The organism is Variovorax ginsengisoli, from assembly GCF_030486595.1.
In the GTDB taxonomy this organism is placed as follows: domain Bacteria; phylum Pseudomonadota; class Gammaproteobacteria; order Burkholderiales; family Burkholderiaceae_C; genus Variovorax; species Variovorax ginsengisoli_B.
The window spans coordinates 55,478-108,606 of record NZ_JAUJZH010000024.1; the positions used below are offsets into that span (position 1 = coordinate 55,478).

Consider the following 53,129-nt stretch of genomic DNA (forward strand, 5'->3'; position numbering starts at 1 on the left):
TGGGCCGTCGGCCGCTGGCTGATCGGCCTGGCGCAGCGCTTGGTCGCCAAGGCCCTGGAGCGCGGCAAGCGGATGGATCCCACCCTGAGCCACTACCTGGTCTCGATCCTCGGCGTGCTGCTCAACATCGTCCTGATACTTTCGATTCTCGACATGTTCGGCGTGCGCACCACCTCGTTCGCGGTGCTGCTGGCCGGCGCCGGACTGGCGATCGGCACCGCCTGGGGCGGCCTGCTGACGCATTTCGCCGCCGGGGTGTTCCTGCAGGTGCTGCGGCCCTACCGGGTCGGCGACTTCGTCACGGTGGGCGGCAGCATCACCGGCACCGTCAAGGAACTGGGACTGTTCGGCACCACCCTGATCACGCCCGACAACGTGATCACCACGGTGGGCAACAACAAGGTGCTCTCGGACCCGATCCAGAACTTCAGCCAGCTGCCGTTCCGCCGGGTCGACGTCACCGCCAAGATCGCCAACGGCGTCGACCCCGTCCAGGCCATCGCGCTGCTCAAGGAAGCAGTGAGCCGGATCGCCAACGTCTCGACCGAGCAGCCGCCGGATGTCGAGATCCTGCAGTTCACGCCCGAAGGGCCGCTGCTGGCGGTCCGGCCCTACACTCACACCGACCACTACTGGCAGGTGTACTTCGACACCCACAAGGCGATCGTCAGCACCTTCGGCACCGCCGGCTATCCGACGCCCGAGACGCCGCTGGTCCACCGCACCGTCGCGCCGCCGGCCACCGCGTGAAAAAACCCGCCGCGGCGGGTTTTTTATTTGAGGCCGGGCGAGCCGCTCAGGGCTTCTTGGCGGCTTCGTTCTGCTCCGTGCCGGGGATCTTCTCGCCGATCTTGTTGCCCACCTTGCGAGTGCCCGCGGCCGCATCGCTGGCCACGTTGTCGACTGCCTTGCCGGTCGCCTTGGCGCCCTTCTCGGTGGCCTTCACGGCCTTCTTGGTGCCGTGCTTGGTCGCGTCCCAGGCTTTTTCGGAACCCTGCTTGGTCGCGTCCCAGGCCTTCTCGGTGTCCTTCTTGGTGGCGTCCCAGGCCTTCTCGCCTGCGTTCTCGGCCTTCTGGGTGGTGGTCTGCGCGAACGCCGCGCCGCCGATGCAGGCGAGCGCCAGGGCCAGCGCGGCCGGCAGGGTACGAACGATGGATGAATTCATGGGAAAGCTCCTTGTATGAGTTGGAGTGACTGGCTTGCCACAGTCATGCAACGGGTGCACGGGGCCAAAGGATGACACCAAAAACAGCTGTCGCACAGGGCCCGGGCCAAATCGGGACCTTCGCCTACGTGCGGTCCGGCCGGTCGGCCGACAGGCCGATCAGCGGCTGCAGACGCGGCAGGGAGGCGGCGGCGTTGCGCGTCGTCGCTTCCGCCAGGGCGGCCATTTCGATCCCGCGCAGGCCCGCCACCACCTCCGCGATGCGCGGCAGTTCGCCGGGCTCGTTGCGCCCCTGCGGTTCGCCTGCGTCCCGCTGCGCCTGCGTCCGGTAGAGCCAGTGCGGCTGGATGTCGGGCGCGTCGGTCTCCAGCACGATCGCCTCCAATGGCAGCGTGGCGGCGAGCCGACGCAGCTGGAGGGCGCGCTCGAAGGTCACGGCACCGCCGAAGCCCAGCTTCAGCCCCAGGTCGATGCACGCCTGGGCCTGCTGCTCGCTGCCGTTGAATGCATGCGCGATGCCTTGCCAGCGCTGACCGGGCGCCACCTGGCGCAGGTGCTTGAGCACCTTGTCCACCGAACGGCGGACATGCATGATCACCGGCAGCCCGTGCTTGCGCGCCAGTTGCAACTGAGTGTGAAAGAAGCGCTCCTGCTTGCCGGCGTCCAGGCCAGGAACGAAGTCGTCGAGGCCGATTTCGCCTACTGCCACCAGACGCGGGTCGTCGCGACGGCGGCCCAGTTCGTCGTCGAGCAGCGCCAGGTCCTCGTCGCGCGCGCCGTCGGTGCACAGCGGATGGATGCCGAGCGCGTAGGCGTCGCCCTGCAGGTGCGCGAGTTCGCGCACCGCCGCGAAGTTGAACGCGGCCACCGCGGGAATCACGCAGAACCCGACGCCGACCTGACTTGCGCGGGCCCGGATGCGGGGCATTTCCGCTCCGAATTCCGGCGCATCGAGGTGGCAGTGGGTGTCGACGAAGAAGGGCATCGCGAGATGATGCCCGAAGGGATGCAAGGCCGCGGAAAGCGTGCTACCGTGATTGCTACGCCGACTCTCTTTTGCCCGGAGGTGCCCATGCGCAGGCCTGCTTTCTACAGCCGCTCACCCCGAGGGCCGCAGGATGCGGCCGCACCCGGTGCGTCCGCCGAGGTCGAGTCGGCCCAGGCCCCGACGAAGACGCCCCGGCCGCCCTGGCAACCGGGCCGGCGCAGTTTCGGCATGCTCCTCGCCATGATCGTCGCCATGGGCGGCACCGGCGCCTACCTGTGGCCCCGCCATGGCGCGCAGGCGCTGACCCAGAAGGACATCGACGCGGCCGTGCTGCGCACCCTGCAGACCCAGTCCCTGCCCTCGCCCGCGGCCCGGGCGGCAGAGATCATCCGCCCCTCCGTGGTGCGCGTGGTGGGCTACGGCACCGAAAAGACCACGCCCGAGGCCAAGACCGAGAAGCGCGGCCGCAACATGGCCAAGGGCAAGCCGCCCGAAGCCACCGACGAAGTGCCCGGCAAGCAGATCGAGCGCGGCGTCGGCACCGGCGTAGTGATCGTCGACAAGGGCGTGATCCTGACCAACCTCCACGTGGTCGCGGGCGCCGAGAGCATCCGCGTCACCTTCGCCGACGGCCTCGAATCGCCGGCCACCATCACCGCCCTGCAGCCCGAGAACGACCTGGCCGTGCTGCAGGCGCAGAAGCTGCCCGACGACCTGATCCCGGCCACCATGCGCTCGACCGCCGACCTGATGCCCGGCGACCAGGTGGTGGCGGTCGGCTTCCCCTTCGGCATCGGCCCGTCGGTCTCGGCCGGCGTGGTGTCCGGCCTCAACCGCTCCTTCCGCTCGCCCGAAGGCAAGCAGGAACTCGGCAACCTGATCCAGTTCGATGCGGCCGCCAACCCCGGCAACTCGGGCGGCCCGCTGATCAACATGGACGGCGAGGTGCTCGGCATCGTGACCGCCATCCTGAACCCGACCCAGCAGCGCACCTTCATCGGCATCGGTTTCGCGGTGCCGATCGAGAACGCCGCCACCGCCGCCGGCTCGCCACCCTTCTGATCCCATCGACCCTCACCGATGAAAGCGCCCACCATGAGCACAGAGTTCGAATCGCCCTCCCCGGTCACGGCCGAGCTGATGGAGCAGATCCTCTATCAGGTCAAGCGCGTGGTGGTCGGCCAGGACCGCTTTCTCGAACGCGTGATGGTCGCGATGCTGGCCGGTGGCCACCTGCTGGTCGAGGGCGTGCCCGGACTGGCCAAGACACTCACCGTCAAGACCCTGGCCGACACCGTGCGCGGCCAGTTCAAGCGCATCCAGTTCACGCCCGACCTGGTGCCGGCGGACCTGGTCGGCACCCGCATCTACAACCAGAAGACCGGCGAGTTCAGCACTTCGCTGGGCCCGGTGTTCGCCAACCTGCTGCTGGCCGACGAGATCAACCGGGCGCCGGCCAAGGTGCAGAGCGCGCTGCTCGAGGTCATGCAGGAGCGCCAAGTCACGATCGCCGGCGAGACCCACAAGGTTCCTCGCCCCTTTCTCGTCATGGCGACCCAGAACCCGATCGAGACCGAGGGCACCTATCCCCTGCCCGAGGCGCAGGTCGACCGCTTCATGATGAAGGTGCTGGTCGACTACCCGAGCGACGAGGAAGAGTTCGTGATCGTCGAGCGCGTGATCGGCCCGCCGGTCGAGGCCGTGCCGGTGGCGACCACCGACCAGCTCGCGGTCCTGCAAGCCGAGGCCCAGCGGGTCTATGTCGACCCCTCGCTGATCCAGTACGCGGTCCGGCTGGTGTCGGCCACGCGCACCCCCGAGAAGCACGGCCTGAAGGACATGCGGCGCTTCATCACCTTCGGCGCCAGCCCGCGCGCCAGCATCAACCTGACCCAGGGCGCCCGCGCGCTGGCCCTGCTGCGCGGCCGCAGCTACGCCTTGCCCGAGGACATGACCGCGCTGGTGCCCGACGTCTTGCGGCATCGCGTGACGCTCTCGTACGAGGGCCTCTCCGAGGGGCTGACGCCCGACAGCCTGGTCGACCGGATCATGCGGGCCGTGCCCGCGCCAGCCAAGCCGCTAGAGCATGAAAAGCTGGTGGCCTAAGCGCGGCAAAGCCGCGAACGACGAGCGGCTCGCGGCGGTCGAGGCCGCGGCCAGCGGCGTCGAGCGGGCGCTGCGCCGCCTCGAATGGACAGTGATCCGCCGGCTCGATGGCCTGCTGCAGGGCGACTACCGCACCTTGATGCGCGGCACCGGCCTGGACCTGGCGGACCTGCGCGAGTATCAGCACCACGACGACGTGCGCCACATCGACTGGAACGTCACGGCGCGGCTGCAGACGCCGCACGTGCGCGTCTTCACCGAAGACCGCGAGATGGCGGCCTGGTTCGTGCTGGACCTGAGCCGCTCGGTCGACTTCGGTTCCGGCGTCAGGGCCAAGCGGGAGATCTCCGCCGGCTTCGTCGGCGTCATCGCACGCCTGCTCACGCGCCACGGCAACAGGGTCGGGGCGATGGTCTACGGCAACGACGTCGAAGCCGTCATTCCGCCGCGCACCGGCCGGCGCCATGTGCTGCACCTGCTGCATGCGATGGAGCGCCGCTCGGCCGAGCGCGTGCCCGACCAGAAGGGCATGACCCGGCTGGCCGACCTGCTCAAGTCCGCCGCCGTGCTGATCCCGCGCCGCTCGACGGTGTTCGTGGTCTCCGATTTCGTCACCGAGCCCGGGTGGGAGCGGGCGCTGTCGCACCTGGTCCAGCGCCACGACGTGGTCGCCGTGCGCCTGTTCGACCCGCTCGAGCTCGAGCTGCCCGACCTCGGCCTGGTGCCGCTGCGCGATGCCGAGACCGGCGAGCAGCTGTGGGTCGACACGCATGACGCGGGCTTTCGCAAGCGCTTCGCGCGCATCGCCGCCGAGCGCGAAGCCGCCCTGCGCGAAGCGCTGGCCAAGATCGGAGTCGACGCGCTCGAGCTCTCGACCGCGGACGACCTGGTCGAAGCCATCGTGCGCTTCGCGGACATGCGCAAGCGCCGCGTCAGGCGCGGACAATCGAACTCCAAGATGGTGGCCGCATGAACTTCCTCTGGCCTCAATTTCTCTGGCTGCTGCTGGCGCTCCCGCTGCTGGTGCTGCTGTACCTCTGGCTGATCCGGCGCAAGAAGAAGCTGGCGCTGCGATTCGCCAGCCTGTCGATCGTGCGCGAGGCCATGAGCGCCGGCCAGAGCGTGCGGCGCCACATCCCGCCGCTGCTGTTCCTGCTGGCCCTGACCGCGATGCTGATCGCCGCCGCGCGGCCGATGGCGGTGGTGGTGCTGCCGTCGAACCAGCAGACCATCATCCTCGCGATGGACGTGTCGGGCAGCATGCGCGCGGCCGACGTCCAGCCGAACCGGCTGGTGGCCGCCCAGGAGGCGGCCAAGAGCTTCCTGAAGGAACTGCCGCGCACCGTCAAGGTCGGCATCGTCGCCTTCGCGGGCAGCGCGCAGGTGGCGCAGCTGCCGACCACCAACCGCGACGACCTGGTGACCGCGATCGACTCCTTCCAGCTGCAGCGCGCCACCGCCACCGGCAATGCGATCGTGGTGTCGCTCGCCACGCTGTTCCCCGACGCCGGCATCGACATCTCCGACTTCTCGCCCAAGAGCCGCCAGACCGGCGTCGCCATCGACCGCGCCGGCAAGCCGCCGCCGAAGGAGTTCACGCCGGTTGCGCCGGGCTCCTACACCTCGGCGGCGATCATCATGCTGACCGACGGCCAGCGCACCACCGGCGTCGATCCGCTCGATGCGGCCAAGGTGGCGGCCGAGCGCGGCGTGCGCGTCTACACGGTCGGCATCGGCACGGTCGACGGCGAGACCATCGGCTTCGAGGGCTGGTCGATGCGGGTGCGCCTCGACGAGGAAACGCTCAAGGCGATCGCCAACAAGACCTCCGCCGAGTACTTCTATGCCGGCACCGCCAACGACCTCAAGAAGGTCTACAACACGCTGAGCTCGCGGCTCACGGTCGAGAAGAAAGAGACCGAGATCTCCGCCCTGTTCGCGATGGGCGCCGCCGCGCTGGCACTGCTGTCGGCCGGCCTGTCGCTGCTCTGGTTCAACCGCATCCTGTAGGGACGACGGATGTTCGATCTCGCGGGCAAGGTCGCGCTCGTCACGGGCGGCAATGGCGGCATCGGCCTCGGCATGGGGCTGGGCCTGGCCAGGGCGGGTGCGCGCGTCGTGGTGGCGGCGCGCAATGCGCAGAAATCGGCAGCGGCCGTCGAAACCTTGAAGACGGCGGGCAGCGACAGCTTCGCGCTCGAGGCCGACGTGACGAACGAAGCCTCGGTGGCGGCGCTTTTCGAGCAGCTTGCGGCACGCTGCGGCCGGCTCGACATCCTGGTCAACAACGCCGGCACGACGGTGCGCAAGCCCGTGGACCAGCTCGCGCTGGCCGAGTGGCACCAGGTGATGGACACCAACCTGACGAGCGCCTTCCTGTGCTGCCGGGCCGCGCATCCGCACCTCCGGGCGGCCGGCGGCGGCAAGATCATCAACATCGGCTCGATGATGTCGATCTTCGGCGCGCCGTATGCGCCGGCCTACGGCGCGAGCAAGGGCGGCATCGTGCAGCTCACCCGCGCGATGGCCGCGTCGTGGGCGGCCGACGGCATCCAGGTCAACGCGGTGCTGCCGGGCTGGATCCAGACCGACCTGACCGATGGCGCGCGGGCCCAGGTGCCGGGACTCAGCGAACGGGTGGTGGCCCGCACCGCGGCCGGCCGCTGGGGCCGGCCCGAAGACCTGGCGGGCATCGCGGTGTTCCTCGCCAGCGCGGCGTCGGACTTCGTGACCGGCACCGCGATCCCGGTCGACGGCGGCTACTCGATCGCGGCATAGGGCCGGGGGCCCTCGCGGCCGGGCATCGGAAAAGCCGATGCAGCTGCAAGGAAAAGGCGACTTTCTAGCGCGGCGCCGCGCCCACATCATCGACTCCATCGCATAAGCAATGGAGTTGGACGAGATGATTCGAACGGGCGAACAACAAGCGAACCCCTTCGCGCCCCCTGCAACGCCCTCTTTTCGATTCGACGGCTCGGGCACGCTGTGCCGCCTGGGGCTGATCTACATCGCCTCGAGCATCGTCATGGACGCCGAATGGGCCGCCATGGCGGCGCCCGGCGTTTCGGTCCACACCACGCGCATCAAGCTGCCCAAGGTGACGGTAGAGGGCATCGAGCAGATGATGGATTCGCCCGAGCTGGCGCAGGCCGCGCGCCTGGTGGGCTCGGCTCCCATCGACCTGCTGTGCTTCGGCGGCACCAGCGCCTCGTTCCTGCACGGCACCGCCTACGACCATGCGCTGATCGCCAAGATGAAGCAGTGGGTGCCCGGGCCGCTGATCAACACGGCATCGACCGCCACGCTGGCGGCGCTCAGGAAGGTCGCGGCCGGCAAGGTCGCGCTCGCCACGCCCTATGTGGACGCGGTGCACGCCAAGGCGATCCGATTCCTGGAAGAGAACGGACACCCCGTCGTGCGCCATGCCAACCTGCGCATCGACGAGGACCGCGCGCTGGCCGAGGTGCCGCTCTCGCAGGTCTACGACCTGGTTCGCTCGGTGGACCATCCCGAAGCCAGCGCGATCTTCATCAGCTGTACCAATTTCCGCTCGGTCGGCGCCATCGAGGCGCTGGAGCAGTCGCTCGGCAAGCCGGTCATCTCGGCGGTGCAGGCCTCGTTCTGGCACTGCCTCGAATTGCTGCAGATCGCGGGCGCCCGACCCGGCTACGGGCAGCTCTTCGACGGCCGCCTCGCGCCCGGGGCCTGACAACCCGTTTCGTCTCCACCTGCTTTCCAACTCTCCGAGGAACTTCGCCATGCAACCCTTTCGACGTCTTCTTTGCGCCGCGGCCTGCGCCTTGCTGGCCACCGGCGGCGCCCAGGCACAGACCGCGCTCGACAACATCGTCAAGTCCGGCGTGATCCGCATCGCGGTGCCCACCGACTACCCGCCCTACGGCTTCGTCGGCATCGACCTGCAGCCGCAGGGACTGGACATCGACATGGCGCGCTACGTGGCCGGCAAGCTCGGCGTCAAGGCCGAGCTGGTGCCGGTGACCAGCACCAACCGCGTGCCCTACCTGCAGACGCGCAAGGTCGACATCGTGATCTCGACCTTGGCGCGCAACGCCGAGCGCGAGAAGGTGGTCGACTTCACGGCCGCTGCCTACTCGCCCTTCATCAGCGCCGTGTTCGCGCCCAAGACGCTGGCCATCAAGAGCTTCGCCGATCTGGACGGCAAGTCGGTGGGCGTGACGCGCGGCACCATCGAGGACCAGGAGCTGACCAAGGTGCTGCCCAAGGGCGCCAACCTGATGCGCTTCGAGGACCATGCCGCCACCATCACCGCGATGGGTGCCGGCCAGGTGGCGGCGGTGGGCAGCGGCCAGCCGGCGGTCTCCAAGCTGATCCAGAACCAGCCGCAACTGGGCCTGGAGAACAAGCTGATGCTGAGCCAGAGCCCGAACTTCATCGGCGTGCCGAAGGGCGAGGACAAGCTGCGCGAGCGCATCAACGAGATCGTGGTCGAGGCCCGCAAGTCGGGCGAGTCGGACAAGATGTCGACCCGGTGGCTGGGCCGCGCGGTGGGCGACATCCCGATGTAGACGATCGCGGCAGAGGGCTCAGCCCATCTGCAGCAGGATGTCGCGGACACGGTCCAGCGAAGGATCGATGTCGTCGGTGTCGATCGCGCCGAAGCCCAGCATCAGGCCCTGGCGGGGCGCCCCGAAGTGCGAGAAGACCTCGAGCGGGTAGAGCCCGACGTCGACCCGGCGCGCCAGCCTCGGCAGGGTGTCCATGTCGATCGGCTTTCTGCAGATCGCCGCCAGGTGGATGCCCGCGGTCGCCGGCACCCGTTCGAACCACGGCGACAGGTCACCGTCGAAGCGCCGCATGATGCGCTCGCGCCGCTCGGCATAGACCGCGTGGCAGCGCCGGATGTGCTTGTGGAGGCCGCCGTCCGCGATGAACTTGGCCAGCGCCCACTGGGCCGGCGTGGCCGTGTGCCAGTCGCTCAGGTGCTTGGCGATGCAGACTGCCTGCAGGATCGCCGGCGGCGCGATCAGATAGCCCAGCCGCAGTTCGGGCGACAGGGTCTTCGAGAAGGTGCCGACGAAGGCGACGCTGCCTCGCGTGTCCATGCTCTGCAGCGAGTCGGTCGGTCGCCCCTCGTAGCGGAATTCGCTGTCGTAGTCGTCCTCGATGACGATCGCGCCGATCGCGTGGGCGCGGGCCAGCAGCGCCTCGCGGCGGCGCTGGCTCATCGGCATGCCGAGCGGAAACTGGTGCGCCGGCGTCACGTAGATGAGCCGCGTGCCGTCCGGGATCCGGTCCACCTGCAGGCCCTCGGCATCGACCGCAATGCCCACCACCTCGGCCCCCTGGGCGGCGAAGAGCAGGCGTGCCGGCGGATAGCCGGGCTCTTCCACCGCCACCAGGCTGCCCGGCTCGACCAGCACCCGGGCCACCAGGTCGAGCGCCTGCTGGGCGCCGTTGGTGACGATGACGTCATCGACGCCGCAGCGCACGCCGCGCGCAAAGGCGGCGTGCCGGGCGATCGCCTCGCGCAGCACCGGCATGCCCTCGACCGGTCCGTACAGGCCGCGCGAGCGCGCCCCTTCGCGCAGCGCGTGCAGCACGCAGCGGCGCCATTCGGCGTGCGGGAACAGGCTGCGCGCGGGCGCCCCGCCGATGTATTCGTAGCGCGAGTGGCCGGCCGGCGCCTGGTGCCGCAGCGGCGTGTCCATGCGTCGCCAGCGCTCGGCGACGGCCGCGCCGGCGAAGGACGGGCTCGCGGCCGGCGGCGGCGCGGACCGCGCGCTGTCGGCGACAAAGGTGCCGCTGCCGACGCGGCCGACCAGCAGCCGGTCGAAGGTGAGCCGCGCATAGGCTTCCGACACGGTCTTGCGCGACAGGCCGAGCTGCTCGGCCAGCAGGCGCGAGGGCGGCAGCTTCTCGCCCGCGGCCAGCCGGCCGGCCCGGATCGAATCCCTGAGCTGCCGGTAGAGCTGACCGGCGAGGTCCTTGTCACCGTCGATGACGACGTGCAACTCCATGCGATTGGACTCCTGCAAATGGCCCGGATTGGCCGCCCGCGAAGGGGTCGGGGCTTTTTAGCATGACGCCATCCCCCTCACCCAACGGAGCAACACCATGGAACAACGTCTCGATTTCTACAAGGCTTCCCCCGACGCGCTGAAGGCGCTGATCGCGCTCGAGGTGGCGGTCGGCAAGCTGGGCCTCGAACCCGCCCTGCTCGACCTCGTGAAGCTGCGCGCCTCGCAGATCAACGGCTGCGCCTTCTGCGTCGACCTGCACGCCAGCGACCTGCGCAAGAAGGGCGAAACCGAGCGGCGCCTGTATGCCGTCCCGGTGTGGCGCGAGACGCCCTTCTTCACGCCGCGCGAGCGGGCCGCCCTGGCCTGGACCGAAGCCCTCACCCAGGTGGCGACCCACCACGCGCCCGATGCCGACTACGACGCCCTGAGTGCCGAATTCAGCGAGCGCGAACGGGTCGACCTGACACTCGCGATCGGCGTGATCAACAGCTGGAACCGGCTGTCGATCGGCTTCCGCAAGACCCTGACCGTGTAGGCGGCGCGCCATGCTCCTACCACTGCTGGCCTCGCTGCCGCTGGCCGGATCCGGCTGGCGCGCGGGCTGCATCGCGCTGGTGCTGGTGGCGCGGCTGGCGCAAAGGTCAGCTGCGGCCCACAGACGCCGTTGCTTGCGAGTAGCATCGCGCTGAAACGCCCCTCCCAGGCGTTGCTCGACGTGCCATGAACACCTCGCCAAGCTCCCGGGGCCTGCCCCGACGCAGCATCGCCGCCGCAGTGATCGCCTTGCCGGCCTTCTGGATTGGCGCTCGCGCGCAGCCCGCGGCGCCGCGGCGACCCACACCCTCGCAGACCGAGGGCCCGTTCTATCCGGTGACGCTGCCGGCCGACACCGATGGCGACCTGCTGCACAACGGAGCGTTGAACTACGCCACCACCCAGCCGGCCTGGGTCGACGGCACGGTCACCGACCTCGACGGCCGCGCGCTGCGCGGCGCCCAGGTCGAGATCTGGCAGTGCGACGAGGCCGGCCACTACCATCACCCGGGCGACGGCGACCGCGCCGATCGCGCCTTCCAGGGCTTCGGGCGGGTGGCGGTCGATGCCGACGGACGCTATCGCTTCCGCACCCTCCGGCCGGTGCCCTACACCGGGCGCACGCCCCACATCCACTTCAAGGTCAAGCTGGGCACGCGCGAACTGCTGACCACCCAGCTCTATGTGGAAGGCGCGCCGGGCAATGCGCGCGACGGGCTCTGGCGCCGCCTCTCGGAGCCCGAGCGCGCCGCGCTCACCGTGCCCTTCGAGCGCGCGCCGGACGGCTGGAAGGCCAGCTTTCCGATCGTCGTCGCCGCCTGATCCGCCGTCAGTCGGCCAGCCGCCCTGCGGTGAGCCGCAGCACCCGGTCGCAGCGTGCCGCCAGGCTCTCGTCGTGCGTCACCATCACGAAGGCGGTGCCGCGGTCGCGCGCCAGTTGCAGCATCAGCGCGAAGACGCCGTCGGCGGTGGCGCGATCGAGGTTGCCGGTGGGCTCGTCGGCCAGCACGCAGTCGGGCGCGGTGACCAGCGCGCGCGCGATCGCCACCCGCTGGCGCTCGCCGCCCGACAGCTCCGCCGGCCGGTGCTGCACCCGCTCGCCCAGGCCCACGGCCGTCAGCATGGCGACCGCCGAAGCGCTCGCTTCGGTCGGCGCGGTGCGGCGGATCTTCAGCGGCATCGCCACGTTGTCGAGCGCGCTGAACTCCGGCAGCAGGTGATGGAACTGGTAGACGAAACCCAGGTGCCGATTGCGCAGCCGGCCTTGCTTGGCGGCATCGACATGGGCGATGTTCTCGCCGTGCAGCTCGACGCTGCCCGCGGTCGGCGCGTCGAGCCCGCCCATCAGGTGCAGCAGCGTGCTCTTGCCCGAGCCGGAGGCGCCGACGATGGCCAGCGTCTCGCCGGCATGCACATCCAGATCGACCCCATGCAGCACGGTGAGATCGATGCGGCCCTCGTGGAAGCGCTTGGTCAGCCCGCGGACCTTCAACACCACGTCATTCATAGCGCAGGGCCTCCGCCGGGTTGACGCGGCTGGCGCGCCAGCTCGGGTACAGCGTGGCGGCGAAGGCCAGCACCAGCGAGATGATGGTGATCGGCAGGATGTCGCCGCGCTGCGGATCGCTCGGCATCTTGCTGATCAGGTAGATGTCCTTGGGCAGGAAGCTGGCATGGAACAGGCGTTCGAGCGCCGGCACGATGACATCGATGTTGTAGGCGATGCCCAGCCCCAGCAGCAGCCCGCCGAGGGTGCCGATGACGCCCACCATCGCACCCTGCACCACGAAGATGCCCATGATGCTCTTCGGGCTGGAGCCCAGCGTGCGCAGGATCGCGATGTCGGCGCGCTTGTCGGTCACCGTCATCACCAGGGTCGAGACCAGGTTGAAGGCCGCCACCGCGACGATCAGCGTGAGGATGATGAACATCATGCGTTTCTCGACCTGCACCGCCGCGAACCAGGTCTTGTTGGCGCGGGTCCAGTCGCGGATCAGGAACTGGCCCGGCAGCGTGGCCGCCAGCTGGTCGGCCACCTCGCGCGCCTGGTGCAGGTCCTTGAGCTTGAGGCGCACGCCGGTCGGGCCCTCGAGGCGGAACACGCGGGCTGCGTCCTCGGCGTGGATCATCGCCAGCGCCGAGTCGTACTCATAGTGGCCCGAGTCGAAGGTGCCGACCACGGTGAAGGGCTTGAAGCGCGGCATCACGCCGGCCGGCGTGACCTGGCCGCCGGGTGCCACCAGCGTGACCTGGTCGCCGACCCGCACGAACATCGAACGCGCCAGCTCGATGCCCAGCACGATGCCGAACTCGCCCGGCACCAGCTTGTCGAGCGCGCCCTGCTGGGCGGTGGTCGAGATGTCGGTCACCTGCGGCTCGAGCTTCGGGTCGATGCCGCGGATCAGGGCGCCCTTCATGTCCTCGCCGCGTGCCAGCAGCGCCTGCGCCGCGACGAAGGGCGCGACGCCGATGACCTCGGGGTTCTTGCGCGCCTCGGCCATGATGGCGTCGATGTCGCCCAGCGCCTGGCCGTCGCGCGAGAAGATCTCGATGTGCGAGATCACGCCGAGCATGCGGTCGGTGACTTCTTTCTGGAAACCGTTCATCACGCTCAGCACGATGATCAGCGCCGCCACGCCCAGCGCGATGCCGAACATCGAGACGCCGGAGATGAAGGAGATGAAGCCGTTGCGCCGCGTGGCCCGGCCGGCTCGGGTGTAACGCCAGCCGAGTTGCAGTTCGTAGGGGAGTCGCATAAGGAAACAATTGTGGCATCCCGGACAATAGGCCCCATGTCCGCACCCCCCAATGCCCGCCACCTGCTCATTCCCTTCGCCGGCCGGGGCTCTCCCGCCTGCCGCGCGGCACTGGCTGGCCTCCGGCTGCCGAAGCTCGAAGCCTTGCTGGCCCGGCTCGCGCGGGTGCACGAGGACACCCAGGACGACAGCACCCGCTCGCCGCCGCACGAGCGCGCGCTGGCAGATGCCCTCGGCATCGCGGCCGCCGATGGCTGCATACCCTGGGCCGCGCTGGAAGCGAAACGATCCGGCCTGGGCCCGACCGAGGGCGGCCAGGCCTGGGGCGTCGCCACGCTGTGTCACTGGCAGGTGGGCATCGACGACGTGATGCTGGGCGACCCGGCCGCGATCGAGATCGAGGCCGAGGAATCCGATGCGCTGCTGGCGGCGGCCCTGCCCTTCTTCGAGGAAGACGGCATCGCGCTGCATGCCTCGGCGACGCCGGGCCGCTGGCTGGCGCAGGGCCCGATCTTCGACGGCTTGGCGACGGCGTCGATCGATCGCGCGGTCGGCTTCCCGATCTCGCAGTGGTCGCCGCTGTCCGACGCCGGGCGCCCGCTGCGCCGGCTGCAGAACGAGATGCAGATGCTGCTCTACACCGAGCGCGTGAACGACGCCCGCACCGCCCGCGGCGTACCGCCGATCAACTCCTTCTGGCTCAGCGGCACCGGCGGCCTGCCCGCCGGCTTCACCGTGCCGCAGGTCAGCCCCACCGTGGCCGATGCGCTGCGCACCCCTGCCCTGCGCGACGACGGCGCCGGCTGGGCCTCGGCCTGGCTGGCCCTCGACGCCGGGCCGGTGGCCGAACTGCTGGCCGCCTGCAGCGCGGGCGAAGCCGTCACGCTGACGCTGTGCGGCGACCGCAGCGCGCAGCGCTTCGCGGTCCGGCCGCGCGGGTTGGCCGCCTGGGCCAAGGGGCTGTTCAGCCGCCCGACGGCGGCCTCCTTCCTCGAGGCGCTGTGACCATGAAGATCCTGGCCAGGGACATCCCGCCGCGCAGCGCCTGGGCGCTCGAGCAGGCCGGCGTGCATCCGCTGCTGGCGCGGCTCTATGCCGCGCGCGGCGTGCTGTCGAAGGATGAACTCGACGACGGCCTGGCGCGGCTGCTGCCGCCGACCACGCTGCGCGGTGCGCGCGAGGCCGCCGTGCTGCTGGCCGACGCGATCCGCGACCAGCGGCGGCTGTGCATCGTCGCCGACTACGACTGCGACGGCGCGACCGCCTGCGCGGTGGCGGTGCGCGGCCTGCGGCTGCTGGGGGCACGCCATGTCGGCTACCTGGTGCCCGACCGGGTGGTCGACGGCTACGGCCTGACGGCGCCGATCGCCGAGCGCGTGGCCGACAGCGGGGCCAACCTGCTGATCACGGTCGACAACGGCATCGCGAGCGTCGATGGCGTGGCGGCGGCGAAGGCACGCGGCCTCGCGGTGCTGGTGACCGACCATCACCTGCCGGGTCCGGTGCTGCCCGCGGCCGATGTGCTGGTGAACCCGAACCAGCCCGGCTGCGAATTCGACAGCAAGAGCATCGCCGGCGTCGGCGTGATGTTCTACGTGCTGCTGGCGCTGCGCACCGAACTGCGCACGCGCGGGGTGTTCGACCTCGCCAACCAGCCCAAGCTCGACGCCCTGCTGCCGCTGGTCGCGCTCGGCACCGTCGCCGACGTGGTCCGTCTCGACGCCAACAACCGCCGCCTCGTGGCCCAGGGACTGCGCCGCATCCGCGCCGGTGCGATGCCGGTGGGCATCGCCGCGCTGTTCAAGGCCGCCGGGCGCCAGGCGGCAGCGGCCACCACCTTCGATTTCGGCTTCGCGCTCGGGCCCCGCATCAATGCGGCGGGCCGGCTGGCCGACATGACGCTCGGCATCGAATGCCTGCTGACCGACGACAGCAGCCGCGCCGACGAACTCGCGCGCCTGCTCGACGGCATCAACCGCGAGCGGCGCGACATCGAAGGCGGCATGCGCGACAAGGCCCTGCTGCTGGCAGAGACGCTGTTCGACGACAGCCTGGCGCCGCCGGCCGCGATCAGCGTCTTCGGCGCCGACTTCCACGAAGGCGTGGTCGGCATCGTGGCCTCGCGCATCAAGGACCGCTTCCACCGGCCGACCTTCGTCTTCGCGGCCAGCGCCGCCGACGGCAAGGCGCACGAGCTCAAGGGCTCCGGGCGCTCGATCCCCGGCTTCCACCTGCGCGATGCGCTCGACCTGGTCGCCAAGCGCCATCCGGGCGTGCTGCTGCGCTTCGGCGGCCACGCGATGGCGGCCGGCTGCACGGTGGCGCGCGAGCAGTTCCCGGTCTTTGAACAGGCGCTGGCGCAAGTCGCGCAGGAGTGGCTCGACGCCGCCACCCTGACGCGCCGGCTCGACACCGACGGGCCGCTGGCGCCCGAGTACCTGCGGGTCGACATGGTCGACACGCTGCATCGCGAAGTCTGGGGCCAGGGCTTCGCGCCGCCGACCTTCAGCGAGGAAGTCGAGGTGGTGTCGCAGCGCCTGGTCGGCGAGAAGCACCTGGCACTCAAGCTCAGGCACCGCGGCAAGCCCGTGGACGGCATCTGGTTCGGTCACACCGAGCCGCTGCCGCCGAAAGTGGTACTGGCCTGGCGGCTCGATGCGGACGAATGGCAGGGCGTGCGGCGGGTGCGCTTCCTCGTCGAGGGAGCCGAGATCTAGGTCCCCGATTGTTTCCAGTCCGTTAACGCCGCTGTTCCGTTTGCGGCGGTTGCAAGGTGGGGTTCGGCATCAAACTTCTCCTCACCAACCAACCCTGTGAAGGAACCGAAATGAATGCCTCGAAAGTCCTCGCCGCCGCTGCCCTCACCTTGCTGGCCGCTGCCGGCGCCCACGCGGAAACCTACGACGGCGTGCACGCGCTGACCTCGTCTGCCAGCCGCTCCGAAGTGGCGGACCAGGGCGTCGTCGCCGCACGCGCGGGCAACGCCTATGGCGAGGCTGCCAGTTCCGGCGCGCAGCGCTTCACCTCCACCGCCAGCCGCTCGGCCGTGAATGCCGAAGCGGTCGCCAAGGCGCACGACCCGTTTGCCAGCCTCGACCGCCGTGCGTTCTATCGCGACCAGGTGCCGAGCGCCTACAGCAAGCCGAAGGTCTCGTTCTCGCGTCAAGCCGCGCTCTAACGCGCTCAACGCGAGAAGACCTGATTGAGCCCGATCGCGTAGCCCCGGACACGGTCCGGGCCGGTGCGCGCGGCGCTCATGTCGACACTGATGGTCGGCGTCAGATTGAAGCGCAGGCCGGCGCGCGTGGTCCAGGTGTCGAAGGCGCGAAAGCGCTCGGCCACCAGCCACAGCTTGTCGTTGAGCGCCCAGGCCCCCTGAAGCCCGCCGCGGCCGGTTCGCTCGCCGCTGCCCGGTGTCCAGTCATAGCCCAGGTTGGCATTGATCCACAGACTGTCGAGCGCGTGCCAGGTCACGGGCACGACGAACTGGCCGCCCGCGCGACCTCCGTGCGTGGCATCCCATACGGCACTGAAGAACAGGGCGGCACTGAGATCGGTCTTGTCCGGCTGCTCGGTGAATGTCCATTTGAGTTGCGGACCGACGCCATAGGCATACTGGCCCGGCACCGACGCGCGGTCGATGTTGAAGCCGAGCTCGACCGGCCCGACCCGGCATGCAGGGCCCAGGTGGTAGTCGGTGACCGGCGCAGTGCCGAAGCGCCCGCCCCACACCTCGTACTGGCATTGGCCCGGGTCCAGCGTGCCCGCGTCATCGATGTCGAAGTGCCCGCCCGCATGTCCCGGCATAGCGAGCAGGCTGAGCAGCGGGAGAAGAAGCAGACGGGCCATGGCGGCGCATTCTAGGAGCCTCGCGTGACTCAGATTTCAAACTGGGGCTGCAGTTCGCGAATGCGTTTCATTGCGACGCCCGCCGCGGCCGTGCGGGTCTCGACGCCCAGCTTCACGTACACCCTTTCGAGATGCTTCTTGGCGGTGGCCGGACTGCTGCCGAGGATCTCGCCGATGTCCTTGTTGGTCTTGCCCTTGACCACCCAGTACAGCACCTCGGCCTCGCGTGCCGTGAGCTTGAGGCTCAGGCTCATGGCCTCGATCACCGCGGTGTCCGACACCTCGCGCATGATGATCAGCCAGTCGTCGCCCTCGTCGTCATGGCCGGTCTGCTGGTGCAGCCGCAGGCTGAGGCTCGAGGCACCTTGCGCGATCGCCAGGGCCGGCGGTTCGATCTGGCGCTGCTGCGCATCGGGCAGGTGGCGCCGCAGCCACTCGAGCACCGCGGGCGGCGTCACCGGCGCGCTGGTGCCGCAGTAGCGCAGCAGCATCTCGCGCGCCAGCGCGGTCTGCCAGATCAGCTTGCCCTCGGGCATGCGCACCGTGATGCTGGCGTAGCCGAAGGCATCGAGCGCATTGCGCGCCTGTCCCGCCTGCTGCGCTTCCTGGCGCGCCCGCCGCGCGCCCTGCAAGTGGACGTTCATGCGCGCCAGCACCTCCTTCGGCTTGATCGGCTTGGTCACGTAGTCGACGCCGCCCGCCTCCAGTGCCGCGACCAGGTGCTCGGTCTCGGTGAGTCCGGTCATGAAGACGATCGGGATATGCGCGGTCGCGGCATCGGCCTTGAGCCGGCGAGCGACCTCGAAGCCGTCGATGCCCGGCATCATCGCGTCGAGCAGCACGATGTCGGGCCGCGCCTGCGCCGCGCGCTGCAGCGCCTGCTCGCCGCTGGTGGCGACCAGCACGGTGTAGCCTGATTCGTCGAGCGCATCGTGCAGCACCGCGAGGTTGTCGGGCACGTCGTCGACGATCAGCACCAGGTCGCTGTTGCCGCCGCTGCCGCGCAGCGTATCGACCAGCATCGGGGGATCGTTCGGGCCGCTCATGGCGTGGTCCCGACGGCCGCGCTCAAGGCCCGGCTCATGGCCTCGAACTGGAATTGCCGCGCCAGCGCGCGCTGGGCGCCGGTCCAGGCCGCGCATTCGGGCTGCGCGGCGTCGATGTCGTCGAGTTGATTCATGATGCCTCGAAAATAGCCCAGGCCCACCGCCTCCTCGAGCGCCCGCAGGCGCGCGGTCGAGGGCAGCACCACCGCGGCCGGTTCGGCCACGGGCGGCGCGGCCGGCGTCTCGGTCCACTCGATGCCGAGCCGGCGCTCGAGCCAGTCGAGCAGCTCGCTGTGGCGCACCGGCTTGACGAAGAAATCGTCGGGCGTGATGCCGACGTCGTTGTCCAGCCGCTTGTCGAAGGCGTTGGCCGAGACGATCGCCACCGCGGCGTCGGCCAGCCCGAGCGCGCGCGACCGGCGAATGGTCTCCCAGCCGTCGATGCCCGGCATCGCGAGGTCGACGAACATCGCATCCGGGCGCCAGCCGGCCGCGACCAGGTCCAGCGCATCGTGGCCGCTGGCGGCGGTGCGCAGCTCGAAGCCCAGCGGCGCCAGCACCTGCACCAGCAGCTCGCGATCGGCTTCCTCGTTGTCGACCACCAGCAGGCGCCGCTGCCCGCCCTCGAAGCCGCGGCGCAGCCGGGGCACCGGCGCCGATACGCGACGGCCGCTGCCGGCGGGCATCTCGTGCACGCGCGGCAGGAACAGCCGCAGGCTGAATACCGAGCCGACACCGGGCGTGCTCTGCACGTTCATCTCGCCGCCCATCAAGTCGATCAGCATCTTGGCGATGGTCAGTCCCAGGCCGGCGCCGGGCGCCGCCGGTCCGGCCGTGGCGCCGCGGGCGAAGGGCTCGAAGATGCGGCCCAGCTCCTCGGCCGACATGCCCGGCCCGGTGTCCTCGATCTCGATCGCGGCGAACTCGCGCGCATAGCGCAGCCGCAGCGTGACCTGCCCGGCGGCGGTGAACTTGATCGCGTTGCCCAGCAGGTTGATGAGGATCTGCCGCACCCGCTTCTCGTCGGCGCGCACCAGCTCTGGCAGGCTGCCGCTGGGCTCGAAGCGGAAGGCCAGCCCCTTCTCTTCGGCAGCGAGCTCGAACATGTCGGCCAGCTCGCTCATCAGGTCGGCGAACTGCATCGGGCGCGCATTCAAGGTCAGCTTGCCGGCCTCGATGTGGGCGATGTCCAGCGTGCCTTCGATCAGCGACAGCAGATGCTCGCCGCCGCGCTTGATCACTGCCACCGCCTGCCGTCGATGCGGCGGCACGGCCGCATCCTCGCCCATCAGCTGCGCGTAGCCCAGGATGCTGTTGAGCGGCGTGCGAAGCTCGTGGCTGATGGCGCTGATGTAGCGGCTCTTGGCCTGGTTGGCCTGGTCGGCTGCGCGCTTGGCCTCTTCGGCGATGCCGCGCGCCTGGTCGGCGCTCTGCTTGGCCGCCTGCAGCGCCCGGTCGGTCTTGCGGTGCAGCTCGATCTCGCGCACCAGCAGGTGGGTCTGGCGGTTCGATTCCTCTTGCGCCACCTTGCGGCTCTGGTGCGCCAGCACCAGCCACCAGGCGACGATGCCCGCGATCACCAGCAGCGCCATGTAGGCCTTGAGGAAACCCGAGCGCAACGAGGCCGGCTGGGTGCCGGCCTGGGCGCCCTCGCCCAGCAGCGCGTCCCCGAGCGCGCGCAGCTCTTGCTGGTACAGCACGCCGAAGACGCCGGCCAGCAGCGGCACGACGATCAGCATCAGCAGCAGGAAATGGCCGAGTCCGGTGTCGAGGTAGGGCCAGACGCGGCGCGGCAGCAGCCAGCGCAGGGTGCCCGACCATTGCGCCGACAGGCTCGCCTGCGGCTTGCAGAGATCTCCGCAGCGCGCGTCCAGGGTGCAGCAGAGTGAGCAGATGGCGCCCTGGTAGGCGGGACAGTGCGCCATGTCCGGGCCTTCGTATTCGCCCTCGCAGATGACGCAGCGCTGGGTGCTGAGCCTCCGGTAGCTGCCGGCGCCGGATTCGACGCGGGCCCAGCGGATCGCCGACCGATGGGTCGACGGCGCGAAGGGCGCGGCACCGTCCTCGTGCGAGACCCGCGCGATGTAGTACTTGCCGCGCGTGGCCCAGGCGATCAGCGGTGCGGCGACGAAGGCGGTGCCCAGCGCGATCAACGCCGAGAAGGCCTGCGCCAGGGGCCCGAAGACGCCGAGGTGGGCGGTGATCGACAGCCCCGAGGCCAGCGCCATCGCGCCGACGCCGACCGGGTTGATGTCCCACAGGTGGGCCCGCTTGAACTCGATGCCCGGCGGCGACAGGCCCAGCGGCTTGTTGATGACCAGGTCGGCCACCACCGCCATCATCCAGGCGATCGCGATGTTGGCGTAGAGGCCCAGCACGTCGCCGAGCGCCTCGAACACGTTCATCTCCATCAGCATGAAGGCGATCAGCGCGTTGAACACCACCCACACCACGCGGCCCGGATGGCTGTGCGTGACGCGCGAGAAGAAATTGCTCCAGGCCAGCGAGCCGGCATAGGCGTTGGTGACGTTGATCTTGAGCTGCGAGATGACGACGAAGATCGCGGTCGCCGCCACCGCCCAGCCGTAGTTCGGGAACACGTACTCGTAGGCCGCCAGGTACATCTGGTTCGGATCGACTGCGCGCTCGGGCGGCACCATGTGGCTGATCGCCAGGTAGGCGAGCAAGGCGCCGCCCAGCATCTTGAGCACGCCCAGCACCACCCAGCCCGGCCCGCCGGCCAGGACGCCGGCCCACCAGCGGCCGCGGTTGGCCGCCGTGCGCGCCGGCATGAAGCGCAGGTAGTCGGCCTGCTCGCCCATCTGCGTGATGAGAGCGATGCCGACCGTCAGCGCGGCACCGAAGAGGTGCAGATCGAAGCCATCCAGTTTCGATTTGGAACCGATGTAGTGCGTCACGCCGGCGAACGCACCAGGATCGCGCGCGAGCACGTAGCCGAAGGGCACGACCAGCATCAGCAACCAGACCGGCTGGGTCCAGACCTGCAGCCAGCTGATGGCCGAGATGCCGTGCGTGACCAGCGGGATCACCACCAGCGCGCAGACCAGGTAGCCCCAGACCGGCGGGATGCCGAGCGCGAGTTCGAGCGCATAGGCCATCACCGCGGCCTCCAGCGCGAAGAAGATGAAGGTGAAGGAGGCGTAGATCAGCGAGGTCAGGGTCGAGCCGATGTAGCCGAAGCCGGCGCCGCGTGTGAGCAGGTCCATGTCGACGCCGTAGCGCGCGGCATAGACGCTGATCGGCAGGCCCGCCAGGAAGATGATCAGCCCGGTGACCAGGATGGCCCAGAAGGCGTTGACGAAGCCGTACTGCACCAGCAGCGTGGCGCCGACCGCCTCCAGGATCAGGAAGGAGGCGGCGCCGCCGAAAGCCGTGCTGGCGACCCGCCATTCGGACATCCGGCGGAAGCGCTGCGGCGTGTAGCGCAGCGCGTAGTCTTCCAGCGTCTCGCGGGCGACCCAGCTGTTGTAGTCGCGCCGGACCTTGACGATGCGCTGCGGCGCTTCGTCGCTCGGAGCGGGGGGGATGGCTGGGAGATCCACACCGCATTGGTGCAGCTTTCGTGCCACGGCACGACTGTTGCAACTGTCGGTGACTGCCCAATAATGGCCTGCCCCAAGACGCCACCTCCGCACCCATGGAACTCACACCGCGCGAAAAAGACAAGCTGCTGATCTTCACCGCAGCCCTGCTGGCCGAACGGCGCCGGGCCCGCGGGCTCAAGCTCAACTACCCCGAGGCCGTGGCGCTGATCTCGGCCGCCGTGATGGAGGGCGCGCGCGACGGCAAGAGCGTCGCCGCGCTGATGAGCGAGGGCCGCGCGGTGCTGACCCGGGCCGACGTCATGGACGGCATCGCCGAGATGATTCCCGATATCCAGGTCGAGGCGACCTTCCCGGACGGCACCAAGCTGGTGACCGTGCACCAGCCGATCGTCTGACGGCATCTCTTCGCAGCTTTCCGCACAACAACAAGGACACCATCATGCGCATCACCCGTACCGCACCCGTTCTCGCGCTGCTGCTCGCGACCCTGCCGCTGGCCGCCAGCGCGCACACCGGGGTCGACGCCGGCCTGCACCACGGCTTGCTCGCCGGCTTCCTGCATCCGCTGACCGGCGCCGACCACTTGGCGGCGATGGTCGCGGTCGGCCTCTGGAGCGCCCTCACCGCCCGCCGGGCCTGGCCCGACCTGCTGTGGGCGCCATTGGGCTTCGCCTCGATGCTGCTGGCCGGTGCGCTGGCCGGGCTGGCCGGCGTGCAACTGCCGGCGGTCGAACCGATGATCGCCGCCTCGCTGCTGGTGCTGGGCCTGCTGGTCCTCACGCAACGGCGCCTGCCGCCGCTCGTGGCCGCCGCGCTGGTCGGCGTCTTCGCGGTCTTCCATGGCATTGCGCACGGCCAGGAACTGGCCGGCGAATCCGGCGCCGCCCTGACCCTGGCCGGCATGCTTGCCGCCACCGTGCTGCTGCACGCGGCCGGCATCGCCGCGGGATGGGCGTTGCGCCACGGCCATCGCTGGCTGCCGCGCATCGCGGGCGCCGCGGTGGCGCTGTTCGGCGTCGCGCTGCTCGGCGGCGCACTGGCCTGAGGCGGCATCGATGATCCCTGGCGAACTCATCACCGACGAGGGCGCGCATGTCCTCAACCCGGGCCGCCGCGCCATCACGCTGGTGGTCCAGAACACCGCCGACCGGCCGATCCAGGTCGGCTCGCACTACCACTTCGCCGAGACCAACGGCGCGCTCGGCTTCGACCGCGAGGCCGCGCGCGGCATGCGCCTGAACATCGCCTCGGGCACCGCGGTGCGCTTCGAGCCCGGCCAGCAGCGCACCGTCGAGCTGGTGGATTTCTCCGGTGACCGCGTCATTTACGGATTTCGCGGCCTCGTTCAAGGAAAGCTCTAGATGGCAACCATCGGGCGGCGTGCCTACGCCGAAATCTTCGGCCCCACCGTGGGCGACCGCATCCGTCTCGCCGACACCGACCTCGTGATCGAGGTCGAGGAAGACTACACGCTGCACGCCGGCGGCTACGGCGAGGAAGTGAAGTTCGGCGGCGGCAAGACCATCCGCGACGGCATGGCACAGGGCCAGCGCACCCGCGCCGAGGGCACGGTCGACACCGTGATGACCAATGCGCTCATCCTCGACCACTGGGGCATCGTCAAGGCCGACATCGGCCTGAAGGATGGCCGCATCGTCGCCATCGGCAAGGCCGGCAATCCCGACGTGCAGCCGGGCGTCGACATCGTGATCGGCGCCGGCACCGAGGTGATCAGCTGCGAAGGCAACATCGTCACGGCGGGCGGCATCGACAGCCACATCCACTTCATCTGCCCGCAGCAGATCGAGGAAGCGCTGGCCTCCGGCGTGACCACCATGCTGGGCGGAGGCACCGGCCCGGCGACCGGCACCTTCGCGACCACCGCGACGCCGGGCCCCTGGCACATCGAGCGCATGCTGCAGGCGGCCGACGCCTTCCCGATGAACCTCGGCTTCCTCGGCAAGGGCAACGCCAGCCTGCCGGCTTCGCTGCACGAGCAGATCGATGCCGGCGTGATCGGCCTCAAGCTGCACGAGGATTGGGGCACCACGCCATCGGCGATCAGCAACTGCCTGGACGTGGCCGATGCCACCGACACGCAGGTGGCGATCCACAGCGACACGCTCAATGAATCGGGCTTCGTCGAGAACACCATCGCGGCCGTGAAGGGCCGCGGGATCTGCGCCTTCCATACCGAAGGCGCGGGCGGCGGCCATGCGCCCGACATCCTGCGGGTGGTGGGCGAGGCCAACTTCCTGCCCTCGTCGACCAACCCGACGATGCCCTACACCGTGAACACGCTCGACGAGCACGTCGACATGCTGATGGTGTGCCACCACCTGGACGCCGGCATCCCGGAGGACCTGGCCTTCGCCGAGAGCCGCATCCGCAAGGAGACCATCGCGGCCGAGGACATCCTGCACGACCTCGGCGCGATCAGCATGTTCAGCTCCGACAGCCAGGCCATGGGCCGCGTGGGCGAGATCGTGATCCGCTGCTGGCAGACCGCCCACAAGATGAAGGGCCAGCGCGGCAAACTGCCCGAGGATGTCGAACGCAACGACAACTTCCGCGCCAAGCGCTATGTCGCCAAGTACACGATCAATCCGGCGCTGGCGCACGGCATCGCCCACGAGGTCGGCAGCATCGAGGTCGGCAAATGGGCCGACCTGGTGGTCTGGAAGCCGGCCTTCTTCGGCGTCAAGCCCTTCACGATCATCAAGGGCGGCACGATCGCGATGGCGGCGATGGGCGACCCCAACGCCTCGATCCCGACGCCGCAGCCGGTGCACTACCGGCCGATGTTCGGCGCCTACGGCGGCTCGCTCTCGCGCAGCTCGCTGACTTTCGTCTCGCAGGCGGGGCTGGCGGCGGGCATCGGCGAGCGCTACGGGCTCGCCAAGACGCTCAGCGCGGTGAAGAACGTCCGCGGCGTGCGCAAGCAGCACATGGTGCACAACGCGCTCACGCCGTCGATGGAGATCGACCACCAGACCTACGCGGTGCGTGCCGACGGGCAACTGCTGGTGTGCGATCCGGCGGCGTCGCTACCGATGACGCAGCGGTATTTCTTGTTCTAGTCCGGGTTCGGGTGCGCGCGGATCGACAATCCGCCTCATCCGAACTCTCTCGCCTTTCATGCTCACCGCCAACAAACTCATGCCCCAGGGCGGCGGCCTCGCGGCCGTCCTGCTCAAGCGCGCCGCCACGGTCGAACTCGACTGGGACGTGCGCCAGAAAAGCCGCTTCGACACCACCGATTCGCAAGGCCGCCAGATCGGCGTGTTCCTGCCGCGCGGCACCGCCGTGCGCGGCGGCGACGTGCTGGTGGCCGAGGACGGCTCGCTGGTCAAGGTCGTCGCTGCGCCGCAGCCGGTGCTGGTCATCACGCACTGCAGCGAACACGGCACGCCCTTCGACCTGATGCGCGCGGCCTACCACCTGGGCAACCGGCACGTGCCGATCGAGCTCAAGCCCGACCACCTGAAGATCGAGCCCGACCACGTGCTGGCCGCCATGCTGCGTTCGATGCACCTGATCGTGCGTGAAGCCGAGGAAGCCTTCGAGCCCGAAGGCGGTGCCTACGGGGCGCACGGCGGCGGCCATGGGCATTCGCATGGCGCGGCGCCGGTGGGGCCGGTGATGCATCCGGATGCGTATTCGGGGTCGCCGGCAGGCCACTCGCATGGCCATGACCACGATCACGACCATTCCCACGGCCACTCGCACTGATGGCTGACACGCCGGTCGCCCTGCCCGCCAGCAGCCTGCTGCAGCTGATCTGGCTGGCCTCGCCGGCGCTCCCGGTCGGCGGCTTCTCCTACTCGGAAGGCCTCGAGGCGGCCATCGACGGCGCCGGCATCACGACCGAGGCCGCTGTCTCCGACTGGCTGGCCGACCAGTTGCACCTGGCGCTCGCGCGGGCCGACCTGGCCGTGGTCGCACAGGCCGTCCCGGCCTGGCGGCAATCGGACGCGGCCCGCATCCGCGCACTCAACGACTGGGTGTTCCAGACCCGCGAATCGGCCGAATTCCTGCTGCAGACCGAGCAGATGGGCCGCTCGTTCGTCGAATGGCTCAAGCTGCACCACGCCGACGTCGCCGACGTCTTCGAGCGCTTGCCCGCCAGCTATCCGATCGCCTTCGCCTTCGCCGCCAGCCGCACCGAGGCATCCGCCCGCGATGCCTGCCTGGCCTTCGCCTTCGGCTGGGCCGAGAACATGATCGGCGCCGCGGTCAAGGCGGTGCCGCTCGGCCAGAGCGCCGGGCAGCGCATCCTCGGCCGGCTGGCATCGGAAATTCCCCCAGCGGTCGATCATGCGATCACACTGGCGGATGACGAGCGGCAGGCCTTCTCGCCGATGCTCGCCGTGCTGTCCGCCCGCCACGAAACCCAGTACTCGCGCCTCTTCAGAAGCTAAAGCCAAGGCCCCCCATGTCATCCGCCCTCCACCACATCCCCCACCGCACCAAGAAGCTGCCGCCGCTGCGCGTGGGCATCGGCGGCCCGGTCGGCTCCGGCAAGACCACGCTGCTCGAGATGCTCTGCAAGTCGATGCGCGACAAGTACGACCTGATCGCGATCACCAACGACATCTACACCAAGGAAGACCAGCGCCTGCTGACGGTCGCCGGTGCGCTGCCGGCCGAACGGATCATGGGCGTGGAAACCGGTGGCTGCCCGCACACCGCGATCCGCGAAGATGCATCGATCAACCTCGAGGCCATCGACCGCATGCTGGCCCAGTTCCCCGATGCCGACGTGGTGTTCGTCGAATCGGGCGGCGACAACCTGGCGGCCACCTTCAGCCCCGAGCTGTCCGACCTGACGATCTACGTGATCGACGTCGCCGCCGGCGAGAAGATCCCGCGCAAGGGCGGCCCCGGCATCACCAAGAGCGACCTGTTCGTCATCAACAAGACCGACCTTGCGCCCTATGTCGGTGCCGACCTCGGCGTGATGGAAGCCGACACCCGGCGCATGCGCAAGCAACGCCCCTTCGTGATGACCAACCTCAAGACCCGCAGCGGCCTCGCAGAGGTGGTGTCGTTTATCGAAGAGCGCGGGATGCTGGCCGAAGCCTGATCAGAGCTCGCTCGCGTCCTTGAGCTGGCGCGCCTTGTAGATCAGCCGGACGCTCGCATGGTGCGGGTCGCTGATGCGCTGGGCGTAGACATCGCAGTCGCCCTGGACCCAGGCCGCAGAAGCGCTGCCCGGGTCGTTCGAGCCGAGCTCGGGACCGAAGCTCTGGCGGCCCCAGGCGACGATCTCGGCAAAGGCCGCGGCCCCCAAGTCGGGTGCCGCGGCGGTCGCGGCAACCCACTCCACGCGCCGCAGCTGCCCGCCGGCAAAGAAGAACACCGGCTCGAACGACAGCCCCGCGAGCTGCGTCGGCGCGCCCCGCCAGGCCCCGGCGAGGCCACCGGCTAGGCGCTGCGGACGCTGCACCCGCTCGGCACTGGGCAGCGCCGCCTGCAACTCGTCGGCCGACATGCCGAGCCGCACGCCGGGCGGGAGGGCCTGGGCCGAACCGGCCTGGGCGGCCGACAGCAAGGCGACGGCGGCGAGCGCGCGGACCGGTTTCGACAGGAAGCGATGCATGGGGAATGGGACAGGGAAAAAGCCGGGTATGACTCCGGGCCGGGCGGCAAGTTCAGCCGCGGACCTGCTACGGGATCGCATCAAATTGTGACGTCCGATGTGATTTGGTCCGCATCTTGCTCCTGGATTAGGCCATAGGGCTTGTATCGGAAAGTCACAGGACGCGCGATACTGCCACAACCCGTTACACGTCAGAGCGCCATCATGGCTTCAGAAGCGATCTTCCATCCCGCGACCGGCAGCGTCCAGTTCGCCATTTATCCCGACGGCTACGACGGCGCCCGGATCATTGCCCGGATCGACGAGGAAGCGCTTCACGACCGCTTCCACGCACCCGAAGGCCGTGATGCGGACCTGGTGCAGGCCTACGCGCGCAACGCCGACTCGATCGACGCCCGGGCCACCGCCCGCTACCGAGAGAATCCGGCCCGCGCGATCTGCCTGGGCAGCGAGGACTTCTAGCGGGCACCGCGCTAACAAAAAAACGGCCCCGAGGGGCCGTTTTTCTTTGCCTTCAGGCAGGCTTACTTGCGTGCCTTCTTGGCCGGTGCAGCGACCTTGGGCGCGGCTGCCTTCTTGGCAGGTGCAGCCTTCTTGGCCACCGGCTTCGCGGCGGCCTTGTCGGCCTTGCGCTTGGCGGCCTTGGGGTCGACCGCGGCCTTGAAGGCTGCGCCCGGCACGAACTTCGGCACCTTCTGGGCGGCGATCTTGATCGCTGCGCCAGCCTGGGGGTTGAATCCGGTGCGAGCAGCGCGTGCCACTTGCTTGAAGGTGCCGAAGCCGATCAATTGGACCGGGTCGCCCTTCTTCACTGCCGCGACGATGGAGCCGGTGATGGTTTCCAGGATGCGTGCGGCTTCTGCCTTGCTGACGTTGTGCGTGGTGGCGATCTTCTCGACCAGTTCGATACGGTTCACTTCAAATTTCCTATGGATGGTTTTCGCCATGTTGCCTATGGCGGCGCAGCCTGCGACGCAAGCTGCAAGCGGCGCGGAGTGTAACGTAGGTGTGACCGATGCGTTCTCGCGCGGCCCTCGGCGCGACCCGCGCATCGCCCCGTGTGCCACGCATTCCGAGTGCCGCCGCGGTCGAATTCCGCTGATCCGGCGCAAGAAGCGTCTCGTCGGCGGGCCGCATGGCCTTGCCCGGCAGGCGGGCACCGAACGACGGGCTATCCTCGCGGCACGCCGCTTCCCGGCGAAGAAAAGGATGCACATGACGGCCCCCACGCTCTGGTGGTTGATGACCTTCGCGCTGGTCGCCCTCGAACTGGTGACCGGCACCATCTATGCGCTGCTGGTGGCGATCGGCTTCGCGGTCGGCGCGCTGGCCGCCCACCTCGGCGCGGCGATGCCGACGCAGATCGTCTGCGCCGCCGTGGCCTGCATGGCCTTCGTCGGCGGCTGGTACCTGCGCGCCTCGCGCCGCCCGAAGGCGCGCCTGTCCGACGTCCAGATCGATGTCGGCGAACAGGTCACCGTGCCGGCCTGGAGCGAGGGCCGGACGGCCGAGGTCCGCTACCGCGGCGCCACCTGGCAGGTCAAGCCGGCGTCCGACGGACCGATCGCACCCGGCCTGCACCGAATCGTCGACGTGCAGGGCAATTTCCTGGTCGTCGAACCCATCGGCTGATGCGCCGCCGGCCCGCCTCTCACCACTGAAAGAAAAACCTCATGGAAGTCTCCCTCGTTCTCCTTGTCGTCGCCGTCCTGTTCGTCGCCCGCGCCGTCAAGTTCGTTCCCCAGCAGCATGCCTGGGTGGTCGAGCGCATGGGCAAGTTCCACGCCACGCTGCTGCCGGGCGCCAACTTCCTGGTGCCCTTCATCGACCGCGTGGCCTATCGCCACAGCCTGAAGGAAGTGCCGCTCGACGTCCCGAGCCAGGTCTGCATCACGCGCGACAACACGCAGCTCACGGTCGACGGCATCCTCTATTTCCAGGTCACCGACCCGATGCGCGCGAGCTACGGTTCGTCGAACTACATCACCGCGGTCACGCAGCTGGCGCAGACCTCGCTGCGCAGCGTGATCGGCAAGCTCGAACTCGACAAGACCTTCGAGGAGCGCGACATCATCAACGCCCAGGTGGTGGCCGCGATCGACGAAGCCGCGCTCAACTGGGGCGTCAAGGTGCTGCGCTACGAGATCAAGGACCTGACGCCGCCGAAGGAGATCCTGCACGCGATGCAGTCGCAGATCACGGCCGAGCGCGAGAAGCGCGCACTGATCGCCGCCTCCGAAGGCCGCCGCCAGGAGCAGATCAACATCGCGACCGGCGAGCGCGAGGCCGCCATCGCGCGCTCCGAAGGCGAGAAGCAGGCGGTGGTGAACAAGGCGCAGGGCGAGGCAGCCGCCATCAGCGCCGTGGCCGAAGCCACGGCCGGCGCCATCGCCCGCATCGCCGAGGCGATCGAGAAGCCCGGCGGCCATTCGGCGGTCCAGCTCAAGGTGGCCGAAGAAGCGCTGCAGGCCTTCGGCAAGGTGGCCGACAAGTCGAAGGCGACGCTGATCGTGCCGAGCAACATGACCGAGGTGTCGACGCTGATCAGCTCGGCGATGGCGATGGTCAGGGGCCCGGCCGCCTGAGGAGCCCGCCATGCGTGTCGCCGAACGCGACCAGACGGTCGCCGAAGAAATCATGAACGCGCTGAGCCACGGCCTCGGCCTGCTGCTCGCCATCGCCTCGCTGCCGATCCTGGTCTGGAGCGCCTCGCGGCAAAGTGCGGCGGCGGTGGTCGGTGCCAGCCTCTTCGCGGGCACGATGATCCTGCTGTATGGCGTGTCGACCCTCTACCACGCCCTGCCGCTGGGCCGCGCCAAGGCCTGGTTCAACCGGCTCGACCACGCGGCCATCTACCTGTTCATCGCCGGCAGCTACATGCCGTTCCTGTTCGGCGTGCTGCGCGGGCCCTGGGGCTGGGCGCTTTTCGGCGCCGTCTGCGGCGCCGCCGTGCTGGGCGTGGCCGCCAAGCTCTTCAATCGGCTGCGGCATCCGCTGTGGTCGACCGGCCTGTACGTCGCGATGGGCTGGATGGCGGTGGCGGCCGCGGTGCCGCTCTACGAACGCATGTCGAGCTCGGGACTGGCCTGGCTGGTGGCGGGCGGCCTGGCCTACACGCTCGGCGCCGTGGTGTTCCTGTTCGACAACAAGGTGCGCTTCGCGCATTTCGTCTGGCACCTGTTCGTGCTGGCGGGGAGCGCCTGCCACTTCTTCGCCGCGCTGTGGCATGCCCACGGGTAGGGCCGTGGCCCGGCCCCTGCTCCTTCAAGCTTCGGGGAACTCGAACTCCCGCTGCATCGTCTGCCGGGCGATGCGCCACCCCTCCACGCCACCCACCAGGGACGCCGTGACCACCAGCACCAGCGAGGGCGCCCGGATCAGCGCAGGCGCAGAAGTCGCCGTGCCGCTGTCCTGACGATAGACGGTCAGGTAGCAGCGGGCCTCGGCATGCGTCTCGTCGTGGACGTCCACCAGCAGGTTGGTGAGGACGTGGCGGATCTTCTGGGTGGTCGATCGCGTCTGCAACTCCGCGACGATCGCGGCCCGCCCCTGCAGCAGCTTGCCGGCCCGGTGCCAGGCGCCATCCGGCATGAACAACGCCGCCATCCCTTCGTAGTCCCAGCGATCGAAGAGATCGTAGAAGCGAAGCAGTGCCCGGCTGCACGCCCATTCGTGGAACTGGTGCCGCTCCGGACTCATGGCGTCCCCACCGCGAGCACGATCTTGCCGCTGTGCGCGCTGCTTTCCATCAGCGCATGCGCCGCAGCCGCATCGGCGAGATCGAAGATCCGATGGACCGTCGGCCGAAGCCGCGGATCGGCGAGCTTCGGCCACCAGTTCAGTTCGAGTGCACGCGCGATCGCGGCCTTTTGCGCGACGGTCCGGGGCCGCAGGGTGGAACCCGTCAGCGTGGCGCGCTTGCGCAGGATCGGCACGATGTCGATCTCGGCCCTCGCCCCGCCCATGAAGGCGATCAGCGCGATGCGGCCGTCGAGCGCCAGCGCCGCGAGGTCGCGCTCGAGGTAGCTGCCGCCGACCATGTCGAGGATCACGTCGACGCCACGGCCCTCGGTGAAGTCCATCGCCTCGGCGACGAAGTCCTGCTCGCGGTAGTTGATCACGCGGTGCGCACCGGCCTCCGTGCAGAAGCCGGACTTGTCGCCGCTGCCGACGGTGGCCATCACGCGGGCACCGAAGGCGCTGGCCATCTGGATCGCCGTGGCGCCGATGCCGCCGGCGCCGCCGTGGACCAGGAAGCTCTCGCCGGGCTGCAGCGCCGCACGCGCAAAGACGTTGTCCCAGACCGTGAAGCAGGTCTCGGGCAGAGCGGCCGCTTCTGGCAACGCCATGCCCTCCGGGATCGGCAGGCAATGCGCAGCGGGCACGACGCAGCGCTCCGCATAGCCGCCGCCTGGCGTCAGCGCGCAAACCGCGTCGCCGACCCGCCAGCGCTCCACGCCGGCCCCGAGCGCCGCCACGCGGCCCGAGACTTCGAGCCCGATGATCGGCGAGGCGCCGGACGGCGGCGGATAGCGGCCGATGCGCTGCGCACAATCGGGCCGGTTCACGCCCGCGAAGGCGACGTCGATCAGCAGCTCGCCGGCAGCCGGCGCAGGCGGTTCGCAAGCCGCGAGGCGCAGCACCTCGGGCGGACCGCCGGCGCCATAGTCGACGAAACGCATCGTTTTCATGGCGCGCCTACATCACGCGGGTGAGCCGCTGGGCGCGCCGGGCGATGTCCGCCGCATCCGGAATCAGCGCCGCCTGCAGGTGGGGCGCCGAGGGCATGCGGCAATCCGCGACACCGAGCCGTTCGACCGGCGCGCGCAATTGGCCGAAGAGTGCGCCTTGCACCCGCGCCGCGATCTCGGCGCCGAAGCCGCCGCTCAGGTTGGCCTCGTGGACCACCATCAGGGCCCCGGTCCTGCGCACGCTGGCCAGCAGGGTGTCCCAATCGAAGGGCGCGATCCAGCGGGCATTGACGACCTCGACGGAGACACCCTGCGCCTCGAGCAGCGCGGCCGCTTCGAGCGCTCGCCCGAGCATCGCTCCCCAGCTGACGATCGTGAGGTCGCTGCCGGCCCGCGCCACGTGCGCTCCGCCGACCGCTTCGATCGGGCCGTCGATCGCCACCGATTGCTCGTCGCCGTGATAGAGCCCGCGGTTCTCGATGATCAAGGTGGGGTCGTCGCTGCGGATCGCCGCCAGCAACATCGAATACGCGTCCTGCGCGGTCGCCGGCAGGCCGACGCGCAGTCCGGGCACGTGGGCGAACATGGCCTCGAGATTCTGCGAGTGCTGGGCGCAGGAACCCGGCGTGGCGCCCTGCTGGGTGCGGATCGTCAATGGCGCCGCCAATCGGCCCGCCGACACGTAGCGCACGTTAGCGGCCTGGTTGACGATCTGGTCCATCGCGACCAGGCTGAAATCGATCCACATGATCTCGACGATCGGCCGCAGCCCGCACATCGCGGCGCCGACCGCGGCACCGAGCATCGCGGTCTCGCTGATGGGCGTGTCGAACACGCGCACCGCGCCGGCCTCGTTCTGCAGGTTCTTCGTGACGCCGAAGACGCCACCCGGCTTGGCCAGGTCCTCGCCGTACAGGATGGTGTCGGGCATCTCGGCCAGCGCGCGGCTCAATGCCGCGTTGATGGCCTTGCCGTAGCTCAGCTGTACGCGCTGGACGGATCGGGTCTCGTCATGCATAGAGGTGCTCCCTGACGGTGGCGATGGAGGCCATGGGGGCGGCGAGCGCCGCCGTCGCCGCCGCCTCGATGTGGCCGCGGGCTGCCGCTTCGACGCCGTCGAGTTCCGCCGCCCCGACGCCGGCGGACTGCAGCGCCTCACGCAGGCGCACGATCGGCTCGCGCTTCCTGGCCTCGGCCACTTCGCCCCTGGGCCGATAGCCCTGCATGTCGCCGTAGTAGTGGCCGACCAGCCGCTGGGTCGTCATCTCGATCAGCGCCGGGCCCTTGCCGGCGCGGGCCTGCTGCGCGTGGTGCGCCACGCATTCGCGCACCGCCGCGACGTCGTTGCCGTCGATGCGCACGCCGGGCATGCCGTAGGCGGCCGCGCGCTTGTACAGGTCGGCATCGCGCACCGTGTCGGCGATCGGCGTCAGTTCGGCGTAGCTGTTGTTCTCGCAGACGAAGAGCACCGGCAGGTTCAGGTAGGCGGCGAAATTCATGGCCTCGTGCACGCCGCCCTGGTTCATCGCGCCGTCGCCGAATGCGGTCAGCGCGACCCTGGGCTCGCCCTTCACTCGAGCGGCCAGCGCGGCGCCGCAGGCGATCGGAGCGCCGGCGCCGACGATCGAGTTCTCGCCGTAGAAGCCGTGGTCGGCGGCACTGAACATGGCCGAACCGCCCCGGCCGCGGCAGACGCCGGTCTCGCGCCCCATCAGCTCGGCCAGGATGCCTTCGGCCGGCACGCCGCAGGCCATCGCCCAGCCATGGCCGCGGTAAGTGCTGAAAACGCGGTCCTCGTCGCGCAGCGCGCCGCGCGCGCCGACGTAGATCGATTCCTGGCCGATGCACAGGTGCACCGATCCCTGCACGATCTGCTGCTTGCGCAGCTCGGTGATCTTCTCTTCGAGAAAGCGGATGCGCTGCATCGCCGCGAGGTCGGCGAGCGCGCGGGAGGTCGAATCGTCTTGCATGTCGTCCCAGTTCGAATCAAGCGGCGGGCTGGACGAACTTGGCGGCCAGCGTGTCGGCCCCGCGCACCATCAGACCGAGGTCGGAACCGAGGATCACCATCGTCGCGCCAGCCTCGACGTAGCGCAGGCAATCGGGATCGCCGGCCAGCACGCCGCTGCGCATGCCCAGCGAGCGGGCGCGGCGGATGCCGGACTCGATCGCCGCCACCACCTCCGGATGCCCGGGCTGCCCCATGAAGCCCATGTCGGCCGACAGGTCGGTCGGTCCGAAGAAGACCATGTCTACGCCCTCGACCGCGCAGATCGCATCCAGGTTGCCCATCGCCTCCCGGCTCTCGATCTGGATCAGCATGCAGGTCTGCTGTTGGGCGTCCGCGAAATAGCCCTTGTCGCGGCCATAGCGCGTGACCCGCATGGTGCCGCCCATGCCGCGGATGCCGCCATGCACCGGATAGCGGCTGAAGCGGATCGCCTCGCGGGCCTGCTCGGCATTGGCGATGTTCGGCACCATGATGGCCTGGACGCCGAGGTCCAGGCAGTGCTTGAAGACGCCGAGATCGAGCGACGCCACGCGCACGATGCTGGCCGTCGGGCCGGAAGCCATCGCCGCCAGCTGGGCATGCAGGTGCGGCATCGAACTCGGCGAATGCTCGATGTCGAAGACGATGAAGTCGAAGCCGCTGCCTGCCAGCGCTTCCGCGGTCTGCAGCGCGTTCGAGACGCAGAACAGGCCGTACTGGGGATGGCCGGTTTGCACCAGGCGCTTGAATCGGTTGTCGGTCATGGGTTATTCCGGTGAAATGCCGGCCTGCCGCTGCACCTGGGCCCACAGCGGTCGGTCGGACTTGATCTGCGCCGCCATCTCCTCGGGCGTGCTGCCCGCGATCTCGACGCCGTTCGGGCGGTAGCGCTCGACCAGCGCCGGGTCCTTGAGGATCTCGTTGATCTCCTTCGACAGGCGCTTGACGACGGGCTGCGGCGTCCCGGCCGGCGCCACGATGCCGAACCAGAACGAGGCGTCGAAGCCCGGCACGCCGGACTCGGCCAGGGTCGGCACGTCGGGCGTGCCGCTGGCCCGCCTGGCGCTGGTGACGCCGAGCACCCGCAGCTTGCCGCTGCGCACCAGCGGCAGCGAAGAGGTGCCGGCATCGAAGATCAGCTGGATCTGGCCGCCGAGCAGGTCGGTCACTGCCGGCACGCTGCCCTTGTACGGCACATGCAGCATGTCGACGCCGGTGCGCGCCTTGAACATCTCGCCCGTCAGGTGCAGCGAGCTGCCGCTGCCGATCGAGCCGAACGACAGCTTGCCCGGATGCGCCTTGGCATAGGCGATCAGCTCGGCCACGTTCTTGACCGGCAGGTCGGGATTGACGACCAGGTAGAGCGGCGTGTTGAAGAACATCGACACCGGCGCGAAGTCCTTGGCCGGGTCGTAGGGAAGGCTCTTGTTCGAGCCGACGTTGAGCACCAGGCTAGACAGGCTGCCGAGGAACAGCGTGTAGCCGTCAGGCGCCGACTTGGCCACGGTCTCGGCACCGATGATCTGGCTCGCACCGGGCTTGTTGTCGACGACCACCGGCTGGCCGAGTCGCTGGCTCAGCTGCGCCCCGAGTTCGCGCGCCAGCGTGTCGCCGATGCCGCCCGGCGGATAAGGCACGACCAGCCGTACCGGCTTCGAAGGAAAGGCCTGAGCCGCGGCCCAGGGGCTGAACAGGGCCAGCGAGAGCCAGCACAACGCGCGTGCCAGGCGATGGCGGAGCAGGGTCTGCATCTCAGGTCTCCTTTTGTGTTTGGACGGCATCCGCATCCAGCCCGTAGGCCGCGCCGACATTGCCCTGCGGATCACCGAAGCGTTCGACCATGACCTCCGACAGCGGCTTGGAGCGGTGCGCCACCCAGCCGCCCGAATGCGTGGCATAGGCCTGCGGATGCGCGAGTGCGCGCGGCGCCCTGCCGGCGATCGAGTCGCGCACCTGCTGCAGCAGCAGCTTGCGCAGGCGCACGATGCCGATGTCGGTGGCGCCCAGGTGCTCGCGGGTGCGGTCGACGATGCCGCCCTGGCTGTCCTGGATCGCGGCGTCCTGCTCCGACACGCCGCGGATGCCGGTGAAGCTGCGGTGCTTCTGTTCCTCGCGGTCGATCAGGTAGTCGTTGCGGATATTGCGCAGGGGCACGTAGTGTTCGTCGACCTCGGCATGCACCGTGTGGCCGCCGCGTGCCATCGCGACTTCCTCCTCGGTCAGCGGACGCTCGGGATTCCAGGTGTAGGTGTAGATCCAGCAGCTCGTGTCGCTCACCGGCACGAAGGTCTGGCCGTGGTAGTTCTCGCCCGGGAAGGCGCTCGGCGCCAGGGCATGGTTGGGCAGCAGGTAGTGCGTGATCCGCCAGTAGAGGTCTTCTTCGTCGGCGCGGCGCGCGGCGCCGATCACCAGGCCGCTTTCCATCTCGTCGACGCTGAAGGCCGGCGCGGGGTCGTCGCGCACCCAGCGGAAGCGGTCGTTGCGCACCGCCTGGGCCCCGAGCGCGGCGTGGCGCAGGCGCTCGATGGCCTGCTTCTCGTCCATCTCCTCGGTGCCGAGGATCATGTGAAGGAACGAGAAATGCGCCGTGTCCACCGCGCCTTCGAGGCACTGCAGCCAGTTGCAGTCCTGCCACTTCTTCGACACGTAGCGGTGCGAGGGCGGCACCAGCGCGAAGGCCATCGAGGGCAGCTCGGGCGGCTCGGCCTCGTCGCCCATGTAGGCCCAGACGCAGTCGCCCCATTCGCGGGTCGGATAGGCCTTGATGCGGATGCGCTGCTTGTACGCGGAGCCCGCCGTTGCAGTCGGCATGTCGACGCACTGCCCGCTGACGTCGAACTTCCAGCCGTGGAACACGCAGCGCAGGCCGCACTGCTCGTTGCGCCCGTAGTACAGGTTGGCGCCGCGGTGCGGGCATACCGGCTCGACCAGCCCGACCCGGCCCTCGGTGTCGCGAAAGGCCAGCAGGTCCTCGCCCATCACGGTCACGCGCTTGGGCGCGCAGTCGGGCTCGGGCAGCTCGCGCGACAGCAGCACCGGCACCCAGAAGCGGCGCACCAGGCCGCCCATCGGCGTGCCGGGTCCGGTGCGGGTCAGCAGTTCGTTGTCTTCCTTGCTCATCATGGGCTTGTCTCCTCGCCGAAGCTCTTGGCGCTCGGTCGAATGGAGTGTCGGGGCCGGCCGATCCGCAACAGGTGAGCGATTCAACATATCCGAATGCTGTTTTGACATGCAGAATCCCGAAAAAGACGGAGACATGCACGATGAACAAGGCCGCCAGTGCCTACCAGACCGACCAGGAGCCGGCCGACCTCGAATACGAGGCCGGCGAACACGCGGCGCCCGACGATCGCCAGTTCGCCACCACGCTCGCCCGCGGCCTCGACATCCTGCGCTGCTTCACGCCGGTGAAGCCGGTGCTCGGCAACAAGGAACTGGCAGACCGGGTGGGCCTTTCGCGCCCGACGATCTCGCGCTTCACCTACACCTTGAGCAAGCTGGGCTACCTGCGCACCGACGCGCCTTCGGGCAAGTACCGGCTCGGTCCGGCCGTGATCTCTCTGGGCTACCCCTTGCTGGCTTCGATCACCTTGCGCCAGCTGGCCCGGCCGCTCATGAACGAACTGGCCAGCGCGCTGCGCTGCTCGGTCTCGATGGGCATCCGCGACCGATTGAGCATCGTCTATGTCGAGACCAGCCGCTCGATGGCGACGCAGGGCGCGCAGCTCTCCGACATCGGCCTGCGCTATCCGATCGCTTCGACCGCCATCGGCCATGCCTACGTGGCGGGTTGCGACGCGGCCACGCGGCAGTCATTGCTGAACGAGATCCGCGTTCGCACGCCGGCCATCTGGCAGGCTTGCGAACAGCGGCTCGGCCAGGCACAGGAAGAGTTCGCGAAGAAGGGTTTCTGCAGCGCCTACGGTGAACAGCACCCGGACTATCACGCGGTGGGCGTGCCGATGGGCCGCCTGGTCGATGGCGAACTGATCGTCTTCAACTGCGTCGGACCGGTCCACCTCACGACCCGCAGCAGCATGGAGACGCTGATCGGGCCGAAACTCGTGGCGATGGTGGATCAGCTGCGCCACGCGGCGCGGATCGCTTGACGATCCGGGCGCATCTTCAAAGCCAATCGAGTTCCCCAGTCGTCCATGCGGATGCATCCGCATCCAGCACCGCGGCGAGCGACTGCGTCTCGGGCAGCAGCCGCTCGAAGTAGAAGCGCGCGGTGGCCAGCTTGGCGCGGTAGATCGGATCGCCGTCCGGCGACTGGCGGGCCCGCGCCAACGCCGCCATGCGCGCCCACATCCAGGCCAGTGCGACATGGCCGATCAAGCGCAGGAACGGCATCGCGGCGGCGCCGGCCGCGTTGGGATCGGCGCCCGCCCGCTCGATCTGATCACGCGCCGCGCGACGGGCCAGCGCCACCACGTCGCTCAGGGGCTCGGCGAACCCGCGCAGGCCATCGTCCTGCGCCTGTGCGAACTGCTCGACCTCGTCCAGGAACAGGCCAAGCCCCGCGCCCCCATCGGCCAGCACCTTGCGACCCAGCAGGTCCATCGCCTGGATGCCGTTGGCCCCTTCGTACAGCGGGATGATCCGCGCATCGCGCAGATGCTGTTCGACGCCGTTGTCGGCGATGAAGCCATGGCCGCCGAAGACCTGCATCGCCATGCTGGTGCATTCGACCGCAAGCTCGCTCGAGAAGGCCTTGACGATCGGCGTCGCCAGCGCAAGCAGCTTCGCGGCGCGCTCGCGCTCCTTCGGGTCCGCGCCGCGATGCTGGACATCAGCCAGCTGCGAGGCCCAGAGCGCGAAGGCTCGCGTGCCCTCCACATACGCCTTCTGGGTCAGCAGCATGCGCCGGACGTCGGCGTGGGCGACGATGGGGTCCGCCGGGCCGCTGCGCGCGGCCATGGTCGGCGCCCTCCCCTGCGTGCGGTCCCGGGCATAGCCCAGCGCCTTCTGGTAGGCCGCGTCCATCAACCCGATCGCATTGACGCCGACCACGATGCGCGCGTGGTTCATCATCACGAACATCGCCGCCAGGCCGCGGTTGGCCTCGCCGAGCAGCCAGCCGGTGGCGCCCTCGAAGTTCATGGTGCAGGTGGCATTGCCGTGGATGCCCATCTTGTGCTCGATCGAGCCGCAGGCCAGCGCATTGCGCTCGCCGACGCCGCCCGCGGCCGTCGGCAGGAACTTCGGCACGATGAACAGCGAGATCCCCTTCACGCCCGGCGGCGCATCGGGCAGCCGCGCCAGCACCAGGTGCACGATGTTGTCGGTCAGGTCTTGCTCGCCGCCCGAGATGAAGATCTTGGTGCCGGTGACCGCGTAGCTGCCGTCGGCCCGCGGCTGGGCCCGCGTGCGCAGCAGGCCCAGGTCGGTGCCCGCATGCGGCTCGGTCAGGCACATGGTGCCGGCCCATTCACCCGAGGCGATGCGCGGCAGGTAGAGCGCCTGCTGGGCCGGGTCGCCATTCGTCGCCAGGCAGGTGTACGCGGCGTGCGACATGCCCGGATAGGCCGCCCAGCCCATGTTGGCGCCGCAGAACATCTCGTAGAGCGCGTTGTCGAGCACCGAGGGCATGCCCTGCCCGCCGTGCACCGGGTCGCAGGCCAGCGCGGTCCAGCCGCCGGCGCAGAAGCGCTCGTAGGCCTCGCGGAATCCCGCTGGCGTCTGGACGACGCCCGGGGCCGGCATGCGGCAGCCCTCGCGGTCGCCGCTGCCGTTGAGCGGCGCGATCACTTCCGCCGCGAAGGTGCCGGCGGCGTCGAGGATCTGGTCGAGGGTCTCGCGGTCGAGCGCTTCGCCGCCGTCGGCGGGCGAAGTGGCGCAGACACCGAGCAACTCATGCAGCACGAAGCGCAGGTCGCGCAGCGGGGCGGTATAGCCGATCATGGCTGGCGCAACTCGCGACGCAGGATCTTGCCGACCGTCGACTTCGGCAGCGCCTCCAGGAAGCTGATCTGCCGCGGCACCTTGTACCCCGCCAGGTTGGCGCGGCAGTGCGCCTCGACCTCGCCGGCCGTCAGCGCCGCGCTGCGCCGGACCACGAACAGGTGCGGCGCCTCGCCCGAGCGCGCGTCGGGCTGGCCGATGCAGGCGCACTCGACCACGCCCTCGTGCATCGCGACCACGGCTTCGATCTCGTTCGGATAGACGTTGAAGCCCGACACCAGGATCATGTCCTTCTTGCGGTCGACGATGGTCATGGCGCCGCTGGCATCGGCCACCACCACATCGCCGGTGCGGAAGAAGCCGTCCTCGGTCAGCGCCTTGCGGGTGTCCTCCTCACGCTGCCAGTAGCCCGCGAACAGCTGCGGGCCCTTCAGCCACAGCTCGCCCGGCGTGCCGTCGGGCACCGGCCGGCCGTCGTCGTCGACGATGCGGGCATCGGTCGACGGCACCGGGATGCCGATCGAGCCGTTGCGCCCGGGCGGATTGAAGGTCGCTGCCGGAGAGGTCTCGGTGAGTCCGTAGGCCTCGGTGATCGGCGGTCCCCCCGCCGCATGCCAGCGCTGCGACACCGCCTGCTGAATCGAGGCGCCGGCGCCGATCACGAGCCCGGTGCCGCTGAAATCGACCGACGACAGCGCGGGCGCGTTGACCAGCGCATTGAACAGCGTGTTGACGCCGATGAAGACCAGGAACGGCGCGCGCTTCATCTCCGCGATCACCGCGCCCGGATCGCGCGGATTCGCGATCAGCCGCATCACGCCGCCGAGCTGGAAGGTGATCAGCGACATCTGGAGCGGGTAGATGTGATAGAGCGGCAGCGGGGCCACCATCGACCAGGCGCGCGTGTCGATCGCGAGCCGGATCCAGCTCAGCGACTGCAGCACACCGGCGCCGACGCTGCGGTGCGTCAGCACCGCGCCCTTCGACAGGCCGGTGGTGCCGCCCGTGTACTGCAGGAAGGCCGCATCGGCCGGGGCGATTCGAACGACCGGCATCGGCAGCGCGCCGGCACGTGCGATCGCGGTGACCAGCGTCATGCGCGGCGCCGGATCGCTGGCCGCGCCCTCATCGGCCGCGATCGCGGCCAGCAGCCCCGCGGCCGGCGCCGTGAGGATCTGCTCGACGCCCGCTTCGAGGATCACGCCTTCGAGCGCCTCGCGCAGCGCCTCGGCCAGCACGATGCAGCGCACGCCCGCATCGGCGAGCTGGTGGGCCAGTTCGCGCGGCGTGTAGAGCGGATTCACCGGCACGCCGACCAGGCCGCTGCGCAGGATCGCGGTCATGGCGATCGGGAACGCGAGCCCGTTGGGCAGCATCAGCGCGACGCGGTCGCCCTGGCGCAGGCCGGCCTCGGCGAAGTGCGCCGCGAGCCGGGTCGACAGGCGGCCTAGCTCGGCATAGGTCAGGGCTTCGTCGCCGGCCGTGACCGCGATGCGCTCAGCGAACGATGCGATCGCGCGGTCGAGCATCGCCGCCAGCGTCTCGCCAGGGGGCAGGTCGATCTCGTTGGCCAGTCCGGGCGGATAGGCCGCATGCCAGCGTCGTGGTTCCATGGTGTCTCCTGGTGTTGTGATCGATGCTTGCTCAGCGCGCGAGCTCTTCGCGGATCATGTCCATCCGGTCCTGGCCGAAGAACATCTCGTCGCCGACGAAGCTGGTCGGCGCGCCGAAGACGCCGCGCGCCACGGCTTCGTCGGTGGTGGCCTTGAGTACCGCCTTGACCTCGGGGTCGGCGGCCAGCGCCTGGACGGCTTCGGGCGAGAAGCCTGCATCCGCCAGCGTCTTCGCCGTGAGTGCCGGCTGGTTGAGATCGAGCGCGTCGATCCACATCGCCTTGAAGACGGCGGCCAGCAGATCCTGCAAGCGCTCCGGCTCCCGCAGCTGCACGCCGGTCAGGGCACGCATCAGGAACAGCGTGATGATCGGAAAGTGCGGGTTGTTGACATAGGGCACGCTGTACTTGCGCGCATGCCGCTCGTAGTCGCGCACCGTGTAGCGGCCCTTGGCCGGAATGGCACCGGGCGACGCGTTGCCGGTCGCCTGGTAGACGCCGCCCAGCAGCATCGGCTTGTAGACCAGCTCGGCGTCGGCCGCCGCGCAGAGGGTCGGCAGCTGCGTCCATGCCAGGTACGAAGCCGGACTCCCCACATCGAAAAAGAACTCCACCGTCTTGCCCATTGCCGCTCCTTTAATAAACGTTCGTTAACTGAACGGAAGTTATGTTATTGTTTTTTGATTGTCAACAAGGGTTCCCCCGAGGCCTCCGATGCGCTACTCCAGCACTCACAAACAAGAAGTCCGCGACAAGCTGATGGCCAGCAGCCGGGCGATCGCCAAGCGCGGCGGGTTCGAGTCCACCGGCGTCGATGCGCTGATGGGCGCGATCGGCATGACCGGCGGCGCCTTCTACAGCCACTTCCCGTCGAAGCAGGCGCTGTTCGAGGCACTGATCAGCGAAGAGGTGGACAACAGCGCCAACATGCTGGCCGGCAACGAAGACTCGCCGGCCGACCACGTGGCGCGCTGCCTGCGCGGCTACCTGAGCAGCTTCCACGTCGAGAACCCCGACCAGGGCTGCGCCCTGACCGCCCTGGGCCCCGAGATCGCGCGCGCCGGACCCGAGGTGCGCCGCGCGGTCGAGGCCAGCCTCAAGCGCACGCAGAAGAACTGGAGCGATCGCATCGGCGACTCCGACGCCGCCTGGGCGCTGATCGCGCAGTGCGTCGGCGCGGTGGTGCTGGCACGCGCGGTCGAGAGCGACAAGACGCGCAAGGAACTGCTGGCCGCGAGCCGCCGCTTCATCGACCAGGCGCATGCGCTCGAGCATCCCTGCTCGACCTCGCCCGGCCACAAGAAGGCCTGATTCCATTGGCGCAGGCCGCGCGCTTGCTTGACACCGCTCGCGCCTTTGGCTAACGTTCGTTTAGCTAAACGCTCATTCATCAATCCAAAGGAGACAGTCATGGCGGAGTCGCAAGGTCAGGGAAAAGTCGCGCTGGTGATCGGCGCCGGCGATGCAACGGGCGGCGCCATCGCGGCCCGCTTCGCGAAAGAGGGCTACATCGCCTGCCTCACGCGGCGCTCGGCCGACAAGCTGCAGCCCACGGTCGACGCCATCCGCGCCGCCGGCGGCCAGGCCTTCGGCTTCAGCAGCGACGCCCGCAAGGAAGAGGACGTGATAGCGCTGGTCGAACAGGTCGAGCGCGAACACGGACCGATCGAGGTGATGGTCTTCAACATCGGCGCCAACGTGCCCTCCAGCATCCTCGAGGAGACAGCGCGCAAGTACTTCAAGATCTGGGAGATGGCCTGCTTCAGCGGCTTCCTGAACGGCCGCGAAGTGGCCAAGCGGATGGTGACGCGCGGCCGCGGCACCATCCTCTTCACGGGCGCCACGGCCGGCCTGCGCGGCGCGGCCAACTTCGCGGCTTTCGCCGGCGCCAAGCATGCGCTGCGGGCGCTGGCGCAAAGCATGGCGCGCGAACTCGGGCCGCGCAACATCCACGTCGCGCACGTCGTGGTCGACGGCGCGATCGACACCGAGTTCATCCGCACCAGCTTCCCCGAACGCTACGCGCTGAAGGAGCAGGACGGCATCCTCAACCCCGAGCACATCGCCGACAACTACTGGCACCTGCACGCGCAGCCGCGCGACGCCTGGACCTTCGAACTCGACCTGCGGCCCTACATGGAGCGCTGGTAGGCCTTCGAAGGGAACACGAACATGAAGACACGCATCACCGAACTCTTCGGCATCCGGCACCCGATCATTCAGGGCGGCATGCACTACGTCGGCTTCGCCGAGCTGGCCGCCGCGGTGTCGAACGCCGGCGGGCTCGGGCTCATCACGGGCCTGACGCAGAAGACGCCCGAGCTGCTCGCGAAGGAAATCGCCCGCTGCCACGAGATGACCGACAAGCCCTTCGGCGTCAACCTGACCTTCCTGCCGACCTTCTCTGCACCGCCCTACCCCGAGTACATCGCCGCCATCGCCGAGGGCGGCATCCGGGTGGTCGAGACCGCCGGGCGCAGCCCCGAGGCCCACATGCCGGCGCTCAAGGCGGCCGGCATCAAGGTGATCCACAAGTGCACCTCGGTGCGCCATGCGCTCAAGGCCGAGGCCATCGGCTGCGACGCGGTCAGCGTCGACGGCTTCGAGTGCGGCGGCCATCCGGGCGAGGACGACCTGCCCAACATGATCCTGCTGCCGCGCGCCGCCGAAGAGCTGCGCATTCCCTTCGTCGCCTCCGGCGGCATGGCCGACGGCCGCAGCCTGGTGGCGGCACTGGCGCTCGGCGCCGACGGCATGAACATGGGCACGCGCTTCATCGCGACCCAGGAAGCACCGGTGCACGACAACGTCAAGCAGGCGATCGTGAAGGCCGGCGAGCTCGACACCCGCCTGGTGATGCGCCCGCTGCGCAACACCGAGCGGGTGCTGAACAACGCCGGCGTCGAGCGCATCCTGGAGATCGAGCGCGAGAAGGGCGCCGCGCTGCAGATCTCCGACGTCTACGACCAGGTGGCGGGCGTCTATCCGCGCGTGATGGTCGAGGGCGAGATGGACGCCGGTGCCTGGAGCTGCGGCATGGTGGCCGGGCTGATCCGCGACGTGCCGACCGTGAAGCAATTGATCGACCGCATCATGGACCAGGCCCACGGCCTGATCACCGCGCGCCTGGCCGGGATGCTGGCCGCCCAGCCGGCCTAGGCGTAGAGCGCCTCGATCTGCCCGGAGAAGCTGCGCTGCGCCATCTGGCGCTGGATGCGAAGGGCCGGCGTCAGCTCCTCGTCCTGGGCCGACAGCGTGCGCGCCAGCACGCCGAAGCCCCGGATGCGCCGACCTTCGGCCAGCGCGGCGTTGAGCCGGTCGATCTGCGCCTGCACCAGCGCGTGCACCTCGGGCTTGCCGACCAGGTTGGCGTAGTCGGTGAAAGGAATGCCCTCGGCCTGCGCATAGCTCAGCACGCTCTCCTCCTCCAGCGCCACGAGGCAGGCGCAGTGGCTGCGCTGTTCGCCCACCAGCATCGCGCCGGCGATGTAGCTGCTGGCCAGCAGCGCCGCCTCGATGGCGCCCGGCGCCACCCGATCGCCCGAGGCCATCGCGAACGACTCTGACAGCCGCCCGACGACGCGCGGCACGCCGTCTTCGCCCGCCACCGCGAGATCGCCGGTGGGCAGCCAGCCATCGTGCGACAGCGCGGGTGGCTGCAGCGCACCCTCGCGCCAGTAGCCGGCGAGCGGCGCCACCGGCCTGAGCTGCAGCTCGCAGTCGCCGGCGATGCGCGCCACCGACGGCCCGAGCAGGCAGGGCCCGCAGGTCTCGGCGCTTTCATAGAGGTCGACCAGCGGCACGCCGATGGCGCCATACCACTGCGCCAGCGCCGGAGCCGCCAGCGCCCCGCCGCTGAACACCTGGCGCGCCCGCGCCAGTCCGAGCGACCGGCGCACGTGCCTGCGCGCCGCCTGCGCCAGCCAGCCGCCGGCCGTGCCGTCGATGCTGCGGCGATAGAGCCGGCGCTCGCGCGGCGCGGTGAGCAGCGCGGCGCTCTCGGTGCGCGCCTGCACCTTTTCCCAGAAACGCGGCGGCGCGTGCACCCAGTGCGGCTCCACCTCGCGCAGGTCGTTGGCCACCGTGGCCGGGCTCTCCGGGAAATGCACCAGACCGTGACCGAGCACCGGCAGCACCGCCGCGAGGATGCGCTCGGCCGCGCTGGCCAAGGGTACGAAGCACAGGCTGCGATCGCCGTCGCGCGTGCCCAGCGCCACCTGCATCGCAGCCCCCTGGCGCATCGCCGCGGCCTGCGAGAAGGCCGCCAGGCGCGGTGTGCCGGTGGTGCCCGCGGTGCCGGCAAGAAAGGCGGTATCGCCACCCTGCCCGGCCGCGATGCACGCTTCGAATCGCGCGGCCGGCGCCGCCTCGTCGGCCGCCAGGAAGGCCGCGAGGCCGACCACTCTGGCATCGCCAAGCTCTCGAACGCCACGTTCGTCGAAGGTGACCACCCGCGCCAGGCGGGGCAGGCGCGCGGCCGAGGCCAGCACCTTGGCCGCCTGCGCCGCGTTCTCGACGAAGGCCACGCGGGAGCCGGCGTCGGCCAGGTGCCGGCCGACGCGGCGTGCCGAACAGGTCGGGTAGATGCCGTGGCTGACGAAGCCCATGGCCTGGGCCGCCATGTCGGCACAGAGCCATTCGGGTCGGCTCTCCGAGATGATCGACACCACCTCCCCCGGCACCAGCCCGAACCGGTCGAGCGCCAATCCGATGGCCCGCGACTGCGCGAAGAACTCGCTCCATGTCACCGCCCGCCAGATGCCGCGCCGCTTGTGACGCATCGCGACCTGATCCGGCTGGGCCCGGCAGCGCGCCAGCCAGGCCTGCGGCAGCGTCATCGTCGCCGTCGCGCTCACAGGCTGCTTTTGGCCGGGTCGATGATCTCCGAGCGCGGCAGCCACTGGCCGTCGACCACCTGCTCGACGCGGCACCACTCGGGGTCGACGTGGTTGTCCTTGAAGCGCTGCGTCTCGTAGGACGATTCGCCCTTGAAGCTGGAGGCCTGCAGCGTCTTCACGAGGCCCGCGGTGGTCAGGTCCTTGCCGGTCGCCTGCAGGCCCTGCATGAACCACGAGGCATAGTCGTAGAAGACCAGCGCGACATCGTCGGGCTCCATGTTGAAGCGCTTGCGGTAGCTATCGGACCAGCGCTTGAGTGCCGGACCCTGCGCCGAAGCCGGCGTGATGCGCCAGCCGCCGATGCCGTACAGGCCCTCGACCGAGGCCTTGCCGATGCTCAGCGTGGTGCCGGCGCGGCCCGGGCTCGCGGTCAGCACATTGACCCCGCTCCAGCCCAGCTTCTTGACCTCGGCCGCGACCGCGATGGTTTCGCGGGTGGTGGTGGCGCCCACGATCAGGTCGACGCCGGCGGCCCGCATGCGCGCCACCTGCGACGAGAAATCGATGTCACCGACCTTGTAGCCAGCCTCGGCGGCCAGCGCCATCCCCTTGGCGGCCAGGCCCTCCTTGACGCCCTTGCCGACCAGGTCGCCGAACGGTCCTTCCTGGTAGATGAATCCGACCTTCTTGCTGCCCAGCTTGGCAAGTGTCCATTTCAGGCCCGCGGCCGTGGTCGTGTCGTAGTGCAGGTTGGCCGTGAACAGCAGCGGCGAGTCGCCCGAGGCCTTGCGGATCAGCGCCGCCGCGCCGTAGGGCGCAAAGCAGATCACGCCGGCATCGACCGTCTTCTTGACCGTGGCCACGCCTGGGCCGGAGCCGAAGGGGCACAACAGCGCGAAGACCTCGTCGCGGCGGATCAGCTTGTCGACCACCCGCACCGCCTGTGGCGGCTGGCTGCCGTTGTCCTCGATCACGAAGCGCAGCTTGCGGCCATGGATGCCACCGGCCTCGTTGGCCTCGTCGACACGCATCTGCAGTCCGTTGCGGATCGGCGGCATCGTGATGGCGGCCGGGCCCGACAGGTCGAGGTGCGTGCCGAGCACGATCTCGCCGCTGCTGACGCCGGCGGCACGCGCGGGCGCGCTGAGAAAGGCAGGGGCGAGGCCGGCCAGGCCGGAGCTCAGCAGGGTACGACGGCGAAGGCTCATGGGATGTCTCCTGAAGTGATCGAAGGGAATGGGCCCTAGCGCCAGCTGGCGCCGCGGCGCTGCGGCCGGGCGGCCTGCGCGGCACCGGGCGCCGCATGGCCGCCGGCGCCGCCGAGATAGAAGTCGCGCACGTCGTCGCGCTCGCGCAGCCTGGCGCAGCTGTCGGCCGCGACGATGCGGCCGAGCTCGACGATGTAGCCATCGTCGGCGGTGGCCAGCGCGATCGCGGCGTTCTGCTCGACCACCAGCACGGCCGTGTTCGTCTCGCTGCGGATGCGCTGCACGATGGCGAAGATCTCCTTGGTGAACAGCGGCGACAGGCCGAGCGAGGGCTCGTCGAGCAGCAGCAGCCGCGGCCGGCCCATGAAGGCGCGGCCGATCGCCACCATCTGCTGCTCGCCGCCCGACAGCAGGCCGGCGGCCTGGCCCTGGCGCTCGCGCAGGCGCGGAAACCACTCGAACACGCGCTCGATGTCGCGCTTCGCCTCGGGGTCGCGCCGGCGGGCGAAGGCGCCCATCCGCAGGTTCTCCAGCACGCTCAGGAAGGTGAACACCTGCCGCCCCTCGGGCACCAGCACCACGCCCGCCCGCGCCACCGCATCGGCGTCGCGGCCGTCGATGCGCCGGCCCTCGAACTCGATGCTGCCCTTGGCCGGGTCGATCACGCCGGCGATGGTGTTGAGCAGCGTGGTCTTGCCGGCGCCGTTGGCACCCAGCACCGCCACGATTCGCCCGGGCCGGACCTCCAGGCTGATGCCGCGGATGGCATTGACCGGCCCGTACCAGGTCTCGATGTTGCGCACGCTCAGCAGTGCAGTCATGTCTCAGGCTCCCAGGTAGGCGGCGATGACGCGCGGATCGGACTGCACCTCGGCCGGGGTGCCCGAGGTCAGGACCTGGCCCTGCTCCATCACCAGCACGCGGTCGGCCACGGCCGAGACCAGCGACATGTCGTGCTCGACCATGACCACCGTGATGCCCAGCGCATCGCTGATGTCGCGGATCCAGTGGGCCAGCTCGTGGGTCTCCTCCGGGTTCAGGCCCGAGGCCGGTTCGTCGAGCAGCAGCAGCTTCGGCCCCGCCACCAGCGCGCGGCCCAGCTCGACAATCTTGCGGATGCCGTACGGCAGTCCGGCGACCAGGCTCATGCGATGCGGCGCCAGGTCGAGCAGCGCGATCACGTCCTCGACCACCTCGCGCGTCGCGGTCTCGGCGCGGCGCACCACCGGCAGGTCGAACAGCTGCGCCAGCAGGCTGCCGTGCGGGGCACAGTGGCGGCCCAGCATCAGGTTGTCGAGCACGGTCGCGCCTTCGAACAGCTCGATGTTCTGGAAGGTCCGCGCGATGCCATGTCGCACCACGTCGTGCCGAGCCACGCCGGTGATCTCCCGGCCCAGCAGCCGCACCGAGCCGGCGCTGGCGTCGAACACCCGCGTGATCAGGTTGAACACCGAGGTCTTGCCGGCGCCATTGGGGCCGATGATGGCGAACACCTCGCCCTGCGCCACCTCGAAGCTGACGTCGCGCACCGCGCGCACGCCACCGAAGGACAGGCTCAACTGGTCGACTTCGAAGAACGCCATCAGCCACGCTCCGATCGCATGTAGGCCTTCTGGCGCCGGAAGCCGCCGCGCCGGCGCAGCGGAAACTCGTCGAGCGCGCCGCGGATGCGGACCCAGCGGCCGTTGATGCCGCGCGGCTCGAGCAGCACGAAGAACACCAGCACCGCGCCATAGACGAACAGCTCGAGCCCGAACTGGCTGCCGATGCGCGACGGCAGCAGCGGCTTGGCGAGCGAGATCAGCGACGGCAGCATGCCGATCAGCAGGGCGCCGAAGATCGCGCCGCGCAGGCTGCCCATGCCGCCGATGAAGACCATCAGCACCAGTTGCAGCGACAGCGCGAGGCCGAAGCTCTCGGGCGTGATGAACTGGGTCTGGTGGGCCAGCAGCGCGCCGGCCAGGCCCGACACGGCCGCGGAGATCACGAAGGCCAGCACCTTGGTGCGCGCCACGTGGATGCCCAGGCCCTGGGCCGCGGCTTCGGAATCGCGCACGCCGACGAAGGCGCGCCCCGTGGCCGAGCGCATCAGGTTGAGCAGCAGCCAGAGCACCAGCGCCAGCATCGCGAGGCAGAGGAAATAGAAGGGCAGCGGTCCGCCGAGGCTGAAGCCGAACAGCACGGGGTCGGGCACCGCGAGGCCGCTGTGGCCACCGGTCACGGATTTCCATCGGCCGGCGACGTGCTCGGTCACGATCGCGAAGGCCAGCGTCACCACCGCCAGGTGGAGCCCCGAGACCCGGATCGCCGGCAGGCCGACCGCCAGCCCGGCCAGCCCGGCCGTGAAGGCGGCCGCGAGCAGCGACAGGGGCAGCGGCAGGCCCAGCGTCAGCAGTTGCGCGTGGGTGTAGGCGCCGATGCCGAGGAAGGCGGCCTGCCCCAGCGACACCTGGCCCGTGAAGCCGGTCAGGGTCATCAATCCCAGGCTGGCGATGCACATGATGAAGATGAACGAGGCCTCGCCGACATAGAAGGTCGGGATCGCGAACGGCGCGACCACCAGCGCCGCCGCCAGCGCACCGTAAAGCAGCCGCTGCTCGCGCGTGCGCAGAAGCGCCCGCCCCTCGGCGTAGCTGGTCTGGTAGTGGCTGCGGCTCATACCCGCCTCCCGTGCGCTTCGCCGATCAGCCCGCGCGGGAAGAACACCAGCACGGCGATCAGCACCAGGTAGGGCATGACGTCCTTGAAGCCGTCGGGCAGGTAGACGCCCGAGAACTGCTCGATCAGCCCGATCAGCAGGCCGCCGAGGATGGCCCCGGGCACGCTGCCGAAGCCGCCGAGCACCAGGGCCGCCAGCGCCTTCAGCATCACGAACCACAGGCTCAGGTCGACCAGCGAGATCGGTGCCAGCAGGATGCCGCAGAGCGCCGCGATGGCCCCCGATATCGCCCACACCAGCGAGTTGAGCCGCTTGACGCGCACCCCGCACAGGTAGGAGGCCAGCTGGTTCTGCGACGAGGCCTGGATCGCCACGCCGAGCGCGGTGCGCTGCAGGAAGACGAACAGCAGCGCCGTCACGCCCAGTGCCGCCGCGATGATCACCAGGTTGAGGTCGGCGACGATGGCGCCGCCCAGCGTGGTGGCGTGCCCGGTCCAGGGCGTCGGGTAGCTGCGCGAGTCCGGACCGAACACCATGCTGGTGCCGCCGCGGATCATGAAGCCGATGCCGATGGTCAGCATCACGCCCGCGAACTGCGGCTGGCCGACGATGGCGCGCATCACGCGGGCCTCGAGCAGCCAGCACAGCAGCGCCGCCAGCAGCACCACCAGCGGCAGCGCGAACCAGAACGACAACCCGGCCTCGGCGATGAAGTACCAGGCCGCGAAGGACGACAGCATCAGCACGTCGCCATGGGCGAAGTTCAGCACTTCGGTGGCCTTGTAGCCGAGCACCAGCCCGAGCGCCACCAGGCTGTAGATGGCGCCGGTTGAAATGCCTTGCAGGCCCAGCTGGACGAACTGCGACAGCGACGCTGAATCGAATGCACCCATTGTGTCCTAACGATCGTTAACTAAACGATCGACAGACTATAAGGACATGCGGGGGCCCGCGTCTCTAGTGGTTAGTCCCAGGGTCCGTGCGGAGCGCGCCGGGCGCCGCGGGCGTCGACAGACCGCCACGGCGGGTGTGCGATATGCACGAACGAAGGGCGGATTTTTCCGAAGGCCCTGTGCTGTCATGGACAAGTCGCCGATGTTGAGGATCATCGGAACTCAGCCAAGGAAATGACCATGAACAGCCGCATCCGCTCGATCCGCGCCGGCCGCACGCCCAAGCCCACGACGCGGCGTTCCATCGCCGAGGCGCTGTCGCGCAAGCTGGGCACGCTGGTCGGGACCGATCGGCGCCGGGCCCTGCGGGCCCGGGAGCGGTTCGAGCAGCTCGAGCCCGACCAGCGCCTGCGCGAAGTCGGCGAGTGGTAGCCGGCGCCCGGCCGCGTCGCCGCGAGCGCTGCGGAGCCACCGCCACGACCTGAGGCATTCGCTACCATCGGCGGGCCAACCACCGTCCGTCGAATGCCCCAGCCCTCACTCTCCCCGCGCCAGACTCTCGGCACCCTGCTGCGGTCGGCCGCCGGTCCGCTCGAGCGGCCGGTGCGCTTTCTCGGCGAGGTGCTGCTGTCTGCCGGCGCCGCGATGCGCGGGCATTGGACCTTCCGCCGCGAGGATCTCGGCCGCGTCCTGGCCGACTGCAGCGCGCGGGCGGTGGCCATCGTCCTGGTCGTGAACCTGCTGGTGGGCGCGATCCTGGCGTTCGTCGGCGCGGTGCAGCTGGCCAAGTTCGGCGCCGGCATCTTCGTCGCCGACCTGGTGGCCATCGCGGTCGCACGCGAAATGGCCGCGATCATCACGGCGGTCGTCATCGCCGGGCGCACCGGCGCCGCCTTCGCGGCCGAGATCGCGACCATGCAGGCCAACGAGGAGGTCGACGCGCTCGAGGTGCTGGGCCTGACCGCGATCGACTTCCTGGTGCTGCCCCGGGTGGGCTCGCTGCTGCTGATGATGCCGCTGCTGTACATCTTCGCCTGCGTGGCCGGCCTGCTGGGCGGGATGATCGTCGCGGCCGCCATGCTCGACTTGTCGGCGACCGCCTACCTGCAGCGCACCGCCGAGTCGCTCACCTGGACCCACCTGGGCCTGGGCATCGGCAAGTCGGTGACCTTCGGCGCCCTGGTCGGCATGGTCGGCTGCTACTACGGCCTGCGGGCCCAGCGCAACGCTGCCGGCGTCGGCGTCGCGACCACCGGCGCGGTGGTGACCAGCATCGTCGGCATCATCGTGCTAGACGCCATCTTCGCCGTCTGCGCCAACGCGCTGGACATCTGACATGAGCCTGCTCGCCGTGGACCAGCTCGTCATGCAGTTCGGCAGCCGCCTGATCCAGAAGGACATCTCGCTCAAGGTCGAGAAGGGCTGCATCTTCGCCGTCATGGGCGGCAGCGGCTGCGGCAAGAGCACCTTGCTCAAGCACCTGGTGGGCCTGCTGCCGCCGGCCTCCGGCACGGTCACCTACGACGGCGTCGACTTCTGGGCCAGCGACGACGCCCAGCGCAACGCCCTGCGTTCGCGCTTAGGCATGCTGTTCCAGAGCGCCGCCCTGTGGTCGTCGATGACGGTGCTCGAAAACGTCTGCCTGCCGCTCGCGCGCCAGACCCGGCTCGACGCGAAGCAGCGCGACGCCAAGGCGCGCGAAGTGCTCGAGTGGGTCGAA

The 53,129-nt window shown here is 69.6% G+C and carries 58 protein-coding genes (2 of these 58 running past the window's edge); 32 read left to right on the forward strand and 26 right to left on the reverse strand.

Annotated features, from left to right (window positions below):
* On the forward strand, nt 1-750 hold the 3' portion of the coding sequence (locus QZH52_RS27335) for a mechanosensitive ion channel family protein (RefSeq protein ID WP_301813884.1). Its footprint begins 81 nt before the window's first position; the window shows 750 of its 831 coding nt (coding positions 82-831); its start codon lies beyond the left edge, outside the window; the stop codon is at nt 748-750.
* A gap of 46 nt (nt 751-796) precedes the next feature.
* Here the strand turns inward: QZH52_RS27335 and QZH52_RS27340 are convergent, their stop codons facing one another.
* Both QZH52_RS27340 and QZH52_RS27345 read right to left on the reverse strand, forming a co-directional pair.
* Nucleotides 797-1,165 carry a hypothetical protein gene (locus tag QZH52_RS27340; protein WP_301813886.1) on the reverse strand — a complete coding sequence of 123 codons (369 nt, stop codon included), beginning with the start codon at nt 1,163-1,165 and terminating at the stop codon, nt 797-799.
* 124 nt (nt 1,166-1,289) lie between these two features.
* On the reverse strand, nt 1,290-2,150 hold the full coding sequence (locus QZH52_RS27345) for a TatD family hydrolase (protein WP_301813888.1): 861 nt from the start codon (nt 2,148-2,150) through the stop codon (nt 1,290-1,292).
* Between the two features lie 87 nt (nt 2,151-2,237).
* Between QZH52_RS27345 and QZH52_RS27350 the strand changes: the two genes are divergently transcribed.
* The 7 genes from QZH52_RS27350 (at nt 2,238) to QZH52_RS27380 (ending at nt 8,806) form a co-directional block, all read left to right on the forward strand.
* Nucleotides 2,238-3,215, forward strand: coding sequence for a S1C family serine protease (locus QZH52_RS27350; protein WP_301813889.1), 978 nt, complete (start codon nt 2,238-2,240; stop codon nt 3,213-3,215).
* 33 nt (nt 3,216-3,248) lie between these two features.
* Nucleotides 3,249-4,259, forward strand: a complete 1,011-nt coding sequence (locus QZH52_RS27355; RefSeq protein ID WP_286524957.1) for an AAA family ATPase — start codon at nt 3,249-3,251, stop codon at nt 4,257-4,259.
* Nucleotides 4,240-5,232: a DUF58 domain-containing protein gene (locus tag QZH52_RS27360; RefSeq protein ID WP_301813890.1), complete on the forward strand. Its 993-nt coding sequence runs from the start codon at nt 4,240-4,242 to the stop codon at nt 5,230-5,232. Before QZH52_RS27355 ends, QZH52_RS27360 begins: the two co-directional genes overlap by 20 nt.
* Complete coding sequence (locus QZH52_RS27365) at nt 5,229-6,269, forward strand: VWA domain-containing protein (RefSeq protein WP_286524960.1); 1,041 nt, start codon at nt 5,229-5,231, stop codon at nt 6,267-6,269. Before QZH52_RS27360 ends, QZH52_RS27365 begins: the two co-directional genes overlap by 4 nt.
* Before the next feature lie 9 nt (nt 6,270-6,278).
* Complete coding sequence (locus QZH52_RS27370; protein WP_301813892.1) at nt 6,279-7,037, forward strand: SDR family NAD(P)-dependent oxidoreductase; 759 nt, start codon at nt 6,279-6,281, stop codon at nt 7,035-7,037.
* Nucleotides 7,038-7,161: 124 nt separating this feature from the next.
* Nucleotides 7,162-7,968, forward strand: coding sequence for a maleate cis-trans isomerase family protein (locus QZH52_RS27375; RefSeq protein WP_301813893.1), 807 nt, complete (start codon nt 7,162-7,164; stop codon nt 7,966-7,968).
* A gap of 49 nt (nt 7,969-8,017) precedes the next feature.
* Nucleotides 8,018-8,806 carry a transporter substrate-binding domain-containing protein gene (locus QZH52_RS27380; protein ID WP_301813895.1) on the forward strand — a complete coding sequence of 263 codons (789 nt, stop codon included), beginning with the start codon at nt 8,018-8,020 and terminating at the stop codon, nt 8,804-8,806.
* Nucleotides 8,807-8,824: 18 nt separating this feature from the next.
* On the opposite strand, the gene pdxR is transcribed toward QZH52_RS27380, so the two are convergent.
* The gene (gene pdxR / locus QZH52_RS27385) at nt 8,825-10,258 is read right to left on the reverse strand and encodes a MocR-like pyridoxine biosynthesis transcription factor PdxR (RefSeq protein ID WP_301813897.1); all 1,434 of its coding nucleotides are present in this window, start codon (nt 10,256-10,258) and stop codon (nt 8,825-8,827) included.
* Between the two features lie 97 nt (nt 10,259-10,355).
* On the opposite strand from pdxR, the gene QZH52_RS27390 reads away from it, so the two are divergent.
* The 3 genes from QZH52_RS27390 to QZH52_RS27400 are packed head-to-tail and all read left to right on the forward strand — an operon-like array spanning nt 10,356 to nt 11,617.
* Nucleotides 10,356-10,796, forward strand: coding sequence for a carboxymuconolactone decarboxylase family protein (locus tag QZH52_RS27390; protein ID WP_301813898.1), 441 nt, complete (start codon nt 10,356-10,358; stop codon nt 10,794-10,796).
* A gap of 10 nt (nt 10,797-10,806) precedes the next feature.
* Nucleotides 10,807-10,950 carry a hypothetical protein gene (locus QZH52_RS27395; RefSeq protein WP_301813899.1) on the forward strand — a complete coding sequence of 48 codons (144 nt, stop codon included), beginning with the start codon at nt 10,807-10,809 and terminating at the stop codon, nt 10,948-10,950.
* A gap of 31 nt (nt 10,951-10,981) precedes the next feature.
* A complete protein-coding gene (locus tag QZH52_RS27400) occupies nt 10,982-11,617 on the forward strand; it encodes a protocatechuate 3,4-dioxygenase (RefSeq protein WP_301813901.1) in 636 nt (211 codons plus the stop codon).
* Nucleotides 11,618-11,624: 7 nt separating this feature from the next.
* On the opposite strand, the gene lolD is transcribed toward QZH52_RS27400, so the two are convergent.
* Together lolD and QZH52_RS27410 are read right to left on the reverse strand one after the other, a co-directional pair.
* Entirely contained in the window at nt 11,625-12,302 is a 678-nt protein-coding gene (lolD, locus tag QZH52_RS27405) for a lipoprotein-releasing ABC transporter ATP-binding protein LolD (protein WP_301813902.1), read from the reverse strand.
* The gene (locus tag QZH52_RS27410) at nt 12,295-13,551 is read right to left on the reverse strand and encodes a lipoprotein-releasing ABC transporter permease subunit (RefSeq protein WP_286524982.1); all 1,257 of its coding nucleotides are present in this window, start codon (nt 13,549-13,551) and stop codon (nt 12,295-12,297) included. The genes lolD and QZH52_RS27410 overlap by 8 nt, the downstream gene beginning before the upstream one ends.
* 36 nt (nt 13,552-13,587) lie before the next feature.
* On the opposite strand from QZH52_RS27410, the gene QZH52_RS27415 reads away from it, so the two are divergent.
* From QZH52_RS27415 to QZH52_RS27425, 3 genes are all read left to right on the forward strand, one after another.
* The gene (locus QZH52_RS27415) at nt 13,588-14,556 is read left to right on the forward strand and encodes a hypothetical protein (RefSeq protein ID WP_301813903.1); all 969 of its coding nucleotides are present in this window, start codon (nt 13,588-13,590) and stop codon (nt 14,554-14,556) included.
* Nucleotides 14,557-14,558: 2 nt separating this feature from the next.
* Nucleotides 14,559-16,268 (forward strand): single-stranded-DNA-specific exonuclease RecJ, encoded by a 1,710-nt coding sequence (gene recJ / locus QZH52_RS27420; protein ID WP_301813904.1) that lies wholly within the window; start codon nt 14,559-14,561, stop codon nt 16,266-16,268.
* Nucleotides 16,269-16,378: 110 nt separating this feature from the next.
* Entirely contained in the window at nt 16,379-16,729 is a 351-nt protein-coding gene (locus QZH52_RS27425) for an alpha/beta hydrolase (protein ID WP_301813905.1), read from the forward strand.
* A 5-nt stretch (nt 16,730-16,734) separates the two neighbouring features.
* Here QZH52_RS27425 and QZH52_RS27430 read toward each other — a convergent pair whose 3' ends face one another.
* From QZH52_RS27430 to QZH52_RS27440, 3 genes are read right to left on the reverse strand one after another with little or no spacing between them, the layout of a single operon-like run.
* Entirely contained in the window at nt 16,735-17,400 is a 666-nt protein-coding gene (locus QZH52_RS27430) for a PA4824 family protein (RefSeq protein WP_301813906.1), read from the reverse strand.
* 29 nt (nt 17,401-17,429) lie between these two features.
* Nucleotides 17,430-18,446 (reverse strand): response regulator transcription factor, encoded by a 1,017-nt coding sequence (locus tag QZH52_RS27435; RefSeq protein ID WP_301813907.1) that lies wholly within the window; start codon nt 18,444-18,446, stop codon nt 17,430-17,432.
* Entirely contained in the window at nt 18,443-22,009 is a 3,567-nt protein-coding gene (locus QZH52_RS27440; protein ID WP_436411639.1) for a hybrid sensor histidine kinase/response regulator, read from the reverse strand. The genes QZH52_RS27435 and QZH52_RS27440 overlap by 4 nt, the downstream gene beginning before the upstream one ends.
* Nucleotides 22,010-22,104: 95 nt before the next feature.
* On the opposite strand from QZH52_RS27440, the gene QZH52_RS27445 reads away from it, so the two are divergent.
* Genes QZH52_RS27445 through ureG form a run of 7 tightly spaced genes read left to right on the forward strand, consistent with a single transcriptional unit; the run spans nt 22,105 to nt 27,098 of the window.
* Complete coding sequence (locus tag QZH52_RS27445) at nt 22,105-22,407, forward strand: urease subunit gamma (protein ID WP_286369833.1); 303 nt, start codon at nt 22,105-22,107, stop codon at nt 22,405-22,407.
* Between the two features lie 44 nt (nt 22,408-22,451).
* On the forward strand, nt 22,452-23,057 hold the full coding sequence (locus QZH52_RS27450) for a HupE/UreJ family protein (RefSeq protein WP_301813909.1): 606 nt from the start codon (nt 22,452-22,454) through the stop codon (nt 23,055-23,057).
* A gap of 10 nt (nt 23,058-23,067) precedes the next feature.
* Nucleotides 23,068-23,373 carry an urease subunit beta gene (locus QZH52_RS27455; protein WP_286506267.1) on the forward strand — a complete coding sequence of 102 codons (306 nt, stop codon included), beginning with the start codon at nt 23,068-23,070 and terminating at the stop codon, nt 23,371-23,373.
* Nucleotides 23,374-25,092 (forward strand): urease subunit alpha, encoded by a 1,719-nt coding sequence (ureC, locus tag QZH52_RS27460; RefSeq protein ID WP_301813910.1) that lies wholly within the window; start codon nt 23,374-23,376, stop codon nt 25,090-25,092. It begins immediately after the preceding gene.
* A 58-nt stretch (nt 25,093-25,150) separates the two neighbouring features.
* Nucleotides 25,151-25,744: an urease accessory protein UreE gene (gene ureE, locus QZH52_RS27465; protein WP_301813911.1), complete on the forward strand. Its 594-nt coding sequence runs from the start codon at nt 25,151-25,153 to the stop codon at nt 25,742-25,744.
* Complete coding sequence (locus QZH52_RS27470) at nt 25,744-26,433, forward strand: urease accessory protein UreF (RefSeq protein ID WP_301813912.1); 690 nt, start codon at nt 25,744-25,746, stop codon at nt 26,431-26,433. Before ureE ends, QZH52_RS27470 begins: the two co-directional genes overlap by 1 nt.
* Nucleotides 26,434-26,447: 14 nt before the next feature.
* Nucleotides 26,448-27,098 (forward strand): urease accessory protein UreG, encoded by a 651-nt coding sequence (gene ureG, locus QZH52_RS27475; protein WP_286524999.1) that lies wholly within the window; start codon nt 26,448-26,450, stop codon nt 27,096-27,098.
* Here the strand turns inward: ureG and QZH52_RS27480 are convergent, their stop codons facing one another.
* Nucleotides 27,099-27,614, reverse strand: a complete 516-nt coding sequence (locus QZH52_RS27480; RefSeq protein ID WP_301813914.1) for a hypothetical protein — start codon at nt 27,612-27,614, stop codon at nt 27,099-27,101.
* 204 nt (nt 27,615-27,818) lie between these two features.
* Between QZH52_RS27480 and QZH52_RS27485 the strand changes: the two genes are divergently transcribed.
* Nucleotides 27,819-28,076 (forward strand): DUF1488 family protein, encoded by a 258-nt coding sequence (locus tag QZH52_RS27485; RefSeq protein ID WP_286534491.1) that lies wholly within the window; start codon nt 27,819-27,821, stop codon nt 28,074-28,076.
* Between the two features lie 62 nt (nt 28,077-28,138).
* Here QZH52_RS27485 and QZH52_RS27490 read toward each other — a convergent pair whose 3' ends face one another.
* Nucleotides 28,139-28,561: an HU family DNA-binding protein gene (locus QZH52_RS27490; RefSeq protein ID WP_301813959.1), complete on the reverse strand. Its 423-nt coding sequence runs from the start codon at nt 28,559-28,561 to the stop codon at nt 28,139-28,141.
* A 268-nt stretch (nt 28,562-28,829) separates the two neighbouring features.
* Here QZH52_RS27490 and QZH52_RS27495 point away from each other — a divergent pair, with 268 nt between their 5' ends.
* The 3 genes from QZH52_RS27495 to trhA are packed head-to-tail and all read left to right on the forward strand — an operon-like array spanning nt 28,830 to nt 30,854.
* On the forward strand, nt 28,830-29,246 hold the full coding sequence (locus tag QZH52_RS27495) for an NfeD family protein (protein WP_301813915.1): 417 nt from the start codon (nt 28,830-28,832) through the stop codon (nt 29,244-29,246).
* 41 nt (nt 29,247-29,287) lie between these two features.
* Nucleotides 29,288-30,199, forward strand: coding sequence for an SPFH domain-containing protein (locus QZH52_RS27500; protein WP_301813916.1), 912 nt, complete (start codon nt 29,288-29,290; stop codon nt 30,197-30,199).
* 10 nt (nt 30,200-30,209) lie between these two features.
* A complete protein-coding gene (gene trhA, locus QZH52_RS27505) occupies nt 30,210-30,854 on the forward strand; it encodes a PAQR family membrane homeostasis protein TrhA (protein WP_301813917.1) in 645 nt (214 codons plus the stop codon).
* Nucleotides 30,855-30,878: 24 nt separating this feature from the next.
* Here the strand turns inward: trhA and QZH52_RS27510 are convergent, their stop codons facing one another.
* Genes QZH52_RS27510 through QZH52_RS27540 form a run of 7 tightly spaced genes read right to left on the reverse strand, consistent with a single transcriptional unit; the run spans nt 30,879 to nt 37,418 of the window.
* Complete coding sequence (locus QZH52_RS27510) at nt 30,879-31,313, reverse strand: nuclear transport factor 2 family protein (protein ID WP_301813919.1); 435 nt, start codon at nt 31,311-31,313, stop codon at nt 30,879-30,881.
* A complete protein-coding gene (locus tag QZH52_RS27515) occupies nt 31,310-32,296 on the reverse strand; it encodes an NAD(P)H-quinone oxidoreductase (protein WP_436411640.1) in 987 nt (328 codons plus the stop codon). Before QZH52_RS27515 ends, QZH52_RS27510 begins: the two co-directional genes overlap by 4 nt.
* 16 nt (nt 32,297-32,312) lie before the next feature.
* A complete protein-coding gene (locus QZH52_RS27520) occupies nt 32,313-33,323 on the reverse strand; it encodes an alpha-ketoacid dehydrogenase subunit beta (RefSeq protein ID WP_301813922.1) in 1,011 nt (336 codons plus the stop codon).
* Nucleotides 33,316-34,275: a thiamine pyrophosphate-dependent dehydrogenase E1 component subunit alpha gene (locus tag QZH52_RS27525; RefSeq protein WP_301813923.1), complete on the reverse strand. Its 960-nt coding sequence runs from the start codon at nt 34,273-34,275 to the stop codon at nt 33,316-33,318. Before QZH52_RS27525 ends, QZH52_RS27520 begins: the two co-directional genes overlap by 8 nt.
* Nucleotides 34,276-34,291: 16 nt before the next feature.
* Nucleotides 34,292-35,059: an HpcH/HpaI aldolase family protein gene (locus QZH52_RS27530; protein ID WP_301813925.1), complete on the reverse strand. Its 768-nt coding sequence runs from the start codon at nt 35,057-35,059 to the stop codon at nt 34,292-34,294.
* Between the two features lie 3 nt (nt 35,060-35,062).
* On the reverse strand, nt 35,063-36,046 hold the full coding sequence (locus QZH52_RS27535; protein ID WP_301813926.1) for a Bug family tripartite tricarboxylate transporter substrate binding protein: 984 nt from the start codon (nt 36,044-36,046) through the stop codon (nt 35,063-35,065).
* 1 nt (nt 36,047) lies between these two features.
* A complete protein-coding gene (locus tag QZH52_RS27540; protein ID WP_301813927.1) occupies nt 36,048-37,418 on the reverse strand; it encodes a Rieske 2Fe-2S domain-containing protein in 1,371 nt (456 codons plus the stop codon).
* 140 nt (nt 37,419-37,558) lie between these two features.
* Here QZH52_RS27540 and QZH52_RS27545 point away from each other — a divergent pair, with 140 nt between their 5' ends.
* Nucleotides 37,559-38,404: an IclR family transcriptional regulator gene (locus QZH52_RS27545; RefSeq protein ID WP_301813928.1), complete on the forward strand. Its 846-nt coding sequence runs from the start codon at nt 37,559-37,561 to the stop codon at nt 38,402-38,404.
* A 16-nt stretch (nt 38,405-38,420) separates the two neighbouring features.
* On the opposite strand, the gene QZH52_RS27550 is transcribed toward QZH52_RS27545, so the two are convergent.
* Genes QZH52_RS27550 through QZH52_RS27560 form a run of 3 tightly spaced genes read right to left on the reverse strand, consistent with a single transcriptional unit; the run spans nt 38,421 to nt 42,437 of the window.
* A complete protein-coding gene (locus tag QZH52_RS27550; RefSeq protein ID WP_301813929.1) occupies nt 38,421-40,199 on the reverse strand; it encodes an acyl-CoA dehydrogenase in 1,779 nt (592 codons plus the stop codon).
* Nucleotides 40,196-41,812 (reverse strand): AMP-binding protein, encoded by a 1,617-nt coding sequence (locus tag QZH52_RS27555; protein ID WP_301813930.1) that lies wholly within the window; start codon nt 41,810-41,812, stop codon nt 40,196-40,198. Before QZH52_RS27555 ends, QZH52_RS27550 begins: the two co-directional genes overlap by 4 nt.
* Nucleotides 41,813-41,843: 31 nt before the next feature.
* Complete coding sequence (locus QZH52_RS27560; protein WP_301813931.1) at nt 41,844-42,437, reverse strand: 2-hydroxychromene-2-carboxylate isomerase; 594 nt, start codon at nt 42,435-42,437, stop codon at nt 41,844-41,846.
* An 88-nt stretch (nt 42,438-42,525) separates the two neighbouring features.
* On the opposite strand from QZH52_RS27560, the gene QZH52_RS27565 reads away from it, so the two are divergent.
* From QZH52_RS27565 to QZH52_RS27575, 3 genes are all read left to right on the forward strand, one after another.
* Nucleotides 42,526-43,122 (forward strand): TetR/AcrR family transcriptional regulator, encoded by a 597-nt coding sequence (locus QZH52_RS27565; protein ID WP_286534503.1) that lies wholly within the window; start codon nt 42,526-42,528, stop codon nt 43,120-43,122.
* A 99-nt stretch (nt 43,123-43,221) separates the two neighbouring features.
* Nucleotides 43,222-43,962 carry an SDR family oxidoreductase gene (locus tag QZH52_RS27570; protein WP_286369848.1) on the forward strand — a complete coding sequence of 247 codons (741 nt, stop codon included), beginning with the start codon at nt 43,222-43,224 and terminating at the stop codon, nt 43,960-43,962.
* A 21-nt stretch (nt 43,963-43,983) separates the two neighbouring features.
* Nucleotides 43,984-44,970 carry an NAD(P)H-dependent flavin oxidoreductase gene (locus tag QZH52_RS27575; RefSeq protein ID WP_301813933.1) on the forward strand — a complete coding sequence of 329 codons (987 nt, stop codon included), beginning with the start codon at nt 43,984-43,986 and terminating at the stop codon, nt 44,968-44,970.
* Here QZH52_RS27575 and QZH52_RS27580 read toward each other — a convergent pair.
* From QZH52_RS27580 to QZH52_RS27605, 6 genes are read right to left on the reverse strand one after another with little or no spacing between them, the layout of a single operon-like run.
* Complete coding sequence (locus tag QZH52_RS27580; RefSeq protein ID WP_301813935.1) at nt 44,967-46,667, reverse strand: AMP-dependent synthetase/ligase; 1,701 nt, start codon at nt 46,665-46,667, stop codon at nt 44,967-44,969. The two genes, QZH52_RS27575 and QZH52_RS27580, sit on opposite strands and share 4 nt — an antisense overlap.
* Entirely contained in the window at nt 46,664-47,857 is a 1,194-nt protein-coding gene (locus QZH52_RS27585; RefSeq protein WP_301813937.1) for an ABC transporter substrate-binding protein, read from the reverse strand. Before QZH52_RS27585 ends, QZH52_RS27580 begins: the two co-directional genes overlap by 4 nt.
* A 35-nt stretch (nt 47,858-47,892) precedes the next feature.
* Nucleotides 47,893-48,678, reverse strand: a complete 786-nt coding sequence (locus QZH52_RS27590) for an ABC transporter ATP-binding protein (RefSeq protein ID WP_301813939.1) — start codon at nt 48,676-48,678, stop codon at nt 47,893-47,895.
* Between the two features lie 3 nt (nt 48,679-48,681).
* Nucleotides 48,682-49,440 (reverse strand): ABC transporter ATP-binding protein, encoded by a 759-nt coding sequence (locus QZH52_RS27595; RefSeq protein ID WP_301813940.1) that lies wholly within the window; start codon nt 49,438-49,440, stop codon nt 48,682-48,684.
* Entirely contained in the window at nt 49,440-50,516 is a 1,077-nt protein-coding gene (locus tag QZH52_RS27600; protein WP_301813941.1) for a branched-chain amino acid ABC transporter permease, read from the reverse strand. The genes QZH52_RS27595 and QZH52_RS27600 overlap by 1 nt, the downstream gene beginning before the upstream one ends.
* Nucleotides 50,513-51,409, reverse strand: a complete 897-nt coding sequence (locus QZH52_RS27605; protein WP_301813944.1) for a branched-chain amino acid ABC transporter permease — start codon at nt 51,407-51,409, stop codon at nt 50,513-50,515. Before QZH52_RS27605 ends, QZH52_RS27600 begins: the two co-directional genes overlap by 4 nt.
* 240 nt (nt 51,410-51,649) lie before the next feature.
* Between QZH52_RS27605 and QZH52_RS27610 the strand changes: the two genes are divergently transcribed.
* The 3 genes from QZH52_RS27610 to QZH52_RS27620 all read left to right on the forward strand — a co-directional run.
* Nucleotides 51,650-51,841 (forward strand): hypothetical protein, encoded by a 192-nt coding sequence (locus tag QZH52_RS27610; RefSeq protein WP_301813945.1) that lies wholly within the window; start codon nt 51,650-51,652, stop codon nt 51,839-51,841.
* 93 nt (nt 51,842-51,934) lie between these two features.
* A complete protein-coding gene (locus tag QZH52_RS27615) occupies nt 51,935-52,744 on the forward strand; it encodes an MlaE family ABC transporter permease (protein WP_286534521.1) in 810 nt (269 codons plus the stop codon).
* A 1-nt stretch (nt 52,745) separates the two neighbouring features.
* Nucleotides 52,746-53,129 carry the start of an ABC transporter ATP-binding protein gene (locus QZH52_RS27620; RefSeq protein ID WP_301813948.1) on the forward strand. 396 nt of this gene lie beyond the right edge of the window, so only the first 384 of its 780 coding nucleotides appear in the window; its start codon is at nt 52,746-52,748; the stop codon falls past the right edge of the window.

What these genes read in the sequence shown, in the direction of transcription:
- QZH52_RS27545 (WP_301813928.1), top strand. Translation starts at nt 37,559, where the DNA reads ATGAACAAGGCCGCCAGTGCCTACCAGACCGACCAGGAGCCGGCCGAC.
- QZH52_RS27430 (WP_301813906.1), bottom strand. Translation starts at nt 17,400, where the DNA reads ATGGCCCGTCTGCTTCTTCTCCCGCTGCTCAGCCTGCTCGCTATGCCG.
- QZH52_RS27600 (WP_301813941.1), bottom strand. Translation starts at nt 50,516, where the DNA reads ATGAGCCGCAGCCACTACCAGACCAGCTACGCCGAGGGGCGGGCGCTT.
- QZH52_RS27495 (WP_301813915.1), top strand. Translation starts at nt 28,830, where the DNA reads ATGACGGCCCCCACGCTCTGGTGGTTGATGACCTTCGCGCTGGTCGCC.
- QZH52_RS27525 (WP_301813923.1), bottom strand. Translation starts at nt 34,275, where the DNA reads ATGCAAGACGATTCGACCTCCCGCGCGCTCGCCGACCTCGCGGCGATG.
- QZH52_RS27500 (WP_301813916.1), top strand. Translation starts at nt 29,288, where the DNA reads ATGGAAGTCTCCCTCGTTCTCCTTGTCGTCGCCGTCCTGTTCGTCGCC.
- QZH52_RS27340 (WP_301813886.1), bottom strand. Translation starts at nt 1,165, where the DNA reads ATGAATTCATCCATCGTTCGTACCCTGCCGGCCGCGCTGGCCCTGGCG.
- ureG (WP_286524999.1), top strand. Translation starts at nt 26,448, where the DNA reads ATGTCATCCGCCCTCCACCACATCCCCCACCGCACCAAGAAGCTGCCG.
- QZH52_RS27425 (WP_301813905.1), top strand. Translation starts at nt 16,379, where the DNA reads ATGAATGCCTCGAAAGTCCTCGCCGCCGCTGCCCTCACCTTGCTGGCC.
- QZH52_RS27415 (WP_301813903.1), top strand. Translation starts at nt 13,588, where the DNA reads ATGTCCGCACCCCCCAATGCCCGCCACCTGCTCATTCCCTTCGCCGGC.
- QZH52_RS27400 (WP_301813901.1), top strand. Translation starts at nt 10,982, where the DNA reads ATGAACACCTCGCCAAGCTCCCGGGGCCTGCCCCGACGCAGCATCGCC.
- QZH52_RS27540 (WP_301813927.1), bottom strand. Translation starts at nt 37,418, where the DNA reads ATGATGAGCAAGGAAGACAACGAACTGCTGACCCGCACCGGACCCGGC.
- QZH52_RS27435 (WP_301813907.1), bottom strand. Translation starts at nt 18,446, where the DNA reads ATGAGCGGCCCGAACGATCCCCCGATGCTGGTCGATACGCTGCGCGGC.
- QZH52_RS27450 (WP_301813909.1), top strand. Translation starts at nt 22,452, where the DNA reads ATGCGCATCACCCGTACCGCACCCGTTCTCGCGCTGCTGCTCGCGACC.
- QZH52_RS27395 (WP_301813899.1), top strand. Translation starts at nt 10,807, where the DNA reads ATGCTCCTACCACTGCTGGCCTCGCTGCCGCTGGCCGGATCCGGCTGG.
- QZH52_RS27390 (WP_301813898.1), top strand. Translation starts at nt 10,356, where the DNA reads ATGGAACAACGTCTCGATTTCTACAAGGCTTCCCCCGACGCGCTGAAG.
- QZH52_RS27355 (WP_286524957.1), top strand. Translation starts at nt 3,249, where the DNA reads ATGAGCACAGAGTTCGAATCGCCCTCCCCGGTCACGGCCGAGCTGATG.
- QZH52_RS27565 (WP_286534503.1), top strand. Translation starts at nt 42,526, where the DNA reads ATGCGCTACTCCAGCACTCACAAACAAGAAGTCCGCGACAAGCTGATG.
- QZH52_RS27610 (WP_301813945.1), top strand. Translation starts at nt 51,650, where the DNA reads ATGAACAGCCGCATCCGCTCGATCCGCGCCGGCCGCACGCCCAAGCCC.
- QZH52_RS27555 (WP_301813930.1), bottom strand. Translation starts at nt 41,812, where the DNA reads ATGGAACCACGACGCTGGCATGCGGCCTATCCGCCCGGACTGGCCAAC.
- QZH52_RS27605 (WP_301813944.1), bottom strand. Translation starts at nt 51,409, where the DNA reads ATGGGTGCATTCGATTCAGCGTCGCTGTCGCAGTTCGTCCAGCTGGGC.
- pdxR (WP_301813897.1), bottom strand. Translation starts at nt 10,258, where the DNA reads ATGGAGTTGCACGTCGTCATCGACGGTGACAAGGACCTCGCCGGTCAG.
- QZH52_RS27550 (WP_301813929.1), bottom strand. Translation starts at nt 40,199, where the DNA reads ATGATCGGCTATACCGCCCCGCTGCGCGACCTGCGCTTCGTGCTGCAT.
- QZH52_RS27470 (WP_301813912.1), top strand. Translation starts at nt 25,744, where the DNA reads ATGGCTGACACGCCGGTCGCCCTGCCCGCCAGCAGCCTGCTGCAGCTG.
- QZH52_RS27410 (WP_286524982.1), bottom strand. Translation starts at nt 13,551, where the DNA reads ATGCGACTCCCCTACGAACTGCAACTCGGCTGGCGTTACACCCGAGCC.
- ureC (WP_301813910.1), top strand. Translation starts at nt 23,374, where the DNA reads ATGGCAACCATCGGGCGGCGTGCCTACGCCGAAATCTTCGGCCCCACC.
- QZH52_RS27515 (WP_436411640.1), bottom strand. Translation starts at nt 32,296, where the DNA reads ATGCGTTTCGTCGACTATGGCGCCGGCGGTCCGCCCGAGGTGCTGCGC.
- QZH52_RS27520 (WP_301813922.1), bottom strand. Translation starts at nt 33,323, where the DNA reads ATGCATGACGAGACCCGATCCGTCCAGCGCGTACAGCTGAGCTACGGC.
- QZH52_RS27485 (WP_286534491.1), top strand. Translation starts at nt 27,819, where the DNA reads ATGGCTTCAGAAGCGATCTTCCATCCCGCGACCGGCAGCGTCCAGTTC.
- QZH52_RS27595 (WP_301813940.1), bottom strand. Translation starts at nt 49,440, where the DNA reads ATGGCGTTCTTCGAAGTCGACCAGTTGAGCCTGTCCTTCGGTGGCGTG.
- QZH52_RS27365 (WP_286524960.1), top strand. Translation starts at nt 5,229, where the DNA reads ATGAACTTCCTCTGGCCTCAATTTCTCTGGCTGCTGCTGGCGCTCCCG.
- lolD (WP_301813902.1), bottom strand. Translation starts at nt 12,302, where the DNA reads ATGAATGACGTGGTGTTGAAGGTCCGCGGGCTGACCAAGCGCTTCCAC.
- QZH52_RS27590 (WP_301813939.1), bottom strand. Translation starts at nt 48,678, where the DNA reads ATGACTGCACTGCTGAGCGTGCGCAACATCGAGACCTGGTACGGGCCG.
- ureE (WP_301813911.1), top strand. Translation starts at nt 25,151, where the DNA reads ATGCTCACCGCCAACAAACTCATGCCCCAGGGCGGCGGCCTCGCGGCC.
- trhA (WP_301813917.1), top strand. Translation starts at nt 30,210, where the DNA reads ATGCGTGTCGCCGAACGCGACCAGACGGTCGCCGAAGAAATCATGAAC.
- QZH52_RS27510 (WP_301813919.1), bottom strand. Translation starts at nt 31,313, where the DNA reads ATGAGTCCGGAGCGGCACCAGTTCCACGAATGGGCGTGCAGCCGGGCA.
- QZH52_RS27445 (WP_286369833.1), top strand. Translation starts at nt 22,105, where the DNA reads ATGGAACTCACACCGCGCGAAAAAGACAAGCTGCTGATCTTCACCGCA.
- QZH52_RS27615 (WP_286534521.1), top strand. Translation starts at nt 51,935, where the DNA reads ATGCCCCAGCCCTCACTCTCCCCGCGCCAGACTCTCGGCACCCTGCTG.
- QZH52_RS27530 (WP_301813925.1), bottom strand. Translation starts at nt 35,059, where the DNA reads ATGACCGACAACCGATTCAAGCGCCTGGTGCAAACCGGCCATCCCCAG.
- QZH52_RS27570 (WP_286369848.1), top strand. Translation starts at nt 43,222, where the DNA reads ATGGCGGAGTCGCAAGGTCAGGGAAAAGTCGCGCTGGTGATCGGCGCC.
- QZH52_RS27345 (WP_301813888.1), bottom strand. Translation starts at nt 2,150, where the DNA reads ATGCCCTTCTTCGTCGACACCCACTGCCACCTCGATGCGCCGGAATTC.
- QZH52_RS27480 (WP_301813914.1), bottom strand. Translation starts at nt 27,614, where the DNA reads ATGCATCGCTTCCTGTCGAAACCGGTCCGCGCGCTCGCCGCCGTCGCC.
- QZH52_RS27380 (WP_301813895.1), top strand. Translation starts at nt 8,018, where the DNA reads ATGCAACCCTTTCGACGTCTTCTTTGCGCCGCGGCCTGCGCCTTGCTG.
- QZH52_RS27455 (WP_286506267.1), top strand. Translation starts at nt 23,068, where the DNA reads ATGATCCCTGGCGAACTCATCACCGACGAGGGCGCGCATGTCCTCAAC.
- QZH52_RS27375 (WP_301813893.1), top strand. Translation starts at nt 7,162, where the DNA reads ATGATTCGAACGGGCGAACAACAAGCGAACCCCTTCGCGCCCCCTGCA.
- QZH52_RS27490 (WP_301813959.1), bottom strand. Translation starts at nt 28,561, where the DNA reads ATGGCGAAAACCATCCATAGGAAATTTGAAGTGAACCGTATCGAACTG.
- recJ (WP_301813904.1), top strand. Translation starts at nt 14,559, where the DNA reads ATGAAGATCCTGGCCAGGGACATCCCGCCGCGCAGCGCCTGGGCGCTC.
- QZH52_RS27535 (WP_301813926.1), bottom strand. Translation starts at nt 36,046, where the DNA reads ATGCAGACCCTGCTCCGCCATCGCCTGGCACGCGCGTTGTGCTGGCTC.
- QZH52_RS27350 (WP_301813889.1), top strand. Translation starts at nt 2,238, where the DNA reads ATGCGCAGGCCTGCTTTCTACAGCCGCTCACCCCGAGGGCCGCAGGAT.
- QZH52_RS27575 (WP_301813933.1), top strand. Translation starts at nt 43,984, where the DNA reads ATGAAGACACGCATCACCGAACTCTTCGGCATCCGGCACCCGATCATT.
- QZH52_RS27585 (WP_301813937.1), bottom strand. Translation starts at nt 47,857, where the DNA reads ATGAGCCTTCGCCGTCGTACCCTGCTGAGCTCCGGCCTGGCCGGCCTC.
- QZH52_RS27370 (WP_301813892.1), top strand. Translation starts at nt 6,279, where the DNA reads ATGTTCGATCTCGCGGGCAAGGTCGCGCTCGTCACGGGCGGCAATGGC.
- QZH52_RS27360 (WP_301813890.1), top strand. Translation starts at nt 4,240, where the DNA reads ATGAAAAGCTGGTGGCCTAAGCGCGGCAAAGCCGCGAACGACGAGCGG.
- QZH52_RS27560 (WP_301813931.1), bottom strand. Translation starts at nt 42,437, where the DNA reads ATGGGCAAGACGGTGGAGTTCTTTTTCGATGTGGGGAGTCCGGCTTCG.